This is a genomic window from Rhizobium sp. SG2393 (assembly GCF_042610495.1).
GTDB lineage: Bacteria > Pseudomonadota > Alphaproteobacteria > Rhizobiales > Rhizobiaceae > RU20A.
Genome location: NZ_JBHGAP010000008.1, coordinates 112,973 through 168,464, shown reverse-complemented (window position 1 = coordinate 168,464; position 55,492 = coordinate 112,973). Strand labels below are relative to the sequence as shown.

General features: G+C 62.9%; 60 protein-coding genes (2 of these 60 cut by a window edge). 51 read left to right on the top strand and 9 right to left on the bottom strand.

Features of this window, described 5'->3' with window-relative positions; all coding sequences use genetic code 11:
* Positions 1-582, bottom strand: the 5' end (the start) of a protein-coding gene (gene rhaI, locus ACED18_RS16340) for an L-rhamnose catabolism isomerase (RefSeq protein ID WP_377294145.1). It extends 714 nt beyond the left edge of the window; 582 of the gene's 1,296 nt are visible here — the first part of the coding sequence; it begins with the start codon at positions 580-582; its stop codon lies off the left edge, out of view.
* 15 nt (positions 583-597) lie between these two features.
* Positions 598-2,688, bottom strand: coding sequence for a bifunctional rhamnulose-1-phosphate aldolase/short-chain dehydrogenase (locus ACED18_RS16335; protein WP_377294143.1), 2,091 nt, complete (start codon positions 2,686-2,688; stop codon positions 598-600).
* Between the two features lie 204 nt (positions 2,689-2,892).
* On the opposite strand from ACED18_RS16335, the gene ACED18_RS16330 reads away from it, so the two are divergent.
* The 14 genes from ACED18_RS16330 (at position 2,893) to visR (ending at position 16,853) form a co-directional block, all read left to right on the top strand.
* Entirely contained in the window at positions 2,893-3,696 is an 804-nt protein-coding gene (locus ACED18_RS16330) for a DeoR/GlpR family DNA-binding transcription regulator (RefSeq protein WP_377294141.1), read from the top strand.
* 554 nt (positions 3,697-4,250) lie between these two features.
* On the top strand, positions 4,251-5,912 hold the full coding sequence (locus ACED18_RS16325) for a globin-coupled sensor protein (RefSeq protein WP_377294138.1): 1,662 nt from the start codon (positions 4,251-4,253) through the stop codon (positions 5,910-5,912).
* 127 nt (positions 5,913-6,039) lie between these two features.
* Entirely contained in the window at positions 6,040-6,333 is a 294-nt protein-coding gene (locus ACED18_RS16320) for an STAS domain-containing protein (protein WP_377294136.1), read from the top strand.
* A 2-nt stretch (positions 6,334-6,335) separates the two neighbouring features.
* Positions 6,336-6,701: a chemotaxis response regulator CheY1 gene (gene cheY1, locus ACED18_RS16315; RefSeq protein WP_149738432.1), complete on the top strand. Its 366-nt coding sequence runs from the start codon at positions 6,336-6,338 to the stop codon at positions 6,699-6,701.
* Between the two features lie 15 nt (positions 6,702-6,716).
* The gene (locus ACED18_RS16310) at positions 6,717-9,026 is read left to right on the top strand and encodes a chemotaxis protein CheA (RefSeq protein WP_377294133.1); all 2,310 of its coding nucleotides are present in this window, start codon (positions 6,717-6,719) and stop codon (positions 9,024-9,026) included.
* Between the two features lie 18 nt (positions 9,027-9,044).
* Positions 9,045-9,512 (top strand): chemotaxis protein CheW, encoded by a 468-nt coding sequence (locus tag ACED18_RS16305; protein WP_377294131.1) that lies wholly within the window; start codon positions 9,045-9,047, stop codon positions 9,510-9,512.
* Positions 9,509-10,411, top strand: a complete 903-nt coding sequence (locus ACED18_RS16300) for a protein-glutamate O-methyltransferase (RefSeq protein WP_377294129.1) — start codon at positions 9,509-9,511, stop codon at positions 10,409-10,411. The genes ACED18_RS16305 and ACED18_RS16300 overlap by 4 nt, the downstream gene beginning before the upstream one ends.
* Positions 10,408-11,466: a chemotaxis response regulator protein-glutamate methylesterase gene (locus ACED18_RS16295; RefSeq protein WP_377294127.1), complete on the top strand. Its 1,059-nt coding sequence runs from the start codon at positions 10,408-10,410 to the stop codon at positions 11,464-11,466. The genes ACED18_RS16300 and ACED18_RS16295 overlap by 4 nt, the downstream gene beginning before the upstream one ends.
* Positions 11,466-11,855, top strand: coding sequence for a response regulator (locus ACED18_RS16290; RefSeq protein ID WP_377294125.1), 390 nt, complete (start codon positions 11,466-11,468; stop codon positions 11,853-11,855). Before ACED18_RS16295 ends, ACED18_RS16290 begins: the two co-directional genes overlap by 1 nt.
* Complete coding sequence (cheD, locus tag ACED18_RS16285) at positions 11,852-12,406, top strand: chemoreceptor glutamine deamidase CheD (RefSeq protein ID WP_377294123.1); 555 nt, start codon at positions 11,852-11,854, stop codon at positions 12,404-12,406. The genes ACED18_RS16290 and cheD overlap by 4 nt, the downstream gene beginning before the upstream one ends.
* A gap of 81 nt (positions 12,407-12,487) precedes the next feature.
* On the top strand, positions 12,488-12,880 hold the full coding sequence (locus ACED18_RS16280; protein WP_377294121.1) for a hypothetical protein: 393 nt from the start codon (positions 12,488-12,490) through the stop codon (positions 12,878-12,880).
* 218 nt (positions 12,881-13,098) lie between these two features.
* Positions 13,099-14,784, top strand: a complete 1,686-nt coding sequence (gene fliF / locus ACED18_RS16275) for a flagellar basal-body MS-ring/collar protein FliF (protein WP_377294119.1) — start codon at positions 13,099-13,101, stop codon at positions 14,782-14,784.
* Between the two features lie 566 nt (positions 14,785-15,350).
* Positions 15,351-16,091, top strand: a complete 741-nt coding sequence (gene visN / locus ACED18_RS16270) for a transcriptional regulator VisN (RefSeq protein WP_377294117.1) — start codon at positions 15,351-15,353, stop codon at positions 16,089-16,091.
* A 12-nt stretch (positions 16,092-16,103) separates the two neighbouring features.
* Positions 16,104-16,853, top strand: coding sequence for a transcriptional regulator VisR (gene visR, locus ACED18_RS16265; protein ID WP_377294115.1), 750 nt, complete (start codon positions 16,104-16,106; stop codon positions 16,851-16,853).
* Positions 16,854-17,090: 237 nt separating this feature from the next.
* Here visR and ACED18_RS16260 read toward each other — a convergent pair whose 3' ends face one another.
* The 6 genes from ACED18_RS16260 to motA all read right to left on the bottom strand — a co-directional run bounded on the left by ACED18_RS16260 (position 17,091) and on the right by motA (position 22,516).
* Entirely contained in the window at positions 17,091-17,525 is a 435-nt protein-coding gene (locus tag ACED18_RS16260) for a hypothetical protein (RefSeq protein WP_377294222.1), read from the bottom strand.
* A complete protein-coding gene (flhB, locus tag ACED18_RS16255) occupies positions 17,525-18,604 on the bottom strand; it encodes a flagellar biosynthesis protein FlhB (RefSeq protein WP_377294113.1) in 1,080 nt (359 codons plus the stop codon). The genes ACED18_RS16260 and flhB overlap by 1 nt, the downstream gene beginning before the upstream one ends.
* A gap of 334 nt (positions 18,605-18,938) precedes the next feature.
* Positions 18,939-19,976, bottom strand: coding sequence for a flagellar motor switch protein FliG (fliG, locus tag ACED18_RS16250; protein WP_377294111.1), 1,038 nt, complete (start codon positions 19,974-19,976; stop codon positions 18,939-18,941).
* A 26-nt stretch (positions 19,977-20,002) separates the two neighbouring features.
* Positions 20,003-20,629 carry a flagellar motor switch protein FliN gene (gene fliN / locus ACED18_RS16245; RefSeq protein WP_377294109.1) on the bottom strand — a complete coding sequence of 209 codons (627 nt, stop codon included), beginning with the start codon at positions 20,627-20,629 and terminating at the stop codon, positions 20,003-20,005.
* 57 nt (positions 20,630-20,686) lie between these two features.
* Entirely contained in the window at positions 20,687-21,634 is a 948-nt protein-coding gene (locus ACED18_RS16240; protein WP_377294107.1) for a FliM/FliN family flagellar motor switch protein, read from the bottom strand.
* A gap of 3 nt (positions 21,635-21,637) precedes the next feature.
* Positions 21,638-22,516: a flagellar motor stator protein MotA gene (gene motA, locus ACED18_RS16235; RefSeq protein WP_377294105.1), complete on the bottom strand. Its 879-nt coding sequence runs from the start codon at positions 22,514-22,516 to the stop codon at positions 21,638-21,640.
* 275 nt (positions 22,517-22,791) lie between these two features.
* On the opposite strand from motA, the gene ACED18_RS16230 reads away from it, so the two are divergent.
* From ACED18_RS16230 to ACED18_RS16055, 36 genes are all read left to right on the top strand, one after another.
* Complete coding sequence (locus ACED18_RS16230) at positions 22,792-23,193, top strand: DUF1217 domain-containing protein (RefSeq protein ID WP_377294103.1); 402 nt, start codon at positions 22,792-22,794, stop codon at positions 23,191-23,193.
* A 1-nt stretch (position 23,194) separates the two neighbouring features.
* Entirely contained in the window at positions 23,195-23,920 is a 726-nt protein-coding gene (flgF, locus tag ACED18_RS16225) for a flagellar basal-body rod protein FlgF (RefSeq protein ID WP_377294100.1), read from the top strand.
* 113 nt (positions 23,921-24,033) lie between these two features.
* Entirely contained in the window at positions 24,034-25,431 is a 1,398-nt protein-coding gene (gene fliI, locus ACED18_RS16220) for a flagellar protein export ATPase FliI (RefSeq protein WP_377294098.1), read from the top strand.
* Positions 25,428-26,003 (top strand): flagellar protein, encoded by a 576-nt coding sequence (locus tag ACED18_RS16215; protein WP_377294096.1) that lies wholly within the window; start codon positions 25,428-25,430, stop codon positions 26,001-26,003. Before fliI ends, ACED18_RS16215 begins: the two co-directional genes overlap by 4 nt.
* 162 nt (positions 26,004-26,165) lie before the next feature.
* Positions 26,166-26,549 carry a flagellar basal body rod protein FlgB gene (gene flgB, locus ACED18_RS16210; protein WP_377294094.1) on the top strand — a complete coding sequence of 128 codons (384 nt, stop codon included), beginning with the start codon at positions 26,166-26,168 and terminating at the stop codon, positions 26,547-26,549.
* 3 nt (positions 26,550-26,552) lie between these two features.
* The gene (gene flgC / locus ACED18_RS16205; RefSeq protein ID WP_377294092.1) at positions 26,553-26,969 is read left to right on the top strand and encodes a flagellar basal body rod protein FlgC; all 417 of its coding nucleotides are present in this window, start codon (positions 26,553-26,555) and stop codon (positions 26,967-26,969) included.
* Positions 26,969-27,307, top strand: a complete 339-nt coding sequence (locus tag ACED18_RS16200; RefSeq protein ID WP_377294090.1) for a flagellar hook-basal body complex protein FliE — start codon at positions 26,969-26,971, stop codon at positions 27,305-27,307. Before flgC ends, ACED18_RS16200 begins: the two co-directional genes overlap by 1 nt.
* A gap of 12 nt (positions 27,308-27,319) precedes the next feature.
* Positions 27,320-28,108 (top strand): flagellar basal-body rod protein FlgG, encoded by a 789-nt coding sequence (flgG, locus tag ACED18_RS16195; protein ID WP_377294088.1) that lies wholly within the window; start codon positions 27,320-27,322, stop codon positions 28,106-28,108.
* 42 nt (positions 28,109-28,150) lie between these two features.
* Positions 28,151-28,630, top strand: a complete 480-nt coding sequence (flgA, locus tag ACED18_RS16190) for a flagellar basal body P-ring formation chaperone FlgA (RefSeq protein WP_377294220.1) — start codon at positions 28,151-28,153, stop codon at positions 28,628-28,630.
* 59 nt (positions 28,631-28,689) lie between these two features.
* On the top strand, positions 28,690-29,754 hold the full coding sequence (locus ACED18_RS16185) for a flagellar basal body P-ring protein FlgI (protein WP_377294218.1): 1,065 nt from the start codon (positions 28,690-28,692) through the stop codon (positions 29,752-29,754).
* Positions 29,751-30,287 (top strand): MotE family protein, encoded by a 537-nt coding sequence (locus tag ACED18_RS16180; RefSeq protein ID WP_377294086.1) that lies wholly within the window; start codon positions 29,751-29,753, stop codon positions 30,285-30,287. The genes ACED18_RS16185 and ACED18_RS16180 overlap by 4 nt, the downstream gene beginning before the upstream one ends.
* On the top strand, positions 30,284-30,994 hold the full coding sequence (flgH, locus tag ACED18_RS16175; RefSeq protein WP_377294084.1) for a flagellar basal body L-ring protein FlgH: 711 nt from the start codon (positions 30,284-30,286) through the stop codon (positions 30,992-30,994). Before ACED18_RS16180 ends, flgH begins: the two co-directional genes overlap by 4 nt.
* Before the next feature lie 94 nt (positions 30,995-31,088).
* Positions 31,089-31,658 carry a flagellar basal body-associated FliL family protein gene (locus tag ACED18_RS16170; RefSeq protein WP_377294082.1) on the top strand — a complete coding sequence of 190 codons (570 nt, stop codon included), beginning with the start codon at positions 31,089-31,091 and terminating at the stop codon, positions 31,656-31,658.
* The gene (gene fliP / locus ACED18_RS16165; RefSeq protein ID WP_377294080.1) at positions 31,655-32,392 is read left to right on the top strand and encodes a flagellar type III secretion system pore protein FliP; all 738 of its coding nucleotides are present in this window, start codon (positions 31,655-31,657) and stop codon (positions 32,390-32,392) included. The genes ACED18_RS16170 and fliP overlap by 4 nt, the downstream gene beginning before the upstream one ends.
* A 245-nt stretch (positions 32,393-32,637) precedes the next feature.
* Positions 32,638-33,612, top strand: a complete 975-nt coding sequence (locus tag ACED18_RS16160; RefSeq protein WP_377294078.1) for a flagellin — start codon at positions 32,638-32,640, stop codon at positions 33,610-33,612.
* A 263-nt stretch (positions 33,613-33,875) separates the two neighbouring features.
* Complete coding sequence (locus ACED18_RS16155; RefSeq protein WP_377294076.1) at positions 33,876-34,850, top strand: flagellin; 975 nt, start codon at positions 33,876-33,878, stop codon at positions 34,848-34,850.
* Between the two features lie 363 nt (positions 34,851-35,213).
* Positions 35,214-36,179, top strand: a complete 966-nt coding sequence (locus ACED18_RS16150; RefSeq protein WP_377294074.1) for a flagellin — start codon at positions 35,214-35,216, stop codon at positions 36,177-36,179.
* 34 nt (positions 36,180-36,213) lie between these two features.
* Entirely contained in the window at positions 36,214-37,374 is a 1,161-nt protein-coding gene (locus tag ACED18_RS16145; RefSeq protein ID WP_377294072.1) for a hypothetical protein, read from the top strand.
* Positions 37,371-38,630 (top strand): MotB family protein, encoded by a 1,260-nt coding sequence (locus ACED18_RS16140; RefSeq protein ID WP_377294070.1) that lies wholly within the window; start codon positions 37,371-37,373, stop codon positions 38,628-38,630. The genes ACED18_RS16145 and ACED18_RS16140 overlap by 4 nt, the downstream gene beginning before the upstream one ends.
* Positions 38,630-39,934: a chemotaxis protein MotC gene (gene motC, locus ACED18_RS16135; RefSeq protein ID WP_377294068.1), complete on the top strand. Its 1,305-nt coding sequence runs from the start codon at positions 38,630-38,632 to the stop codon at positions 39,932-39,934. The genes ACED18_RS16140 and motC overlap by 1 nt, the downstream gene beginning before the upstream one ends.
* The gene (locus ACED18_RS16130) at positions 39,934-41,463 is read left to right on the top strand and encodes a flagellar hook-length control protein FliK (protein ID WP_377294066.1); all 1,530 of its coding nucleotides are present in this window, start codon (positions 39,934-39,936) and stop codon (positions 41,461-41,463) included. The genes motC and ACED18_RS16130 overlap by 1 nt, the downstream gene beginning before the upstream one ends.
* A complete protein-coding gene (locus ACED18_RS16125; RefSeq protein WP_377294064.1) occupies positions 41,402-41,965 on the top strand; it encodes a transglycosylase SLT domain-containing protein in 564 nt (187 codons plus the stop codon). The genes ACED18_RS16130 and ACED18_RS16125 overlap by 62 nt, the downstream gene beginning before the upstream one ends.
* Before the next feature lie 279 nt (positions 41,966-42,244).
* Entirely contained in the window at positions 42,245-42,916 is a 672-nt protein-coding gene (gene rem, locus ACED18_RS16120; RefSeq protein WP_377294062.1) for a transcriptional activator Rem, read from the top strand.
* A gap of 107 nt (positions 42,917-43,023) precedes the next feature.
* Complete coding sequence (locus ACED18_RS16115) at positions 43,024-44,229, top strand: flagellar hook protein FlgE (protein ID WP_377294060.1); 1,206 nt, start codon at positions 43,024-43,026, stop codon at positions 44,227-44,229.
* A gap of 27 nt (positions 44,230-44,256) precedes the next feature.
* Entirely contained in the window at positions 44,257-45,723 is a 1,467-nt protein-coding gene (flgK, locus tag ACED18_RS16110) for a flagellar hook-associated protein FlgK (protein WP_377294058.1), read from the top strand.
* Between the two features lie 6 nt (positions 45,724-45,729).
* The gene (locus ACED18_RS16105; RefSeq protein ID WP_377294056.1) at positions 45,730-46,782 is read left to right on the top strand and encodes a flagellar hook-associated family protein; all 1,053 of its coding nucleotides are present in this window, start codon (positions 45,730-45,732) and stop codon (positions 46,780-46,782) included.
* A gap of 34 nt (positions 46,783-46,816) precedes the next feature.
* Positions 46,817-47,164: a flagellar biosynthesis regulator FlaF gene (gene flaF / locus ACED18_RS16100; protein WP_377294054.1), complete on the top strand. Its 348-nt coding sequence runs from the start codon at positions 46,817-46,819 to the stop codon at positions 47,162-47,164.
* Entirely contained in the window at positions 47,161-47,610 is a 450-nt protein-coding gene (gene flbT / locus ACED18_RS16095; RefSeq protein WP_377294052.1) for a flagellar biosynthesis repressor FlbT, read from the top strand. The genes flaF and flbT overlap by 4 nt, the downstream gene beginning before the upstream one ends.
* A complete protein-coding gene (flgD, locus tag ACED18_RS16090; RefSeq protein WP_377294050.1) occupies positions 47,601-48,065 on the top strand; it encodes a flagellar hook assembly protein FlgD in 465 nt (154 codons plus the stop codon). The genes flbT and flgD overlap by 10 nt, the downstream gene beginning before the upstream one ends.
* Positions 48,065-48,331, top strand: coding sequence for a flagellar biosynthesis protein FliQ (gene fliQ, locus ACED18_RS16085; protein WP_377294048.1), 267 nt, complete (start codon positions 48,065-48,067; stop codon positions 48,329-48,331). Before flgD ends, fliQ begins: the two co-directional genes overlap by 1 nt.
* Positions 48,332-48,454: 123 nt before the next feature.
* Positions 48,455-50,542, top strand: coding sequence for a flagellar biosynthesis protein FlhA (gene flhA / locus ACED18_RS16080; RefSeq protein WP_377294046.1), 2,088 nt, complete (start codon positions 48,455-48,457; stop codon positions 50,540-50,542).
* Complete coding sequence (locus tag ACED18_RS16075; RefSeq protein WP_377294044.1) at positions 50,539-51,300, top strand: flagellar biosynthetic protein FliR; 762 nt, start codon at positions 50,539-50,541, stop codon at positions 51,298-51,300. Before flhA ends, ACED18_RS16075 begins: the two co-directional genes overlap by 4 nt.
* Before the next feature lie 47 nt (positions 51,301-51,347).
* A complete protein-coding gene (locus tag ACED18_RS16070) occupies positions 51,348-51,764 on the top strand; it encodes a hypothetical protein (protein ID WP_377294042.1) in 417 nt (138 codons plus the stop codon).
* Positions 51,765-51,938: 174 nt separating this feature from the next.
* Entirely contained in the window at positions 51,939-52,508 is a 570-nt protein-coding gene (locus ACED18_RS16065) for a rod-binding protein (protein ID WP_377294040.1), read from the top strand.
* A 122-nt stretch (positions 52,509-52,630) separates the two neighbouring features.
* Positions 52,631-53,002 carry a hypothetical protein gene (locus ACED18_RS16060; RefSeq protein ID WP_377294038.1) on the top strand — a complete coding sequence of 124 codons (372 nt, stop codon included), beginning with the start codon at positions 52,631-52,633 and terminating at the stop codon, positions 53,000-53,002.
* On the top strand, positions 52,999-53,559 hold the full coding sequence (locus tag ACED18_RS16055) for a hypothetical protein (protein ID WP_377294036.1): 561 nt from the start codon (positions 52,999-53,001) through the stop codon (positions 53,557-53,559). Before ACED18_RS16060 ends, ACED18_RS16055 begins: the two co-directional genes overlap by 4 nt.
* Before the next feature lie 62 nt (positions 53,560-53,621).
* Here the strand turns inward: ACED18_RS16055 and ACED18_RS16050 are convergent, their stop codons facing one another.
* Entirely contained in the window at positions 53,622-54,605 is a 984-nt protein-coding gene (locus ACED18_RS16050; RefSeq protein WP_377294034.1) for a glycosyltransferase family 2 protein, read from the bottom strand.
* A gap of 162 nt (positions 54,606-54,767) precedes the next feature.
* On the opposite strand from ACED18_RS16050, the gene ACED18_RS16045 reads away from it, so the two are divergent.
* A protein-coding gene (locus tag ACED18_RS16045) for a glycosyltransferase (protein ID WP_377294032.1) crosses the window boundary here: on the top strand, positions 54,768-55,492 show its 5' portion. Its footprint extends 538 nt past the window's final position; 725 of the gene's 1,263 nt are visible here — the first part of the coding sequence; its start codon is at positions 54,768-54,770; its stop codon lies beyond the right edge, outside the window.

Below are 55,492 nucleotides of genomic sequence, written 5' to 3'. Positions count from 1 at the left end.
GGTGAAGTGGCTCTGGCCCGGGAAGTTGGAGCCATCGCCGATCCACACCGTGAGCGCCTTGGAGCCGAGCGCCCGGCCGATCTCGATGCATTCCAGATTGTGCTCGATCGCCTGCCGGCGCGTCGCCGCGTCATTGTGGGAGAGCGAGCCGAACTTGTAGGAATGCGCCTGTCCCGGCTGGTCCTGGAAGGTGTTGGAGTTCATGGCGTCGAAGCCGAGGCCAAGCGCCTCGCCGCGCTGCTTCAGCGCCGCGAGATCGTCCACCTTGTCCCACGGAATATGCAGCGAAACCGCCGGCGTCGCCCGCGTCAGCTGCTGGATGACGGCGCAGTCCTCGATCTTGTCGAAGATGTTGCGTGGCTCGCCCGCGCCCGGAAAACGGGCAAAGCGCGTGCCGCCGGTGCCGACCCCCCAGGAGGGAACGGCAACGCCGTAGGCAGCGACCTTCGCCTTCAGGGCATCGATGTCGACACCGCCGCGCGCGAGTTTTGCGCCAAGCGCTGCGTAGTCCGACTGAAGATCAGCGCGGCGCTTGTCGTTGTGGGCCTCGATCACGGAGGCGGAAATCATCTGGTCAGACATGGATCCCTCCCGTCCTCAACGCGTGAACGACTGGGCGTTGCCCGCATCAACATTGATGATGTTGCCGGTGGACTTGGCAGACAGCGGCGAGGCGAGGAAGTAGACCGCCTCGGCAATGTCTTCCGGATAGACGCCGAGCTTGAGCATGGAGCGCTCGCGGTAGTGCGCCTCCAGATCATCGGTCTTGTAGGCGGCCGCGCGCTGCTCGCGCCATTCGCCGGACCAGATCTTCGAGCCGCGGATTACCGCGTCCGGATTGACCGTGTTGACGCGGATACCGGCGGACGCGCCTTCGAGTGCCAGGCAGCGGGCGAGGTGGATTTCTGCCGCCTTGCCCGTGCAATAGGCCGAGGCACCCGGAGATGCCGCAAGGCCGTTCTTGGAAGCGACGAAGACGATGTTGCCGCCGGCCTTCTGGTTGCGGAAGATGCGGAAGGCTTCACGCGACACAAGGAAGTAGCCGGTCGCGAGAATGTCGATGTTCTTGTGCCAGAGCGCCAGCGAGGTGTCCTCGACCGGTGCCGAGGAGGCAAGGCCGGCATTGGAAACGAGGATGTCGAGCCCGCCATATTCGGTCAGCGCATCCTCGAAGCCCTTGATGACATCGTCTTCGCTGGTGACGTTGATGCGCACGCTGCGCACTTGGTCGGCGCCGAACTTCGCGCCGAGTTCCTTGTTGGCTTCCGCCATCGCCGCCTCGTCGATATCGGCGATGACGACGCAGGCGCCCTCCTGCATCAGGCGGATGGCGGTTGCCTTGCCGATGCCGCCAGCGCCGCCGGTGACGAGCGCCACCTTGCCGGCCAGGGACTTCGGCTTCGGCATGCGCTGGAGCTTTGCTTCCTCCAGCAGCCAGTATTCAATGTCGAAGGCTTCCTGTTCCGGCAGGCCGACATAGGTCGAAACGCCGGAAGCGCCACGCATGACGTTGATGGCATTGACGTAGAATTCGCCGGAGATGCGGGCCGTCGCCTTGTCCTTGGCAAAGGTGATCATGCCCACGCCGGGAACCAGATAGACGACCGCATTCGGATCGCGCATGGCCGGGCTGTCGGCATGCTTGCAGCGCTCGTAGTACGCGGCATAGTCGGCGCGGTAGGCTTCAAGCGCCGCCGGCAAACCGGCCAGCGTCGTTTCCACATCGGGCTTTGCCGGATCGAAGGCGATCACGAGCGGACGGATCTTGGTGCGCAGGAAGTGGTCCGGGCAGCTGGTGCCGAGCGCGGCAAGCGCTTCCATGTCCTTGCCGGACACGAAATCGAGCACGGCCTGGCTGTCGTCGAAATGGCCGACCTTGGCTTCGGAGCCGCTGATGAGGCCACGGATGACCGGCATCAGCTTGCGGGCAACCGCCTTGCGCTCGGCCGCGTCGAGAACCGGGCGGACGGCGCCGCCGAAAGCCGGCTTGGTGTTGTTTTCCTCGAACCAGGCAATTGCCTTGTTGATGATCTCGACCGTCGTCTCATAGGCTTCCTTGGCCGTATCACCCCAGGTGAAGAGGCCGTGGCTCTCGAGAATGAGACCGCGGGCGTCAGGGTTCTTGGCGCAGAAATCCGAAAGCCACAGGCCGAGTTCGAAGCCGGGGCGCTTCCAGGGCAGCCAGCCGATCTCGCCGCCGAAGATCTGGTCGGTGAGTTCGCGGCTGTTGGCGGATGCGGCAATCGCGATGATCGCGTCCGGATGCATGTGGTCCACATGCGTCTTCGGCACGAAGGCGTGCAGCGGCGTATCGATGGAAGCAGCGCGCGGGTTGAGGTTGAAGGTGCAGTGCGGGAGGTAGCCGACCATCTCGTCTTCGAAGGCGACGCCGCGATAGATCCCTTTCAGGGCTTCCAGCTTCTCCATGTAGAGCGTCGCGAAACCGTCCATCTTGATCGTGCCGACGTCGCCGCCCGAGCCCTTGACCCAGAGAACCTCGACGTCCTTGCCTGTCAGCGGATCGCGCTCGATCACCTTGGCGGAGGTGTTGCCGCCGCCGTAATTGGTGATGCGCTTGTCGGAGCCGAGCAGGTTGGAGCGGTAAAGCAGCCGTTCGGCCTCGCTCATGCCTGCCGCCTTGGCGTCGTCCCACAGGTTGGCCAGGCGTGCGCCTTCATTCGATGTCATCTTGAGATTCCTCCCCAGGAAAGAGATGTGCAGCCGGTCAAGGCGCCGACTGTCGATGCTGCAGGATTCCACGGGCTGCTGGCGAATGTCAATCAAGAACAATCATAAACGATCATAAATCGTCAAATAAGGCGTCTGTTGCGCGCTTTTGATTGACATTGCTCATTTGGGCATCAAGGATGATCACGCAGAAAGGGGGCAGGCATGCATGAGAAGGAACGCCATCGGATCATTCTGTCGGCCGTCCAGCAGCAACCCGTGGCGACAGTTTCCGCACTGGTGGAGCTGACGGGAAGCTCGGAAGCGACGATCCGGCGCGACATTGCGGCCCTCCACCTGCAAAAGCGGCTGCGGCGTGTTCGCGGCGGCGCGGAAGCCCTTGCGCCACCCGCGGTCATTGGCCTTGCCGGCCGTCCCTATGCCGTCAACGAAAGCCTGAACGCGCGTGAGAAGAATGCGATCGCCCGCGCCGCAGTGGCCCTCTGCGAGGATGGCGAGCCCATCATCATCAATGGCGGGACCACGACCTTTCCGATGGTCCATCCGCTCGCCAGCCGGCGCATGACGGTCTTCACCAATTCCTTCCCGATTGCAGAACACCTGATCAAGCACTCGAAGAATACGGTGATGCTCTCCGGAGGCACGGTCTACCGCGAGCACAACATCATTCTGAGCCCCTTCGACAATGACGTCACGCGCAACTTCTATGCGCGGCGCATGTTCATGGGCGCCCAGGGGCTCGGGCCGCTCGGATTGATGGAGACGGACCCGCTGTTGATCCAGGCCGAGCAGAAGCTGATCAGCCAGGCCGATGAACTGGTCGTGCTGATCGATTCCTCGAAGTTCCGTCACCGCTCCAGCCTCATCCTGTGCGGACTGGACAGGATTGCGACCGTGATTACCGACTGGAATGTCGAGGATCGCGATGCACGTATGCTGGAAGCGGCCGGCGTTCGTCTCGTGGTGGCCGAAGATCTCGCGGCCGGTCGTTCCGATGGAACAGGCTGAGCCACATCCGCGCATGGCGGTTTTGGCCCCGAGAGCCGGGCTGTCGATTTGTCAGAAGTGAGGCTTCTCAGCCGGTTGCGAGCGACCGGCAAGCCGCGCATGCATGCCGATGGCCATGGCCGAAAGCGAGCCGAGCAGCGCGGCCGTTAAAGTCAGAACGATCATGGTCCTTCTCCGGGCGATCATTGCCATCCCTGACACTCGCAGGAGCCGCTTGCCCGAAACTGATGAAACCCTTGCAAACCCGTGCTTCTGGTCATGTGAGCATATCCGAAAGGACGAGCGGTGGGGGGCTTTCGTTAACCTTCAAGCAAGGAATTAACCATAAACATTGTCTTGCACGTCGGAATGGGTGACGTCCGATCTCCCGCCTTGGCATGACGCCGCTTCGTTGCACCGGTCTCGGTCCGGTATGGCACTTCTATCTGACATTTTCGTGGGACCAGAAAAGCAAGGGTCACTGCCCCTCGATTGCGCGCAAACGCGCGACGGAGAGGCACGACAAGAGCCCGCAAGTCCCCAACGACATGCACTTCTGAAGACCGGGGAACAGAGTGGATCAGGGCCAGGCACAGGAACAGGCGGGACGGGAGCGGGCAGGCAGCCTGCAGGACCGTTTGCGCTTTGCCGGCCTCGACGAGGCGGGCTGCGGCGCGATCCGCGCCCATCGCACCTCCCTGTCCGAGCGCGTCGATGTCGCGCTGCGGGATCACTTCCACCGTATCCAGACGAGCCGCGATGCCGGCCGTGTCTTCAAGAGCGAACGTGCGCTGGACAGGCTGCACGATCTTCATCTTTCGCACTGGAGCGTCCTGACCGACGCACGCTTCGACAGTCTTTACGCCGAGCGCGTCAAGGTGCTTGCCGATGCGCAGGCCCGCATGGGCATCGAGCCCCGCTGGCAGGTGGCGGGCCATGCCGTGGTCGTTGAGCATCTCGTCAGCCAGCTCGTCGATGAATTCTGGCCGCGCGGCATGTTCGGCGCCGGAAAGTCCCGTCGCGAGGAGCTGCAGTCGCTTCTGGCCGGCGTGCTGCGCATGGCCTTCGTCGATCTGGAAATCGCCGTCTCGCTGCGTTTCAACGATCTGCGTCTCGGTCACCAGCGCCAGTTGAACGAGCAGCATGCCGAGGACGAGGCCGCGACCGACGCGCTGTTCGGCGATGTCGTCCGCGCCCTTCGCGAGCGCAATCTCGCCGTTCGCGCCAATGCCGATACGGCCGGCAACCACCGTCCGCTGGTGGAGACCTTCAATGAAGCCCTGGACGATCTGCGCAACTTCTGCCTGGAAGGTCGCGCAAAGGCCGAGCGTGCCGGAACGCTGGCTGCATCCATCGCCGAAGACACAGGACGCCTGGCCGAGAGCGCTGCCGAGCAGTCGGAACGTCTCGCCGAGCGTCAGACGACGCTGGCCGAAATGGCAGACGCCCTGCGCAGCGGCGCAGCACGTATCCGCGACACCGAGCGCGATGCCGGCACGGCGCGCGAAAGCGTCGAGGCGAGCGGTGCCGTCGCCGGCCAGGCCATCGCCGCCATGGCGGATATCGAAAGCTCTGCCGAAAAGATCGGCCAGATCATCGGCGTCATCGACGAGATCGCCTTCCAGACCAACCTGCTGGCGCTGAATGCGGGCATCGAGGCGGCGCGCGCCGGCGACAGCGGTCGCGGCTTTGCCGTCGTCGCCCAAGAGGTCCGCGCCCTTGCCCAGCGCTCCGGTGATGCCGCGCGCGAGATCAAGCAGCTGGTTTCCGATACCAAGTCCCAGGTCGAGACCGGCGTGAAGATCGTCGGTCGCACCCAGGATGCCATCAGTGCCATCGTCGGCCAGGTCACCGGCATCAACCAGTCGATGGCGACCATCTCTGCGGACGCGAACCGCCACGTGGCCGCGCTCGACGAGGCAACCCGCGACATCGGCGATCTCTCGCAGGCTGTCGGCCAGACGGCCCGTCGCGCCGGCGAGGCCGGGCAGGCCACCGGCGATCTCGCCACCGTCATTCTCGAACTGGGCGCGACGATCCGCAGCTTCCAGGTCGAGCGCCCCGCTTACCAGGACGCCCAGCGTGTGGCGGCCCATCCGAGTGGTTCCGGGCGCGCCCGTGCCGCCGCTGCACTCGTCCCCGTCGACGCCGATGCGGCCGATGACGAGCTTTCCTTTCTCGATGGCGCGCTTGAAACGCCGCGCCGTCTGGCTGCCGGAGGATCGCGCCATGCGTGAGACGATCCGGATGGTGGCCTCGCGCCGCCGCGCTTTTGAACCGCAGGGCCCGCCCCGAGGGGGCATGCCGCCGGTCGTGGGAAATCTTCCCCGCCACTTCACCGCCTCGGGAAAGGGACAGTAGCTAATGGCGCCCAGAAAAACTGCTTCGAAGACCATTGTTCTGAAGCCGGTGCTCGACATGAACGAAGCCACCGCGCTCCACCAGTCCTTTACGGCCGCTCGCGGCCACGCCGTCACCATCGATGCATCCGCCGTGGAGCGGACCGGGACGCTTTGCGTGCAGGTTCTCTTGGCCGCGTCGCGCACCTGGCAAAACGAAAAACAGCCTTTCACCTTCTCCAAGGTGTCCGAGGCTTTCACGAAAACCACGCAGCTGATCGGCATCAATTTCGATCATCTGACGGCTAAGGAGATTTAGAAATGAAGAAAAAGGTTCTTACGGTCGATGACTCCCGCACGATCCGGAACATGCTTCTGGTGACGCTGAACAATGCCGGCTTCGAGACCTATCAGGCCGAAGACGGCGTCGAGGGCCTCGAAGTTCTCGAAGAAGCCAATCCCGATGTCATCGTCACCGACATCAACATGCCGCGCCTCGACGGCTTCGGCTTCATCGAGGGCGTGCGCCGCAACGACAAGTACCGGGCCGTCCCCATCCTCGTTCTGACCACCGAAAGCGATGCGGAAAAGAAGAACCGCGCACGCCAGGCCGGCGCCACCGGCTGGATCGTGAAGCCCTTCGATCCGACCAAGCTGATCGATGCCATCGAACGTGTAACCGCCTAATCCAGGATTTTCCCCATGGATATGAACGAAATCAAAGAGATCTTTTTCCAGGAGTGCGAAGAGCAGCTCGCGGAACTGGAATCGGGTCTTCTGAAGCTGAACGATGGCGATCGTGACCCGGAAACGGTCAATGCCGTCTTCCGCGCCGTCCACTCGATCAAGGGTGGCGCGGGTGCGTTCGGCCTCGACGATCTCGTGGCCTTTGCCCACGTTTTCGAGACGACTCTTGATTGCGTTCGATCCAACAAGCTCGAGCCCGGGCCGGAAGTCCTGAAGGTGATGCTGAAATCGGCGGACGTTCTCGCCGACCTGACCAATGCCGCCCGTGACGGCGGCTCGGTGGATCAGGCGCGCAGCAAGCAACTGATCCGCGAACTTGAGGCGCTGGCGGCCGGCGAAATCCCGGTTGCCGTCGAGGCGCCGGTCGCCAAGCCCGCGGCCCCCGAGCCGGTCGCACCCGCTGCCGCTGCTCCGGCCGCAACCAACGAAGACGGCTTCCAGCCGATTGGCTTCTCCTTCGACGAATTCGACACCGCCGTCGATGAAGGCGAAGTCCTGATGGTCACCCCGACCTTCGAGGTGATCTTCAAGCCGAAGTCGGAGCTCTTCGCAAAGGGCAACGATGCCACGCTCCTTCTGCGCGATCTTTCCAAGATCGGCGAAATGAGCATCTACTGCAACAGCGACGAACTCCCGACGCTCGAGGAGATGAACCCCGAGCGCGCCTATCTCAGCTGGAAGATCCAGGTAAAGACGGACAAGGGCGAGGAAGGCATTCGCACCGTCTTCGAATTCGCCGAATGGGATTGCGATCTCGACGTCACCGACATCACCAATGTCGACCAGCCGGCCGATGACGACATGCCGATGCAGCCGATTCCCTTCGATCTGGCCCTGCTCGAGGAGCCTGAAGACCACGAGCGCCCGATCGGCGTCGTGGAGGAAGAGGAACATCTGGCCGGTCGCGGTCAGGACGACCAGCACGCCGCCGTTGCTGCCGCCACGACCGCCACCAAGGTTGTCGAAATGGCCGGCCAGGCTGCACGGCAGCCGGCCGAACAGCGCGCCGCACCCTCTGCCGCCGCCAACAATGCCGCCGCCGCCCAGGCTGCCGCTGGCACCCCGACGATCCGCGTCGATCTCGACCGCGTCGATCGCCTCATCAACCTCGTCGGCGAACTTGTGATCAACCAGGCGATGCTCTCCCAGAGCGTCGTGGAGAACGACACCAACGGCACCTCCTCGATCAACATGGGTCTGGAAGAACTCCAGCAGCTGACCCGCGAGATCCAGGACTCGGTGATGGCCATCCGCGCCCAGCCTGTGAAGCCCGTCTTCCAGCGCATGTCGCGTATCGTCCGGGAAGTCGCCGACATGGTCGGAAAGTCGATCCGCCTCGTCACGGAAGGTGAAAACACCGAAGTGGACAAGACGGTCATCGACAAGCTGGCCGAGCCGCTGACCCACATGATCCGCAATGCCGTGGACCATGGCATCGAAACGCCCGAAAAGCGCGTCGCCGCCGGCAAGAACCCGGAAGGCACCGTCAAGCTCACCGCCAAGCATCGCTCGGGCCGCATCGTCATCGAGCTTGTCGACGACGGCGCCGGTATCAACCGCGAGAAGGTTCGCCAGAAGGCGATCGACAACGATCTCATCGCCGCCGACGCCAATCTGTCGGACGAGGAAATCGACAACCTGATCTTCATGCCGGGCTTCTCCACGGCCGACAAAATCTCGGACATCTCCGGCCGCGGGGTCGGCATGGACGTGGTCAAGCGCTCGATCCAGGCCCTTGGTGGCCGCATCTCGATCTCCTCGCGCCCCGGCAACGGCTCGACCTTCACCATGAGCCTGCCGCTGACGCTCGCCGTCCTCGACGGCATGGTCGTCACGGTGGCCGGCCAGACGCTCGTCGTGCCGCTCACGGCCATCGTCGAGACGCTGCAGCCCGAGGCAGCGGCGATCCATTCCTTCGGTTCCAACCAGCGGCTGATCTCGATCCGCAACTCCTTCTGCCCGCTGGTCGATGTCGGCCGGATACTCAACTTCCGCTACCAGCAGGCCAATCCGGTGGAGGGTGTCGCGCTTCTCGTGGAGTCCGAAGGCGGTGGCCAGCGCGCACTGATGGTCGATGCCATCCAGGGCCAGCGCCAGGTGGTCATCAAGAGCCTCGAGGCCAACTACACCCACGTGCCGGGCATTGCGGCCGCAACAATCCTCGGTGATGGACGCGTCGCGCTCATTCTCGATGTTGATGCGATCGTTGCAGCCTCGCGTGGCCAGCCCCTCCGGTCTGACAGTTCGCTTGCAGCAGCAGGTTAAGTTTCAGGGTTGAGTGTCATGAGCAACATCGCAAAAAATCTTGTTCAGGGGAGCCGGGAGCTGATCGCTTTCCGGATCGGTGACCAGGAGTTCTGCGTGAACATCATGTCGGTGCGTGAAATCCGTGGCTGGACCCCAGCCACGCCGATGCCGCACGCGCCTTACTATGTACTGGGCGTCATCAATCTGCGCGGTGCCGTCCTGCCGATCATCGATCTGTCCATGCGTCTGGGAATGAAGGCGGCCGAACCGACCGTTCGTCACGTCATCATCGTTGCCCAGGTCAATACCAAGGTCGTCGGCCTGCTCGTGGATGCCGTGTCGGATATCCTGACGATCACCGATGAGAATATCCAGCCGACCCCCGATGTGGCCTCGGAGTTCGAACGCAATTTCGCCCGCGGCATTCTCGCCATCGAGAAGCGGATGATCTGCTACATCGAACTCGACGCCATCTTCCCCCAGAGCGAAAGCGAGGCGGCATGATGGCCGTTGCCCATATCGACAGCCGCCAGTCCCTCGACGAGTGCCTCGCCACGGGCGAGTACCCGTTGACGCGTCGTGATCTCAACGAGATCGCGACGATGATCTATTCCGACGCGGGCATCTATCTCAATGAGACCAAGGCCTCGCTGGTCTATTCCCGGCTCTCCAAGCACATCCGCAATCTCGGTCTGAGCGGGTTCAAGGAATATGTTGCCCTGGTCTCGTCCCAGGCCGGTGCCGCCGAGCGGCGCGACATGCTCTCGCACCTCACGACCAACTTTACGCGCTTCTTCCGGGAGAACCATCACTTCGACCATTTGAAGAGCGATGTGCTGCCCGAACTCATCAACCGTGCCAAGGCCGGCGGACGCGTGCGCATCTGGTCGGCCGCCTGCTCCGACGGGCAGGAACCCTATTCGATCGCGCTCACCGTCCTCGGCATGCTGCCGAACGTGGCCGATTACGATTTCAAGATCCTCGCAACAGACATCGACCCCAAGATCCTCGCGATCGCCAAGGCCGGTGCCTATGATTCCGGTGCCCTGGAGACCGTCAACCCGGCCATGCGCAAGCAATGGTTCTCGGAGGTCTCCGTCAATGGTCGGCCCAAGTGGCAGATCGATGCCAGGGTCAAGCGGCTCATCACCTTCAACGAATTGAACCTGCTCGGCCAGTGGCCGTTCAAGGGCCAGTTCGACGTGATCTTCTGCCGCAACGTGGTCATCTATTTCGACGAGCCGACCCAGATGAAGATCTGGTCTCGCTTCGCGCAGATGCTGCAACCCGGCGGACATCTCTACATCGGTCATTCCGAGCGTGTCTCGGGCGACGCCAAGTCGCTCTTCGACAATATCGGGATCACCACCTATCGGTACACCGGCAAGGGAGGCCGCGCATGACGGCGCAAGCAAGAGTCCTGGTCGTCGATGACAGCCCCACCATGCGTGGGCTGATCACGGCGGTCCTCAGTGCGGATCCGGAGGTCCGGGTCGTTGGCCAGGCGGCCGACGCCATGCAGGCGCGCGCCGCCATCAAGGAGCTCGATCCCGACGTGGTGACGCTCGATATCGAGATGCCGAACATGAACGGCCTCGAATTTCTCGACAAGATCATGCGCCTGCGCCCCATGCCCGTGATCATGGTCTCGACGCTGACCCACAAGGGGGCCGAGGCCACGATCGCCGCGCTTGAAATCGGCGCCTTCGATTGCGTCGGCAAGCCGCTGCCGGGTGATCCGCATCCGTTCGGCGAACTGGCCGAGAAGGTGAAGGCGGCTGCCCGCTCGCACCGCAAGACGATGATCAGCACCAACCGCCTTGCAACCCCGCAGGCGGCCAATGTGAACATGCAGTCCGACTACCGTGCCTCGCGCCGCATTATCGCGATCGGTGCATCGACCGGCGGCGTCGAGGCTCTGATCGCGGTGCTGCAGAAGTTCCCGAAGAACTGCCCGCCGACGGTCATCACCCAGCATATGCCGCATACCTTCACCAAGAGCTTCGCGGACCGGCTGAACCGTCTCTGCGCGCCCCAGGTGGAGGAGGCGACGGACGGTGCGCGGCTCGAGATCGGCCGCGTCTACCTCGCGCCCGGCGGCGAACGTCATCTGCAGGTCGTCAATCCCTCGTCACCGTCGTGCCGGCTTGCGGATATGGGGCCTGTGAACGGCCATCGACCGTCGGTGGATGTGCTCTTTGACTCCGTGGCCGACGTCGCCGGCCGCAATTCTGTTGGCGTCATTCTGACCGGCATGGGCCGCGACGGTGCCGCCGGTCTGTTGAAAATGAGAAAAGCGGGTGCCCGGACCTTCGGGCAGAACGAAAAGACGTGTGTCGTCTACGGCATGCCGCGCGTCGCTTACGAAATGGGTGCCGTGGAACATCAGCTTCCCCTCTCGGCGATCGGAGAGGAAGTTCTCAAGTCTACGGCTGCCCGCAAAGAAGGAACGGAATAATGTCTCTCGCCGAAAAAATCAAAGTTCTGATCGTCGACGATCAGGTAACCAGCCGCCTTCTGCTCGGAGACGCCCTCCAACAGCTCGGCTTCAAGCAGATCACTGCTGCCGGTGACGGCGAGCAGGGGTTGAAGATCATGGCCCAGCAGCCGCACCACCTGGTGATCTCCGACTTCAACATGCCCAAGATGGACGGGCTCGGCCTTCTGCAGGCCGTGCGCGCCAATCCGGCCACGAAGAAGGCGGCCTTCATCATCCTGACCGCGCAGGGCGACCGCGCGCTGGTTCAGAAGGCTGCTGCGCTGGGGGCCAACAACGTACTGGCCAAGCCATTCACCATTGAGAAGATGAAGGCGGCAATCGAGGCCGTGTTTGGGGCGCTGAAATGAGCATGGACCAGGCAGGAAAGCGTGTTCACGTCATCCAGGGCGAGTACAAGGTCGTCAGTGATCCGGATGTGGTCCTGACCACCATCCTCGGCTCCTGCGTGGCGGCATGCCTGCGCGACCCCGTCGCGGGCGTCGGCGGGATGAACCATTTCCTGCTGCCCGGCTCGGCGGAAGCCCTGTCGGCCGGCGGGGATGCGACGCGCTATGGCGTGCATCTCATGGAACTTCTCATCAACGGCCTCCTGAAGAAGGGCGCGCGCAGGGATCGTCTCGAAGCCAAGATTTTTGGCGGCGCAAAGACCATCGCGCGCTTCTCGAATGTGGGCGAGCAGAACGCACGCTTCGCCCGCCAGTTCCTGAGCGACGAAGGCATCAAGATCGTCAGCGAGAGCACCGGCGGCGAGCACGGGCGCAAGCTGGAGTTCTGGCCGATCAGTGGCCGTGCCCGTCAATACGCGCTGACCGGCGTGGAAACCCAGAAGACGGTGCAGATGGAAACCCGTCCGGCACCCGTTTCGAAGCCGGCCGAAAGCTCGATCGAATTCTTCTAAGACGCGGCAGGCCTGGGCGACGATCGCCCGCTGCAGCCAAGCGACAACCCGCGCCGCGGCGCAAGCATGAGGACGGATGACATGACAGCGGAACGCCAGGGCCATTCGGCCCACTTCGAGGAAGCGCTCCCGGATGTGCTCATGCGCATCGTCTCGGAGCTGCATGACGTGGCCTATCTGATCGAGCGCATCGAACCGCAGCTCTCCGACACCAGGGGCGAGACGCACCTGACGGAAGCCGATCGGATGATGGTGCTGCAGGGCATCGACCTCGCCGTGCAGAAGACGCGCGGCCTGGCGGAATTCATCGACACCGTCACGTCCACTATCCCTGCGGAATGGCTGGTCGATGTCACCACCGCCGTCAGCCTCATCAAGCTCGCCGACATGCAGCGATCCCTCGGCCACGGCTCGCTGCGTCGCGGTCACTCCCAGCCGATCGACGACAGCGCGGGCGCCTTCGAGGCATTCTGATCGCACTGCCGCTGGCGTCCGCGCCAGCACATGCCGGGGCTTGGTCGGGCGAACACGACAAGTTCGCGCAAGTTTCGTCACCTAGGGTCATCTCGGAACCGGTGGATCTGCGTCCGCATTCGGGCGATTCGTCAGCCGGGCCGATGTGTTGACCTGCGCAACACCGGGAGAAGCGATGTCTGCTTCGATGCCCGTTGCGCTAATGGGTGCGGAACAGAATGAATCTGTTGGAACAGTTTTCGACCATCGCCAAGAATTTGGCAGGATTAGGCCAGGGCAAGCTGATCGCGCTTGCCGGCGCCGGCATCCTCGCCATGGGCCTGATCATCGCCACCGGCCTCTACGTCAACAAGCCGGCATTCGAAACCCTCTACGTCGGCCTTGAAAAACCGGACGTCAACCAGATCAGCATCGCGCTGGCCGAAGCTGGCATCGACTTCACCGTCGGTGCGGATGGGGCGTCGGTGCAGGTGCCGGTCGGCATGACGGGCAAGGCACGTCTCATGCTCGCAGAGCGCGGCCTTCCGAACAGCGCCAATGCCGGCTATGAGCTCTTCGACAATGTCGGCTCGCTCGGCCTGACCTCCTTCATGCAGGAAGTGACACGGGTGAGGGCGCTTGAAGGCGAGATCGCCCGCACCATCCAGCAGATTTCCGGCATAGCCGCCGCCCGCGTCCACATCGTCATGCCCGACCGCGGCAGCTTCCGGCGCACAGACCAGACGCCGACCGCCTCCGTCATGATCCGCGCCAGCGCGACGGTCGGCCGCAATGCTGCGGCCTCGATCCGTCATCTGGTGGCCTCATCCGTTCCGGGCCTCAACGTCGATGACGTGACCATCCTCGACTCCACCGGCCAGTTGCTTGCCACCGGCACCGATCCGGCCAACAACAATCTCAACCAGTCGCTCTCCATCGTCCAGAACGTCCAGGGCGAGATTGAAAGCAACATCGACAAGGCGCTCGCGCCCTTCCTCGGCATGGACAACTTCCGTGCCAGCGTCATGGCAAGCCTCAACACGGACAGCCAGCAGATCCAGGAAACCACCTTCGATCCCGAATCCCGCGTCGAGCGCTCCACGCGCGTGACCAAGGAGGATACGCAATCCAGCCGCCAGCAGGCCGAAAATGCCGCCACCGTGCAGCAGAACGTGCCTCAGGCTGCGCCCACCACGGGCGGCGCGGGCCCGCAGTCCAGCGACCAGGCGCAGAAGAAGGAAGAACAGACCAACTACGAGATCAACCAGAAGACCGTCGCGACCACCAAGAACAGCTATCGCATCGAAAAGCTGTCGGTCGCCGTCGTCGTCAACAAGGCCCGGGTCGCCACCATGCTGGGCGAGGGGGCCGATCAGGCGAAGGTCGACGCCTACCTGCAGGAGATGCAGAAGATCGTCGCTTCTGCCGCCGGCCTCGACACCGCACGCGGCGACGTGGTGACGCTGACAGCCATGGACTTCGTGGATAACCAGGTCCTGGACGAACCGGTCGCAGGACCCGGCGTCATGGCCGTGCTGACCCAGAACCTCGGCGGTATCATCAACGCGGTTGCCTTCCTCGTGGTCGCCTTCCTCGTGGTCTGGCTCGGCCTGCGCCCGCTGGCCCGCTCCGTCGGTCTCGGCACCCCGGCCGGCATCGAGACGGAATCCGCCGGGCTCGAACTTCCGGACTTCTCGCCGGCCCCGGTGGGCGTGGCTGCCGGCGGCGCGCTCATGGAAGGTTTCGGGTCGGACTTCGGCTTCGACAGCACCGACGATCTCCTCAGCCTCGACGACGACACATCCGGCGGCTTCAACCGCCGGGTCAAGGAAGGCCCGGAGCGGCGACTGTCCCGCATGGTGGAGATCAGCGAGGAACGCGCTGCCAAGATCCTCCGCAAGTGGGCCGTCGACAAGGCCGCCTGAGCCAAAAGCGAAAAGACAGAAGCAAGACCCGATGCCCGCCCGAAAAGGCGGGCATCGTCGTGTCTGGGCACGGAGGCCGTTATGCCCTGGCAGGTATACAGATGCTGCGGTGAGGGAGGCAGGCCCGGATCAGCAGGGACTGGACGTGACCGCGGCTGCGCCTCTCCTTGAGGGGCGTCGCCGGCAGGTCCGGAGGCTCAAACTGTTGCGTTCGTGCACCACGCCGGTGCGAAAAAATGCAGTGCGAAGGAGACGCGCAGCGATCCGTGCCCGATCGCTCATATTAACCATTTTGAAACTATTTCAGCATCTTGGAAAAATTGCCGCACCGCTTGTTCTCGCTTTGATCACTGTCGTTCCCGGTCGCCGAATCAGCGCGAATTTCTGCGCCGAAGTAAATCGCCAAAAGATGGCGGTAGTTTTTCCAACTGAGCTGCGTATCTTGGTATCCAGTTGATTCGTGTAGTGATTTGCGGATTTCGGGGCGGCGGAAAAGGCTCGAAATCCAACGATCGCGGCGGCGGGCGTGTGCGGTTTCTGCGCGGATCCATCACGGGGGCAATACCATGGATGCTGTGCAATCGGATTTTTCCGTCTGGCCGGTGCCGGGCGCAATCGAACGCGTCTCGAAGCGAGCTCGTCCTCTCGACCGGCTCGTCGATCGTCTGGCCGATCTGAGTGAAGACGGCGGCTTTACGGCCGGCCTTGCGGCGGTGACCGAATATGTCGGCGCACGCCACTACCTTCTCGCCCGCATCGACGGCGTGCCGGATGGCGATATGGATTTCGTCGTCTGCGCAGACTGGCCGTTCTATCTGGTCCGGCGCTTTGCGGCCATCTACGGGGCGGCCAACAGCCGCTCCAGCGAGTTCGAGCGCTGCGTATCGGTGCTGCGTCCGAGCTTCACGGGCCTTCCGGACGATATCGACATGCCGAAGGGCCTCAGCCGTCAATATTGCGCGCTGACCTTCAGTGTCGGCCGCATCCGCTACGTGCTGGCGCTGCTGTTTCCCGAAAACGTCATTCTCTCGCCGGAAAGCCTCAGGGAAGTGACGCTCCTGACCGGCTACTTCGCGAGCTTCGCCCAGGCCAGCAAGGGGCGCGGCGACCGCGACTACGAACTGACCGAGCGCGAGATCGAGTGCCTCTATTGGATCGCCGAAGGCAAGACGAGCGACGAGATCGCCGTCATCCTCGGCATCTCGCGCAACACGATCAACAACTACATCACCAGCGTCATGCGCAAGACCGCCACCAAGACGCGGTCCGAGGCGATTGCCCACGCCGTCCGTCACAATCTGGTCTGAGGAGGAGCGACGATGGCGCAATCTTCCTCCGGCAAGGGCGGGGACGACCAGCGCTCCGGCGCTCGGGGCGGCAGCGGCCGCATCGGCCGGATCGAACTCTTCCAGACACGGCTGCAGGCCATGCGCAAGGGGCTCGGCGCCCGGCACTACGCTGTCTTCAGGATCGCGGGCGTTGGTGTTCCGCCGGTCCGCACCCTTGCCCTCGAGCTCAACAGCTGGGGCGAGGACGCCGAGCACGAGGCCCGGGCACTGGTCAGCCTTTTCGGCGACGATCTCGTCAGCCATATCGAAAGCTCCCTGCTGCCGGTCGTCTGGAACGGTGCGGGCGACCATCAGGTCTGCGACGTGGACGGGCTGAGCCGCTTCTTCCGACGCCTGCGCAACAGGTCGCTGCCCTGGGCCGGGCTGGCCTTCCCGGTGCGTCTCGGCAGCCAGGGCAATGGCTACGTGGTGTTTGCCGCCGAGAGCCTGGATCTCACCAGCGAGACGATCCTCAGCCTCCATGCCCGTGCCTGCCAGATCATGACGGACATGCTGTCGATGGAGGAGCGCAAGGCCCAGCCGGCCGCCGCCCTCAACGAGCGGGAGATTGCCTGCCTGCAGATGGCCGGCGACGGCCATACGAGCGAGGCGATCGCGGAGAAGATGGGACTGTCGGTCCATACGGTGAACGCCTATCTCGGTACCGCGACGACAAAGCTCAATTCGGTCAATCGTATCCAGGCCATCGCCAAGGCCATTCGTCTCGGCTTCATCGACTGACGGATCGCAAGGCGCGATTTCAGAGGCACGCTCCGGCGCTGGCACACGCTGCCAGCGCCATTTTTATGCTTCGCAGCGTCTCACGAAACAGCGCGCCGCCGCCCTTGCGTCCGGACGGCGCGAAAGCAAGGCGATAGGGCATGTCCGGTGATCTCTCGATGACCGGAGATGCTCGCAGCGACGCGGCAAGCCTGCCCGCAGGCTGCGGGAAGGCGTCTGAGCGCATGGTAGGGGATGTCAGGCGGCGCGCGCCTGCAGGAACTGTGCTTCCGCCAGGCTGCGGGCCAGGAAAGCCGTGTTCTCGTCGGGATCCGACGAAGGCTTCTGGAAGGCGATATGGGTGATTTCGAGCCCGGCGCGGTCTTTGCCGAGAACCAGCTGCACATAGGCAGTCACCCCCTGCGGCTTCAGCTCGAGGTCGAGCACGATTTCCGGCTCGACACCCCAATCGACGGTATAGTTGCCGCCGATGCCGAAGTTCACGGTGCCGGGCTGGAAATAAAGCTCCGCCGCCGAGGAGACGAGGTCAGCAAGGCTGCCGTAGGATTCAAAGCGGAGCAATGCAATAAAATCCGCCGCGTCGATCAACCGTAATTCCGTCGCGACCGGGCGGATCGCATCGGCAATGATCTTTTCGCGCTCTTCGGAATATTGGCATTTTTTCATGAGGATCAATTCACCCGTTTCTGAGGCGCCTGCGATGCGTAGATCCGGTGAATGAGTTCGGCCACGGCCTTGTAGAACACCGGTGGAATGACACTATCCACCGAGACTTGTGCAAACATGGAGCGAGCGAGCGGCGGATCCTCAAAGACGGGAATGCCGTTTTGCTCGGCGATCTCGCGGATTTTCAGCGCCACGAGGTCGGTTCCCTTGGCCACCACCATCGGCGCATCGCTTTCCTCGCGCACATAGCGCAGGGCAACCGCATAGTGGGTCGGGTTGGCAATCACCAGGGTCGCCCGTGGAACCTGGTTCATCATGCGCCGACGGGCGCGGTCGCGTTGCAGCGAGCGCAGGCGATTCTTGACGATCGGGTCACCCTGCGACTGCTTCATTTCATCCTTGACGTCCTGCTTGCTCATGCGCAGCTGCTCGTACCAGTGATGCCGCGTCCAGAAGAAGTCGACGATCCCGACGATGGCCGTCGAAAACAGGATGACGAGAATGATCTGGTTCAGATCCTTGGTGATCCGCGCAAACAGCGTCATGGGATCGGCAAACATCGCGTCGAGTGATTCGTAGAAATCGTTTTCCAGAACGAGCACGATGATGGCCGAGACGATGAGGATCTTGAACAGCGACTTGCCGAACTCGACCATGCCCGCAATGCCGTAGATGCGCTTCAGGCCCTCGATCGGCGAGATCCGTTCCAGCTTCGGCATGATTCTGTTCAGCACCAGCGTCGGCATGTTCTGCGCGACAGAAGATCCGATCCCGAACACCATCAGCAAAATGAAGACAGGCACGACGAGCGGCGCGGCCTGCCGGAAGATGTGGCCGATCAGGCCGACGACATCATTGGCATTTTCCAGCCGCCAGGCTTCCGGCTGCTCGAAAATGTCCTTCAGCCCCTCGGCAAGCGAGGTAAAGCCGGATGGCAGGAAAAAGACGAAGAAGAGATAGAGCGCGACGGTCGACGCAAAGGTCGTCAGCTCGCGCGAGAAAGGTATGTTGCCTTCCTCGATTGCATCCGAGATTCGTTTCTCGGACGGGGCTTCTGTTTTACTTTCCTTGTCGTCGTCGGCCATCGGCGACCCCGCCTCCCGCGTCGCGGGCAAAACAGCGATGGAGTCGCCGGCCCGGATACATCGATCCCATGACTGGAGCGTCTTGCCGCGGTGCCTGTTGCCGCCGTGCGCAACCTCCAGAAGCCCGGCCAGCCCTGACGTGAGGGTGGACGCTGAACAGTCTTGGACCCGGCCAGTGTCGTCTACAAGCCGAAAGCGGCGGAAGCGCGGTCAATCCCAAGGAAACTTCGCTGAAGCGGCGTCGTGTTCATCGGGCCGCGGAAAACAAAAAGCCCCGCGGCAGCAGCACGCGGGGCATTGATGGCGGGTCGTGGGTGGTGACGGAGGCGGACCGTCAGGCGGCCTGGGCCGGCGCGTCCTTTTCCTTCAGTTCGAGCTGGCCGCTGGCAGCGAGCCGGATCGCTTCCTGTGTGATGTTGCGCCGTGCGACCGCGATGTCGCGCGGATTGACGCCGGCGTCCCCGCCCTGCAGATCCTGCTCGATCATGCGGCGCTGGCGGGCGCCAAGTGCGGCCAGAACGCATTCGCGCAACTCGTTCGACGTACCCCTGAGGGCCATCGTGATGATGTCGCTGGAAATGTCGTTGAAGAGCTGAACGCGGCTGCGCTGCGGCATGTAGAGGACGTCGTCGAACAGGAAGATCTTCGGACGGACCTTCTTGACGGAGTCCTGGCTGAGCGCTTCGAGCGAGGCCAGCAGGCTGTCCACCTGGCTCTTCTCGAGCTCGTTCATGACATCGGCAACCTTTGTCGGGCCCACGGCATTGCGTTCGGCTTCCAACTGCGCGGCGAGTTCGAACACGCGCGTCTCGATGATCTGGGCGGCCTTGGGGCTGACGTCCTTGATGTTGACCGTACGGTTGATGATGTCGGGACGCATGTCTTCCGGCAGGCCGAGCAGAACCTTGGCGCCGACGCTGGAGGGCATCTGCGACAGGACATAGGCGATCGTCTGCGGATGCTCCTTGGACAGATAGTCGGACAGCGCGTTCGGATCGGTTTCCTGCAGCCGGTCCCAGACATTCTCGTCGTAGGTCTGGAAGGTGGCGCGCCGACCCAGAAGGCCGTCTACCTCGTCAGGCGTCAGGCCTTCCTCGAGGATGCTCTCGATGGCCTTGGCGTTGTCCATGAGGCCGGCGCCCTCGGTGAAGAGGTCTTCGAACTCGTTGACGATGATTTCAAGCTCGTGCGGGGGAATGGACCTGAGCGACTGCGCCGAGGCGATGATCTGCTGCAGCTCGCTCTGTGTGAAGAATTTCAGGAGTTTCCCGGCGACGCCTTTTCCCATGGCAAGAAGAACGGCGGCCGCCTTGTCGGTCTGCGACAGGGGGCGCGTGGCAAGGCCGGTATCGAAACTGTCGAAATCCATCATGGATCTCCCTGACTGCGATCAGGGCATCAGCCGCGGCCGGTACCCTTGATCTCGATGAGCTTGACGCCGAAGCGTGAATTGTCTTCTTCCAGCACCGTGATCTCTCCCCGGCCGATGACACGGCCGTTGACCATCACTTCCACCGGCTCGCCGATCTTGCGATCGAGGCCGATCGTGGCACCTTCCTGCAGTCCCATCAGGCCAGAGACCAGCATGCGGCTCGTGCCTAGCACGATCTGCACGTCGATCGGAATGTCCTTGATGAGATCGAGGTTCGACGTCATCCCGCTGCCCGGGGCAGGCGTCATGCCTGCAGAACCGGACGACATGGCTGTGTCGCCGCCGAAATCACCGCCCCCGAAGGAGCCCGCGTCGTCGAGGCCGCCCGCAGCGGGAAAATCGCTGCCGCCGAAATCGCCGCCGCCAAAATCGCTGCTGCCAGCGAAGTCGCCGCCAAAACTGTCGAGGCCGCCGGCATCGCCGCCGAATGCAGACAGGTCCGTTTCTGCGCTGGCGCTGCCGAAATCGGCACCGAAATCACCATCGGAATCCTTTTTCAGTACGCCGCGCAGATCGTCGATCGCCTGATCGAGTTCCGCGTCGCCTGCACCGAAATCGGTGTTATCCAGTGGTGATGCTTTCTTGGGTGCCATGACCGACTTATTCCAGTTGAAGCTTGCCCCAGGCATGCGCCGGGGCCACGCCTGACACTAACTCATGATATGGTTGAAAATGTCTTCATCCGAACCGTGGGTATCCTTGACCCTGACGGTGTAGCGCACCCCTGCGCGTCCGAACTCGCAGACATAGAGATCACGGCCATTGGCATTGACATCGACGCGCACATCCTGCGCATCGCGGAAAGGAATGATATCGCCGGGCTGCAGCCGGCTGATCGTGTCGAGCGACAGGCTCTCCAGCGAGATCCGCGCCTCCAGCGTCACGCTGGAGCGGCGCACCTGCTCTTCCAGCTTCTCGCTCCAGGCATTGCGCCCCTTGCGAGCCTGCACGCTTTTCGGCACCACGACCTCGGTCTTCAGGAGCGTCTGCTGGGGAACGATGACGGAAAAGACCGATAGCGTTGCGCCGATGCCGATCGTCATGCGGATGACGGCGGCATGCGGGTTGATGACGCCTTCTTCGGTCGGACGCCGCTCTTCGATATTGTAGGGCCGGCCGACAAAGGTCTCGAAACCGCCGGTCGCATTGGCGGAGGTGCGCAGCACCTCGCCGATCTTGTCGAAGACCATGGTCGCAATGTCGAGCTCGATCGCCGACAGGCGACGCGCGCGCGGCTCAGGGATGCGCTTGGGATCGGCACCCAGAAGCGCTTCCATCATGGTGATGATGATCGGGCTCTCGCAGGCGATCTGGAAATCGCTGCTCCAGTTGCGCAGCGAGGCATCCGAAATCGCCACACCGCCACCCAGATCGGCAATCAGCGTGTCGCGCAGGCCCGTCGCACAGCCGGCATAGCCGATCTTGAGCTCAAGTCCGGTCTCGCTTTGCAGGAGGTCCGGCAGGAACTCGGAAAACGCCACGCCGAAATCGGCGGCGATCTTCTCGATCACCTCGTCGTCGCCGAGCGCGCCGATCATGCGGGCAAGAAGCGTCTGGTCGAAGGGGAGGGCGCTCTGCGCTGCCGACTGCTTGCTCATCTCTTATGCCGCCTTGCTGTCGCCGCCGCCGCCGGGATTCATCATCTCCTGCTCCACGGCGTCGATGGACGGACGCTCGTAGGAGGAAATGGTCTTGCGGCCGTATTCGAGTGCAACCTGGGGAACAGAACCGTTCATATACGCCAACAAGGTCTGCTTCACGATGATATAGAGCCGATTCTGCTTCGATCGGACAGCCTTGATGTTCGCAACCAGCGGAGAAACCAGGCAGTAGGACAGGAAGATCCCCAGCATGGTGCCCACGAGGGCGGCTGCGATCTTTCCGCCGAGAACTTCCGGGGATTCGGTGATGGCGCCCATCGCCTTGATAACCCCGAGAACGGCCGCGACGATACCGATGGCCGGAAACGCGTCGCCCATGGTGACGAGCGCTTCGTAGCTCTTCATCTTGTCGTGCTCGATCGTATTGATTTCCTCGTCCATCAGCGCCTCGATCTCGTGGCTGCGGGCATTGCCGATGATGATGAGGCGCACATAGTCGCAGATGAAGGCCGTCAGGTCCTTGTTCTTCAGAACCGTCGGCGCCTGCTGGAAGATCGGGGATTCCTCGGGATTGTCGATGTGGCTTTCGATCTCGTTGCGCGACTTGGTGCGCAGATCGCGCATCAGGCAGTAGAGCACGCCGAGCGTATCGAGATAATGGCGTTCCTTCGGCACCTTGTGGGAGAAGGCCTCGCCCAGCGCCTTGCCGGCATCCTTCACCGTCTTCATCGAGTTCGCCATGACGAAGCCGCCGAGGCCGGCGCCCCCGATGATGACAAGCTCGAAGGGCTGCACGAGTACCTGAAGGTGGCCGCCCATGGCGATGTAGCCGCCGATCACGCAGCCGATTGTAAGGACGAATCCGATGATGATGTTCATGTGCCGGCACCTGCCACGATCGTGTTTGGGGACAAGAGTTACCCGCAAAGCCTTGCGTGAGGCTTAATGAAACCTTCCATGAGCACGCGCGGCCCGGATTTTCTCCGCGTCGGTCAAACAGGCTCGCGCAAGCATCGCCTGCAAAGGTGCAAGGCTAGGGGAAGCGCATGACGCGCGTCCGTCGATCGTCAAGCAGGGAATGGACCGTGGTCCGGGCACAGCGGCAGTCAGCATCGAGCGGGAAAAGCAGCGTCATCGACGTCTGGCCATCCGTCATGCGCGAGACCGAATACTACCTCGCCCATATCCGTGCCGTCGAAACGGTCGATGCGCTGATGGCCGACGCCAGGCTCTATGACTACGTGATGGCGGCCCATCACCTGGAAGAGATGGCCTACGCCCGCAATTTCATCCGCCGTCTTCTCGTCGGCGGTCTCGATGGGCCGGGTGCGCTGGCGCTGCGCTTTTCCGACTGCCGTTACGGCGACCTGATCGCCGCTTTCAATTTTGCGCTCCACGGCCCGTTCACCACCAGCCGACGCTCCGCCCTGGAAGGCGTTGTTACCCGCTACCTTCGCCGCGCGGAGGAAAAGGCGAGCCGCGCCCGTCTGGAGGAGCAGTCGCTGGTTCTTCGCCCCATCCGCCCCCATCACAAGATCCGTCTCGGAGAACGCTGACATGCAAACCGGCCTCTACGTCGCCCTGTCATCCCAGGTCGCGCTCGAACGGCGCATCAACACGCTCGCCGACAACGTGGCCAACGCCTCCACCGCCGGCTTTCGCGGCACGCAGGTCAAGTTCGACGAGGTTCTGGCCAGCACCGGCGCGACGCAAACCGCTTTCGTGTCGCCCGGCCAGGAATATCTCGATACCAATTCCGGTGGCTTCAAGCAGACGGGCAACCCGCTCGACCTGGCGATCAAGGGCGACGCCTACTTCCAGATCCAGACCCCGTCCGGCAACGCGCTGACGCGTGACGGGCGTTTCTCCATGACACCGGATGGCACGCTGATCTCCACCATGGGCTATCCCGTCCTCGATATCGGCGGCGGTCAGATCCAGCTCAACGCCAATGGCGGAGAGATCCGCATCGGCGCCGATGGTGTGATCCGGCAGGGCGAGCAGCAGGTAGCGCAGGTCGGTCTCTTCGAAGCCGACTTCTCGCGCGGCTTCACCCGTGTCCCCAACAGCGGCATCATCCCGGCGGTCGAGCCGCAGGCCGTGGTCGACAGCATGGCCGTTGGCGTGGCGCAGGGTTACACCGAAGAGTCAAACGTCAATCCGATCCAGGAAATGTCGCAGCTCATCAACATCCAGCGCGCCTTCGACAGCGTGTCCAGCCTGATGCGCGACACCGAGCAGACCTTCGGCAAGGCGATCGAGACGCTCGGAGGATCGCGCTGAGCATGATTGACCGGGCGCACAAGGCGGGATTGACCGCTCGCTTGCCGGTCCCTTTCCGGACCGCCCTTGGGGCGTGTCCGCTTCTTCCCTCCCTGTCTGGAAGGTGACAAGGCATGATGCCTGACAAACTGGAAATCCGCCCCCGCGCCACGGCGCTTCGACAGCTCGGCAGTCTCGCAGAACGCTTTGCCCGGCCGGAGACGTCGATTGCACCCGGCGGCCATGTGAAGACCATTTCGCCCGGGCACTATACGGTCACCGGCCTGTCGCGCCACGTCCGCCTCGGTGACTTCGTCGCGCACCGTTCCGCAACCGGCATCCATCTCGGGGAAGTCGTGCGCGTCGAGCCGGAAAACGTCTTCGTCTGCCCCATCGAGCCCGGCGACCCCATCGGCATCCACGACACGGTCATCCGCGTCGGCGCTTTCCGTGTCGCGCCTGATGACAGCTGGTGCGGCCGCGCCATCAATGCGCTCGGCGATCCCATCGACGGCGGCGGCCCGCTGATGAAGGGCAAGGTCGCCCGCCCCATCAACAACACCGCGCCGCCCTCCATGACGCGCCGCCGCGTCGATACCGGCTTCCGCACCGGCGTGCGTGCCATCGACATCTTCTCGCCGCTCTGCCTCGGTCAGCGTCTCGGCATCTTCGCCGGCTCGGGCGTCGGCAAATCCACGCTTCTCTCCATGCTCGCCCGCGCCGATGCCTTCGACAAGGTTGTCATCGCGCTGGTCGGCGAACGTGGCCGTGAAGTGCGCGAATTCATCGAGGATACGCTTGGAGAAAATCTCAAGAAGGCCGTTGCCGTCGTTGCGACCAGCGATGAAAGCCCGATGGTGCGCAAAATGGCCCCGCTGACGGCGGTGACGATCGCCGAGCACTACCGCGACCAGGGCGACAACGTGCTCCTTATCGTCGACAGCGTGACGCGCTTTGCCCATGCCATCCGCGAGGTCGCGACGGCATCTGGCGAACCGCCCATCGCGCGCGGCTATCCGGCTTCCGTCTTCACCGAGCTGCCCCGCCTTCTGGAGCGTGCCGGACCGGGTGCGGAGGGAACGGGTACGATCACCGCCATCATCTCCATCCTCGTCGATGGCGACAACCACAACGATCCGATCGCCGACAGCACCCGCGGTATTCTCGACGGCCACATCGTGCTGGAACGCAGTCTCGCGGAGGAGGGGCGCTACCCGCCGATCAATCCGCTCGCCTCGATTTCGCGTCTGGCCCGCAAGGCCTGGACGCCCGACCAGGAAAAGCTCGTCGCCCGCCTGAAGGCGCTGATCCACCGCTTCGAGGAGACGCGCGACCTGCGCCTCATCGGCGGCTATCGCCCCGGCGCCGATCCCGATCTCGACATGGCCATCAAGCAGGTTCCGGTCATGTACGAGGTTCTCAAGCAGACGCCCGGCGAATTGCCGGCATTCGACGCATTTACCGATCTCGCTACCGCACTGAAGGCCGCCGCGACCGGCGCTCAGCAGGGCATGAACAGACCGAGGGTATGACAGTGACCGACCACGACGCAGACGAGATCGTTCCGCAGCGCAGGCGCCGCGAGAAGACGCCGACGATCGACAAGGTCCTTGGCGTCACCGGCGTTGCGCTCGCCGCCTTCGGCACGTTCTTTCCGTGGTACGCCTTCTTCAATCAGGACAAGTTCCATCTGCCGGCCCTGTGGCAGGGCGACGTGCGCGACATGCCGGAACAGCCTGGCCCGGCCGTCGTTACCGTCTCTCCGCTTGCCATTCCCGATGCCGGCGATACGGCGCGGCAGGCGGCACGCCAGGCCGCCGTCGACCAGATCACCACGGCAACTGTTCCCGGTGGCCTCGACGGCACGGCCGCAAGACCCGGCGGCGAGCCCGATGACGGCATGGAGCAACCCTTTCCTGCGTCGAGCAGCTTTCGCCTGATGCATGTCGCCAATGGCCGGGCGCTGATCGAGGACAAGACCGGCATGTATATCGTTGCCGTCGGCGCCGTCCTGCCCGACAACAGCCGCCTTGCGACCCTTGAGGAGCGTGACGGCCAGTGGGTGATGATCACCTCCAAGGGCCAGGTCATCAAGGCCCAGTAAATTCAAATCATTATCGACCCGCCAACGGTCTTCCGTGCCCGTGCGCTCGCATGGGCGCGGCCCGCGTCCTGCTGCCTGAAAGCCCGAAAAACCCGGCATTTGCGCCAGTCCCACGCAAGTTTGTGCAGCTAGTCTCTCCATTGAAAATGATGGAGGTGCATGATGCAACCGATTCAGCTCTTCGAGCTCGCGTCCCGGCAGGCGCAATGGCTGGCAGCTCGCCAGAACGTCGTGGCCGGCAACATCGCAAACGTGAATACCCCCGGCTACAATGCGCGTGACGTCCAGCCCTTCGATACGGTGCTGAACCAGACCAATTCCATGCGCATGGCCGCCACCAATCCGCGCCACTTCACCGAATCGCCCATGGCCGCCGATGTCATCGAGACGAGCGACATGGATGCCTCCGAGGTGAAGGTCTCCGGCAACAGCGTGTCCGTCGAGGACGAACTGATGAAGTCCGGCCAGATCAAGCGCGATTACGAGCTCAATGCCGGCCTTGTGAAGGCCTTTCACCGCATGATGCTGCTGACGCTGAGGAAGTAAGCCATGGATCCGTTGTCTGCTGCTCTCAAGGTTTCCGCCTCCGGTCTGGAAGCTGAATCGACCCGCCTGCGTATCGTTTCGGAAAACATCGCCAACGCCCGTTCGACGGGTGACGCGCCCGGCGCCGATCCCTATCGCCGCAAGACGGTCAGTTTCACCTCCGAGATCGACCGCGTCAGCGGCGCCGCGCGCGTCGATGTCCAGCGTCTGGGTGAGGACGAAAGCCCCTTCATCACCGAATATGATCCGGGCAATCCGGCGGCTGACGAAAAGGGCATGGTCAAGATGCCCAACGTCAACGTGCTCGTGGAAATGGCCGACATGCGAGAAGCCAATCGCTCCTACGAGGCCAATCTGCAGACCATCAAGCAGTCGCGCGACCTGATCTCCGCGACGATCGACCTTCTGAGGGCACAATAATGTTCGACAGCATCGCCTCCATCGGCTCCGTTGGCGCGACCAAGGTCACCGACAGCGTCGCCGAAGCCAGTTCGCTCCTGCAGCCCGGCACCGCGCCCTCCAGTTCGGCCACCGGCACCGGCCAGAGCTTTGCCTCCATGCTCGGCAACATGGCCACCGATACGATCAACCAGTTGAAGACGGCAGAAACCGCCTCCATCCAGGGCATTCGCGGCGAGGCCAACACCCGCGAGGTCGTCGATGCCGTGATGAGCGCGGAACAATCGCTCCAGACCGCCATGGCCATCCGCGACAAGCTCGTGACGGCCTATCTCGACATCACCCGCATGCCGATCTGAGGAACCTGATCCATGAAGGCCCTGTCCATCGCCGCCACCGGCATGAATGCCCAGCAGCAGAACCTCGAAGTGATCGCGAACAACATCGCGAACATCAACACCACGGGCTACAAGCGCGCCCGCGCCGAGTTCTCAGACCTCATCTACCAGACCGAGCGCGCCCAGGGCGTGCCGAGCCGGGCCAATCAGGCGATCGTGCCGGAAGGCGCGCTGATCGGTCTCGGCGTCCAGACCGCCGCCGTGCGCAACCTGCATATCCAGGGCCCGCTGACCCAGACCGGCAACGATTTCGACCTCGCGCTCGTCGGCCGCGGCTGGTTCCAGATCCAGACGCCGGACGGCCAGACGGCCTATACCCGCGCCGGTGCCTTCAACACCAACGCGCAAGGCCAGCTTGTCACCCTCGACGGCTACACCGTCGTTCCGGGTGTCACCATTCCCCCGAATGCGACCTCCGTCGATGTTTCGGCCACGGGCCAGGTCATGGTCACCATCGGCAATGACACGGTGCCGCAGCAGGTCGGCCAGCTCACCATTACCAACTTCATCAACGAAGCTGGTCTCGAGCCGCAGGGTGACAACCTCTTCAAGCAGACGCCGGCGTCCGGCGATCCGATCGTCGGCGCCCCCGGCGATGCCGGCTTCGGCGAGATCAAGCAGCGCTATCTGGAAGCCTCCAACGTCGATCCGGTGAAGGAAATCACCGATCTGATCTCGGCCCAGCGCGCCTACGAAATGAATTCCAAGATCATCCAGGCCGCCGACGAGATGGCCTCCACCGTCAGCAAGAACCTGAGATAAGCGGGAGGGACGACAATGACGTCCGGTCGCATGCGCAACGCCATGGCATATTGCAAGTCCGGGGCCCGCTGGCTCGGTCTTTCCGCTCTCGCGGCGCTGGTTCTGGCCGGCCCGACGGCGCCCGCCCATGCTGGCGCCCGAACGGCCGTTATCCCCTCGCAGATCATCTATCCCGGCGAGAAGATCGACGCATCCAAGCTGGAGGAGGTCGAAGTGACCAATCCCAATGTCGTCGAAGGCTTTGCCAGCAAGATCGCCGAAGTCTCCGGCAAGGTCAGCACGCGCACGCTGCTGCCCGGCCGGGTCATCATGACCAATGCGGTGCGCGAGCCCTACGTCGTCGAGCGCGGCTCCACCGTTCAGATGGTGGTCTCCGTCGGGCTGCTGACGATCAGCGCCAAGGGCGCGCCCTTGCAGGACGCAGCCGTCGGAGACCTCATCCAGCTGCGCAACATCGATAGTGGCGTGATCGTCGCCGGCACGGTTCTGGCCGACGGCACGGTTCAGGTGGTGACGAAATGAAGCGCTTTCTTCGTGGTCTGGTGACGGTTCTCTTTGCCGCCGCGCTGACGCTGCCGGGCATGCCGGCGGCCGAGGCGATGGCGACCTCGCGCATCAAGGACATCGCCTCGCTGCAGGCCGGCCGTGACAACCAACTGATCGGCTACGGCCTTGTCGTCGGCCTTCAGGGCACAGGCGACGCCCTGCGGTCCTCGCCCTTCACCGAGCAGTCGCTGCGCGCCATGCTGCAGAACCTCGGCATTTCCACCCAAGGGGGCGAATCGCGCTCGCGCAACATCGCAGCCGTTCTCGTCACCGCCACGCTGCCGCCCTTCGCAAGCCCCGGGAGCCGAATCGATGTCACCATCGGCTCGCTCGGCGATGCCTCGTCGCTGCGCGGCGGCACGCTGGTCATGACCTCCCTGTCCGGCGCCGACGGGCAGATCTATGCCGTGGCGCAAGGCTCCGTCGTTGTCAGTGGCTTCAGCGCGCAAGGCGCCGCCGCCTCCGTCAACCAGGGTGTGACGACGGCCGGCCGCGTGCCGAACGGCGCGATCATCGAGCGCGATCTGCCCGCCAAGTTCAAGGATGGCGTCAACCTCGTTCTCCAGCTTCGCAATCCCGACTTCTCGACGGCAATCGCGATGCAACAGGTCATCAACAAATACGCCTCCGAGCGTTTTGGCGGCCGCATCGCGGAGGCCCGCGACAGCCAGAGCGTGCTGATCGAGAAGCCGAAGATGGCCGATCTGACGCAACTGATGGCGGAGATCGAAAACCTCGTCGTGCAGACCGACGTGCCGGCCCGCGTGGTCATCAACGAGCGCACCGGCACCATCGTCATCGGCCAGGATGTGCGCATCGCCCCGGTTGCCGTGAGCTACGGCACGCTGACGGTGCAGGTCACGGAAAACCCCGAAGTCGTCCAGCCCGCGCCCTTCTCGCGCGGCCAGACGGCCGTGGAGGACAACACCACCATCAAGGCGGTTGCCGACGGCGGAACGGTTGCGATGCTTGAAGGATCAAGCCTGCGCCAGCTCGTCACGGGCCTCAATTCCATCGGCGTCAAGCCCGACGGCGTGATCTCCATTCTCCAGAGCATCAAGACGGCCGGGGCCCTTCAGGCGGAGCTTGTTCTGCAATGACCGATTTTCGCACGCCCTCCGCCCCCGCGACGCGCAAGGGCGCACTCGCAGCGCTCGCCCTTCTGGCACTCGCCATCCCCGGCGCTTTCGCCCAGGAAGTCGCCGCACCCGCGACTGCCGACCCGACCAGCAGCGAAATCCAGAAGTTCTGCACCAACATTGCGGATGCAGCGCGTGACCAGCGCTACCTCTTGCAGAAGAAGGAGCTCGCCGACCTCCAGTCCAAGGTCGACGAACGCATCGCCATTCTCGAACAGCGCAAGGCCGAATACGAAGACTGGCTGAAGCGGCGCAACGACTTCCTTCAGCAGGCAGAAGCCGGCCTTGTCGGCATCTACAAGACCATGAAGCCGGATGCAGCCGCCGGCAAGCTCGAACTGGTCGCCCCGGAAATCGCCGCTGCCATCCTGATGAAGCTGCCGCCGCGTCAGTCGAGCCTGATCCTCAGTGAAATGAAGAACGAGAAGGCCGCCAAGCTCACCGATCTTATTTCGGCCGCCAGCGACCCGAACACATCGAAGGAACCGTCATGATCTATCGTCTCTCGCTGCTCGCCGCCGTCGCGGTCCTCGCCGGCTGCCAGAGCAAGACCTTCGAGGAAATCGGACGCGCCCCCTCGATGAGCCCGATCGGCAGTGGCCTGCAATATGCCCAGACCCCGCAGATGGCCATGTATCCGAAGCAGCCGACGACCATGTCGAGCGGCTATTCGCTCTGGTCCGACAGCCAGGCGGCGCTGTTCAAGGACGCGCGCGCGCTGAAGGTCGGCGACATCATGACGGTCGATATCCAGATCAACGACAAGGCCTCCTTCGACAACAAGACCGACCGCAGCCGCCAGAACAGCAGCGGCTTCAATATCGGCGCCAATGGTTCGTCCACCGGCGGCAAGTTCGGCTGGAAGGGTGGTCTGGACTACGGTTCCGACACCAAGACGCAGGGCGCCGGCACCACGGCGCGTGCCGAAAAGCTGCAGTTGCTTGTCGCCGCGGTCGTCACCGGCGTTCTCGAGAATGGCAATCTCTTGATCAGCGGCTCGCAGGAAGTGCGCGTCAACAACGAGATCCGCATCCTCAACGTCGCCGGCATCGTGCGGCCGCAGGACGTCGATGCGAAAAACATGATCTCCTACGACAAGATCGCCGAGGCCCGCATCTCCTACGGCGGACGCGGTCGCCTGTCAGAAATGCAGCAGCCGCCCTACGGCCAGCAGATCATGGACATCATCTCGCCGATCTGACGGCGGCCAGACACGCCGGTCCTTCTCGGGAGGGCCTGCACAGACACGGGTGAGGGCATGACGCGCCCCACGTCAAACGACGGGACTTGATGGCATGGCAGACGAAGAAGCCACAGAAGGCGAGGCCGCGAAGAAGAAGTCGTCCCCGATGGTGCTCATCGGCGCGGTGGTGGTCCTGACGCTGCTTGCGGCCGGCGGTGGCTGGTTCATCGGCGGCATGGTCGCACCCAAGCCCATGACCAAGGAAATGGCCGATGCCATCGAGGCGGTGAAGAAGGCCGAAGCCGAGAAGAAGGCCGCGCTCGCCGCCGGCGCGCCGGCCGATGCGCATGGCGGTGGCGAGAAGAAGGACGAGGGACTGCCGAAGCTGTCCACGGCCGCGCACGGCATTCTCCAGCTCGACCCGATCACCACCAACCTGGCCTATCCCACTGAAAACTGGATCCGCCTGGAACTGGCGCTCGCCTTCAACGGCGAACCGGACCCCAAGATCGCCGAGGCGATCCAGCAGGATATCGCCGCCTACCTGCGCACCGTTTCCCTCCAGCAGATCCAGGGGCCGCGTGGCTTCCAGTATTTGCGGGACGACATTGAAGAGCGGGTTGACCTTAGATCCGAAGGACGCGTAACGAATGTTATCTTCAGAACATTCGTCATTCAATGATTCGCGTCCTTGTCTTCATAGTCGCCATGATGGCGACCTCCGGGATCGCCGGTGCCCAAGGATTTCCGACGGATATCCTGAACGTTCCCGTTGATGGGTCGGCTGCTGCCTGGATTGTCCGCACCTTCGGGCTGCTGACGGTCCTGTCGATCGCGCCCGGCATCCTGATCATGGTGACGAGCTTCCCGCGGTTTGCGATCGCCTTTGCGATCCTTCGCTCGGGCATGGGCCTCGGCACCACGCCGTCCAACACCATCCTTGTCAGCCTTGCGCTCTTCATGACCTTCTACGTCATGTCGCCGACCTTCGACCGCGCCTGGCGCGAGGGTATCGATCCCCTGCTCGCCAACCAGATCACGGAAGCCGAGGCTCTGCCGCGCATTGCCGAACCCTTCCGTCAGTTCATGCAGGCCAATACCCGCCCGAAGGATCTGCAGCTCTTCGTCGATATCGCCCAGGAGAAGGGCCAGACGGTCGTGACCAACGATGTCGTGGACCTGCGCGCGCTCATCCCCGCCTTCATGATCTCGGAGATCCGCCGCGGCTTCGAGATCGGCTTCCTGATCCTGCTGCCGTTCCTTGTCATCGACCTGATCGTCGCCACCATCACCATGGCCATGGGCATGATGATGCTGCCGCCAACGTCGATCTCGCTGCCCTTCAAGATCCTGTTCTTCGTGCTGATCGATGGCTGGAACCTGATGGTTGGCAGCCTTGTGCGTTCTTTTAATTGAATTTTATCCATCCCGCCCGGTAAGCCCGCCTTTCTGACGGATGCGTCGCATTTGCATCGAAATGCGTCGTTCGCTTAAGCAAATGGCAAGACTTGTTTGCGAAGCTCAGACTTACATGACGGGTTTGGTTTTCTTCACCGCAAGTGAATGAAGGCCGAGAGGCATGAAGCCACTCCGCCATCACCGGTAAGTATCCAGTCCGGTATGTCCCTAACCGTGTTTTGAGTATCAGAGGGACACTCTCAATGACCAGCATCATCACCAATACCGCCGCCATGGGCGCGCTTTCCACGCTCCGCTCCATCTCCTCGCAGATGGAATCCACGCAGAACAGCATCTCCACCGGCATGCGCGTTGCGAGTGCTGCCGACAACTCTGCCTACTGGTCGATCGCAACGACCATGCGTTCGGACAACAAGGCGTTGGCGACGGTCAAGGACGCCCTGGGTCTCGGCGCTGCCAAGACCGATACCGCCTACACCGGTCTGACCGCCGCCATCGACGTGGTCTCCGAAATCAAGGCAAAGCTGGTTGCCGCCCGCGAACCGGGCGTTGACAAGACCAAGATCAACAAGGAACTGACCGAACTCACCAACCAGCTGTCTTCAACGGCTGAGTCCGCGACGTTCTCTGGTGAAAACTGGCTCTACCGCGGCAAGGCAGACCAAGCGGTCGGCACCAAGGAAATGGTTGGCTACTTCACGCGCAACTCTGCGGGTGACGTTGCTGTCGGTACGGTCTCGTTCGACGCTTCGACCTCGGTTCTCATCGACGCTGTGACGGCTGCAAACGGTCAGCTGACGAAGGCTGTCCAGGTAGAGCAGGGCTCTTCTGTCGGGACGGGCACTGCGAACGCGACCTACCACCTGGTCGCCGTTTCCGGCGGTACCGCTCCGTCGGGCTCCACTGCGATCGCCCTGACATCAACCACCTCCAACGACAACATTGAAGGCATGATCTCGGCCGTCGATGCAATGCTTTCGAAACTGACAGACGCAGCCGCCACGCTCGGCGCCACCAACAAGCGCATCTCAATGCAGGACAGCTTCGTGGCGGAGCTCGGAGACGTTATCACCAAGGGCGTTGGTCGCCTTGTGGATGCGGACATGAACGAGGAATCGACCAAGCTCAAGGCCTTGCAGACCCAGCAGCAGCTCGGCATCCAGGCCCTTTCGATCGCCAACTCGGACTCGCAGACCATCCTGCAGCTCTTCCGTTAAGAAGCGAAAGGGTTGCCGGGGAGAAACCCTCGGATCCGCACATCAAGACAGGCCGCGCCAAGATTTGGCGCGGCCTTTTTGTTTCCGACAGAATTTGTTGGCAGGCTTCAACGTTCATTAACCATGATGGTGTTTTCTATGCTCATCGAAACGACGGGTTAACCATAGATTTTAACGCGTTAGCAGGCATGAGGCTGGCCGTCGTTTCCCGGTAGCGTCCGGAATGTCCCTTCACATCGTCTGTCTAAAGGGGCAGTTTCACAATGACGAGCATCAACACCAATATCGCTGCAATGGCAGCACTTTCGACCCTGCGCACCATTGGTGCGGACATGGAAGCAACCCAGGGTCGCATCTCCTCCGGCTACCGCGTCGGCACGGCCGCAGACAACGCCGCCTACTGGTCGATCGCCACCACGATGCGGTCCGACAACAAGGCACTGTCGACCGTTCAGGACGCCCTCGGACTGGGCGCCGCCAAGACCGACACCGCCTATACCGGCATGAACAATGCCATCGACGTCATTTCCGAGATCAAGGCGAAGCTGGTCGCGGCACGCGAACCGGGCGTCGACAAGACCAAGATCAACAAGGAAGTCACCGAACTCAAGAACCAGCTGACCTCCATCGCAGAATCCGCGACGTTCTCCGGTGAAAACTGGCTCTACCGCGGCAAGGCCGATGCGGCGCTCGGCACCAAGGAAATGGTCGGGTACTTTACCCGCAACTCCGCCAATGCCGTTGCTGTCGGCACTCTGAGCTTCGATGCGGCTACCTCGGTTCTGATCGATGCCGTGTCGTCGTCCAATGGCCAACTCACCAAGGGCATCCAGGTCGAGCAGGGCACCGCGGTCGGCACGAACACGGCGAACGCAACCTACCACCTCATCGCGGTCACCGGCGGTACGGCTCCCACGGGCTCGAGCGCAGTTCAACTGACGGCCTCCACGAGCAACGACGATATCGAAGGCATGATCTCCGCCGTCGACTCGATGCTGTCCAGCCTGACGGACGCAGCCGCCACGCTCGGTGCGACCAACAAGCGCATCTCCATGCAGGATGCCTTCATGGCGGATCTGATGGACGTGATCAAGAAGGGCGTCGGTCGACTCGTCGATGCGGACATGAACGAGGAGTCGACAAAGCTGAAGGCGCTGCAAACGCAGTCGCAGCTTGGCATCCAGGCACTGTCGATCGCCAACAGCGACGGCCAGAACGTCCTGGCGCTCTTCCGTTAAGACGAGCCTGCGACCACCTCCGACGCGAGGGGAAGCACAAACGAAAAAACCGCATCCCGAAAGGGGTGCGGTTTTGGCGTTTGTGGCTCGCGGCAACGCCTCACGCGATTTGATCTGAAGCGCCGAATACTCGAAACAACGAAGAATATGTAAAGATTGTCTTTACCTTCATTGTCACGCGTTTACCGATCTTACCAAAGGACTAACGACGTTAACCATGCGTTAACCATGTCATGGTTATCTAATCGTTAAGAGCGACGGGCCGGTCCAAGGGCAAAACAGGATCGGTCGCATGATGCACACGCCCTCGCTGCCGGTGTCACTCCGGAATGTTTGGATCAACAAACATCAGGGCAAACGACGATGACCAGCATCATGACCAATTCCGCCGCCATGGCGGCTCTGCAGACACTGCGTTCCATCAACACCAACATGGAAACCACGCAAAGCCGAATCTCGTCCGGCTACCGCGTTGAAACGGCCGCGGACAATGCGGCCTACTGGTCGATCGCCACCACGATGCGGTCGGACAACAAGGCCCTCTCTACCGTTCAGGACGCTCTCGGCCTGGGTGCCGCCAAGGTCGACACGGCCTATTCGGCGATGGACAACGCGATCCAGGTCATTTCCGAGATCAAGGCGAAGCTCGTCGCCGCACGCGAACCTGGCGTCGACAAGGTCAAGATCAACAAGGAAATCACCGAACTCAAGAACCAGCTGTCTTCGTCTGCGGAGTCGGCCTCGTTCTCGGGCGAGAACTGGCTTTTCAATACCAATGCCGCCGCCCCCGGCATCAAGCAGATCGTGTCGTCGTTCAACCGCGCGACGGACGGTTCCGTCTCTGTCGCGACCCTGGACTTCGATACCTCCGAGTCCATGCTGATCGACACGTCGAATTCCAGCCGTGGCATGCTGACCAAGAGCTGGCAGGTCGATGACGGCACCACGCCCGGCACGGCGAGCGCGACCTACCATCTCATCCTGGCGTCCGGTGGTACTGCGCCGACCGGATCGAATATCGTGTCGATCAGCACGGCAACGACGAACACGGAGCTCGACGGCATGATTTCGGCCGTTGACGCCATGCTGAGCAAGCTGACGGACGCGGCCTCCACGCTCGGCGCCATCACCACCCGCATCGACATGCAGGACAGTTTTGTCGCCAATCTCATGGACGTGATCGACAAGGGCATCGGGCGATTGGTCGATGCGGATATGAACGAGGAATCGACCAGGCTCAAGGCGCTGCAGACCCAGCAGCAGCTCGGCATCCAGTCGCTGGCGATCGCGAACACCAACTCCGAGAACATCCTCAAGCTCTTCCAGTAAGACCCCTCGGGCCGCCCGGTTCGGGCGGCAGAGTTTGGCCGCGCCTCTGCCGGCCATGTCTTCGCCGGGCGCCGCAGGTCATCTGCGTCCGGCGGCCCTGCCTGAACCGCGCCGATTGCCCCGGCGCGGTTCAGCGCCATTCCCGAAAGCGCCGGAAAGCGCAGCGAGCCGGGAAGACCTGCACCAGCCGAACCTGACCCCACAGCACGGTCATGAACCGGCGCCATCATCCTCGCACAAGTTTGACCGCCTAGCCTCATTTCGCAGCCATATGACGTGGGTGCCGGCCGATATGATCATCGCGCCGCCTGCGCTTCGCCACCAGGAGGACCGTGACGGTCCTGCGGAAACGGAGCCGAAACCCAAAAGACGGACTGCCGCTGTCCGAATGCGGTTCCGGTATGAGGGTTCCTGGAGGAGCCGGCTGCTGATGCGCCGGATCAGCCGGAAGCACTCGACGCTGGCGCTACGGACGTCCGGTCGCATCCGTCTCGAGAGCGAGCGAATGACCGTCCAGCTTTCACGATATCTGAAAGATTTCAGCGCCCCGAAGGTGGATATGGCCACGCTTTCGGCGGCGCCGCGCTATTTCGCCGACAAGGACGCCAGAGCCGCTCGACTGGACATGCACGCGCAACGCCCGCAACAGCCCGAGATCGACATCGAAGCCGAGCGCCGCGCGGCCTATGAGAAGGGCCGTGCCGAGGGCCTGGCGGAGCGCAACGCGCTGCTCGCCGCCCAGCAGTCCGCCGTCTCTGCCCATGCCGCCATCCTTGAAGAGCTCGAAGCCCGTCACGCTGCGGAAAAGCAGGAATTGCTGACCCGCTTCGACCATCAGGTTGCCGCCCGCATCGATTCCCGCTTCAGCGAGCTGGGCGATACGCTCGCCGACCTTCTCCTGACGGAAACGGCCCGCGCCCTGGCGCCGATCATGGAAGAGGCGCTGATGCGCCGGGCGATCGACGACATGGCGGTCATGATCCGCCGGGCCTTTGCCGAAGGCGATTGCGGCCGCATTACGGTGCGTGGCCCGGAAACTCTTTTTGAACGGCTGCGGGACAAGATCGACGATGCCGACCTCGCATTCCGCCACGAGGAAAACGGCGACGTGGACCTGACGGTCGAGTTTGGTGATGCCGTGCTCGTGACCCGAATGAATGCCTGGGCTGAGACGGTTCGAAAGGTACTCGAATGAGCGAATCCGAAAGCCATCATCACGGCAAGAACGAGATCATCATCGTCAAGCGGCATGGCGGTCACCATGGCGGCCATCACGGCGGCGCCTGGAAGATCGCCTATGCCGACTTCATGACGGCCATGATGGCGTTCTTCCTCGTGATGTGGCTTGTCAATGCCGCCAACGAGAAGACCAAGGCCTCGATCGCCTCCTATTTCAACCCGGTTCAGCTCACCGACCAGAAGCCGTCCGAAAAGGGTTTGAAGAAGCCGGCCAAGGATGCCAAGGGCGAGCAGGACCAGGAAAAGTCCAAGATCGATGGCGAGCAGACGAAGACGGGTGGCTCCGCCAAGACAGGCGAGGAGCAGACGGCGACGTCGGGCGAGGAAACCAAGTATTCCGACGCAGACTTCTTCGAAAACCCCTACTCGGTCCTGTCGGAAATCGCCAAGGACACCGGCCAGCAGGCCAATATCAGCGCGAAAGGGGAGGGCGGCGCCCAGCAGTCCGGTCCCGCGACGGGTGCTGACGGCGGCGAGGCTTACCGCGATCCCTTCGATCCGGATTTCTGGACGAAGCAGATGCAGGTGGAAAATGCGAGCGGTTCCTCCGGCAAGCTTGCCGGTGACAGCACAGGCAAGGAACAGGCCGGCCAGCAACAGGTGGCCAAGGCCGATGCGGCCAATCCGGCCGCGGGCAAGGATGCGGCCCAGTCTGCCGCCAACCAGTCCGCGGCTAACCAGTCTGCTGCGACCCAGCCCGGTGCGGCACAGGATGCTGTGAAGCCCGTGACAGCCGAGGAGCAGAAGGCCATTGAGCTGAAGCAGGCGATCGACAAGGCACTGGGCGGGGGGCTTGCCGGCAAGCTGGCCGAGGGCCTGATCGTCACGCCCACGGAGGGCGGACTGCTTATCAGCATCAGCGAGCAGGTCGATGCTCCCATGTTTACCGTCGGCTCCGCCGTGCCCGAACGCGATATGGTGATCGCCATGGAAAAGATCGGCAAGATCCTGGCCGAGCGGCCAGGCGCGGTCGCCATTCGCGGCCACACCGATGCGCGTCCGTTCAAGAGCGGAACCTACGACAACTGGCGCCTGTCGTCTGCGCGAGCCGAAAGCGCCTACTACATGCTGGTGCGCGGCGGGCTGGACGAAAAGCGCGTGAGCCAGATCAGCGGTTTCGCCGACCGCCGTCCCCAGGTCGTGAATGACCCGCTGGCACCGGCCAATCGCCGCATCGAAATTCTCCTTCAGGATACACAGGACAAGACGTGATGTTCGCCGGGCGCCTGCGCCTCCTCCTGATCTCGGTTGCAGCCCTGCTGCCTTACGCCGGCGCGCCCGCCATGGCGGAGGAGGCGGATGATCTGCCGCCCTATCGCATGGTGCGTTCCCTGCTGGCCGTGCAGGATGGCATCGTCAGGGGGGACCAGACGGCGAGCGACATGCAGCGCTTCATGCTGGCCACCATCGACAAGCGTTTGAGGGCTGCGAAGCCGGATGTCTTCCGCGATCCGCGCAATGTCGATGCCGCGATGATCTACGCCATGAGCGGCGGCAATCCCGCGACGCTGGCCGATCTCGCCGCCCGCGACATCAACGGCTACTTCGACAACCGCCTGACCGATTCCCTGCGCCAGTACCTGAATGGCAAGGGCGCACTGACGGTGCAGACGCTGACGACGACCCTGCCCGAATACAAGAACTCCCGCATCGTGCCCTATCTCTATCTCGTGCTTGCCAATGCAAGCGCGCAGCAGGCGCCCAAGGACGCGATCCGGTATTTCGATCTGGCCCGGCTGGAATCGCCCGGCACGATCATCGAGGAATCGGCTCTTCGCCGTGGGATGATGCTGGCCATCACCGAGCAGGACACGGAGCGCTCCTTTCACTACGCGCTGATCTATGCGCGGCGCTTCCTCTCGTCGCCCTATGTAGGCCAGTTCGCCGATTCCTTCGTGGATTTCGCCGTCACCCATTACAATGCCGAGAACGAGCCCCGCATCGTCGAGATCCTCGGCTTCTTCGATCCGCCGCGGCAGAGAGAGGTCTATCTGCGCATCGCCCGCCGCGCGGCGATCAACGGGGACAGCGAATTCGCCCGCCTTGCCGCGGAGCGTGCGGCTCAGCTATCGGCAAATCCCACGGACGACGAGCCCCGGGCACTGGCCGATCTCTATTCCGGCCTTGTCAACGTGCCGACCGCCGACATCGTCAGCGCCGTCCAGCAGTTGGGCACGATCCCGGACACGGCGCTGAGCCCCGAGGACAAGGCTCTGCGCGAGGCCGCACGCGCCATGGCTGAGCAGGTGCTAAAAAAGCCAGATCTGGAAAGCCTGACGCAAGCCGCTCCCGCTAGCGTTGAGACCGAGCAGCTTCAACCCGTACCTGACGGGGCCGGCGCCAGCGACAGCCCCTTCGCGGCCACCCCGGCCGATGCCAAGGCAACGCCGGCCGCCCAGCCCGTGTCCACTGACGGCCAGAAGCCGAGCTTCGTCGATCCGCAGTTCGGGGACTACCTGTCCCAGAACCAGAGCCGGATCGATGCGATCGACGCGCTTCTGAAGAAAGAAAAGTGATGACCGGCCTCGACCAGAGCCTTCTTTCCGCCTCCACTGCAAAGCCGCCCGTTGCAAAGCCGGGCGATGGCGACCGCGGTGGATCGGGTGGGCGGTCGCAAGGCGATGCTGGTGGCTTCGATGATATTCTGGCCCGTACCGGCAACACGGCCACGCCCCAGGCAAGTGATGCGAAAGGCCGGGCCAGCGACAATGCCGACGACGCGCCGGGGCCCTCGCAAAAGCCGCTCATCGACATCCGGTTCCAGAAGCCTTCCGGTGCGGAAGACCTTGGGACAGCGGATGTGCTCTCAGACGCCGAACTGGCAGAGACGGACGGCGGCGCGATGATCCCGCACAGCGGGAGGGGCGGCAGCCCGAAGACCAGCGATCCGCGGGCGCAGGGCCGACTGTCCTTGTCTGCCGCAACCATCGCGACGGCGCGCCAGGGCGATGCGGATGGCACGGTGGGCGCCGAGGGCGCCTCTGCCAATGAACGGCCCACGAAGACGTCCTTGCACGCCGGCTCGGCGAAGCGCACCGGGGCGGAGCAGCCCGATGCCGGCATCCTGGCCGGGCCGCTTGAGGCCACGCAAGGCACGACTGAGCCGGGCGCGCCGGGGACGGCGACGCCGATCGGGCAGCTTTTCGACCTGCTCGGGATGACCGCTGCCGCAGGACAGCCGATCCCCAACGCCGGCCGGACCGCAACATCTGGCCCCGAGCGAGCGGGGATGAAGACGAAGGAGGCCGGCACGGATCTTCCCGGCCTGACGGATGGTGCTGTGACGGCGGACGATGGCACGGATGCCGTGACGCCGGCGCACCCGAAGGACAAGGAGCGCCTGTTCCGCTTCGCCCGCGCTGACGGCACCGGTGATGTGATGACCATGCGCATCGGTGGCGACGGCGGCAAGGGCGATCAGCAAACGTCGGCCCTCAAGGCTGAGCCTGTCACCGTGCTGGAAAGCCGGCGCTATCTCGGCGTGGCCCTGCCGGCCAATGCCCAAGCGGTGACGAATGCGATCGTTTCCAGCATGGACGGACAGTCCAGCCTGCTGGCATCGACCGTGCTGTCCAATCCGGATGCGTGGAACAGCGCAGGCAAGGTTCTGCATACGCTGAAGATCCAGTTGAACCCGGTCGATCTCGGCGCCGTGACGGCGACGATGCGGTTGAAGGACAATGAACTGCAGGTCGAGCTGAAGGTCGCGAGCGCGGAAGCGTTCCGGCAGCTGTCGATGGACCAGGAAGCGATGGCACGCGCCCTGCGTGACCAGGGCTTTGCCGTTGACCGCATCAGTGTCGTGCTGAGCACCGCCCCGGATACGTCATCGGGCGGTCAGCAGAATGCACAGACGGGGGGAGGAGCGGGCCAGATGGCCGGTGATTCCCAGACAAGACAACAGGCGTCCGAGGGCAGGGCGCAGGACGAGCGTCGTCAGAGCGGCCATGAGCGGGCCGCGGGCGGCGATTGGAGGATGAACAATGCGAGCGAAGGCCTGGCTGCTGCCAGCGATCGTATCCGCACTGATGATGTCTATATCTGAGGCAAAGGCTTCGGCCGGCGCCTGTGAACGTGAAATCGTCAATGCCGCTGCCAAATATGGCATCCCGGCCGGCATCCTGTATTCGGTGGGACTGACCGAAACGGGCCGGAAGGGATCGTTGCAACCCTATGCCATGAACATCGAGGGCAAGGCTTTCTTCGAAGAGAGCCCCGAGGGCGTGCTGCAGCGCTTCGCGGCCGCGCGGGCGCAAGGGGCCAAGCTCATCGATCTCGGCTGCATGCAGATCAACTACCACTTCCATGGCGAGCATTTTGCCTCGGCCGCAGAGATGCTGGATCCGCGCAAGAATGTTGAGTATGCGGCCCGCTTTCTCGCCGATCTGCATGCCCGCCATGAGACCTGGACGATGGCCGTGGCGCGCTACCACGCCGGTCCGAACAACGATCCGGCGCAGAAGCAATATGTCTGCCGGGTCATCGCCAACCTCGTGGCCACCGGCTACGGCCAGTGGACGCCCACGGCATCGAACTTCTGCCGTTAACCCGCAAAAATTGAATTAGAGATATCTTGAATGTCGCATGACGGATTGTGTCCAGAATTTGGACATTTTGCGGCATCAACTCATTTTTAACGGAGCGTTAACTTTCTCCCCAAAAAATTAGTGCTGTTTAACACTCTGACCCACTAGATATGGATCAAATCGGGACAGAAAGGTTAATCAACTATGAAATCCCGCCAGTCAGTTTCCATAGTTGTTCGTGATTCCCTCGATTCGTACCTCTAGGGCTACGAGGTACCACATTGATTCGGAGGCGGACGAATGATCGTAGTGGTTGACGAAAGAGAACTTGTAAAAGACGGTTACACGTCGTTGTTTGGTCGGGAGGGCGTTCCTTCCACCGGCTTCGACCCGAAGGAATTCGGCGAGTGGGTGAACACGGCCGCGGCGGCCGACATCGAGGCGGTCGAAGCCTTCCTGATCGGCCAGGGCGATCAGGCACTCAACCTGCCCCGCGCGATCCGGGATCGCTCCCAGGCCCCGGTTATCGCCGTCAGCGACAGCCCGTCGCTGGAAAACACGCTCGCCCTCTTCGACTGCGGTGTCGATGATGTCGTGCGCAAGCCGGTTCATCCCCGCGAGATCCTCGCCCGCGCCGCGGCCATCCGCCGGCGCCTGAAGGCGATCGTGAACTACACCGACGTCGGCTCGATCCGCGTCTTCTCCGACGGCCGCGATCCCGAGATCAGCGGCGAAGTCTTCCCGCTGCCGCGCCGCGAGCGCCGCATCCTCGAATATTTGGTCGCCAACCGCGGTCGGCGCGTCTCAAAGACGCAGATCTTCAACGCGATCTACGGCATCTTCGACGAGGACGTCGAAGAGAACGTCGTCGAGAGCCACATCAGCAAGCTGCGCAAGAAGCTGCGCAAGAAGCTCGGCCACGACCCGATCGATTCCAAGCGTTTCCTTGGCTACTGCATCGACTGGGAGTAGGCGATTTTTCTCCGTCCGGAGCGGGTGGCGGCCCTCTCCGGACGGAGAACAGGTTCACGCAAGGCCCGAAACTTAATCTTGCGGAACAACAAAACGAGGATTCCGACATGAGCCTTTACGGGATGATGCACACCGGTAGCTCCGGTATGAACGCACAGGCCAACCGTCTTTCCGCAGTCGGCGAAAACATCGCAAACGCGAACACGGTAGGCTACAAGCGCGTCTCGACGGAATTCTCCACCATGCTGCTCCCGGCCACGTCCAGCAGCTACAATTCCGGCGGTGTCCAGACATCGACGCGCTACTCGATCTCGGAAGCCGGCGCGACGAATTATACGACGTCCTCGACCGACATGGCGATCGACGGCAACGGCTTCTTCATCGTCACGGACAACAACGGCAAGGAATACCTGACCCGTGCCGGCGCCTTCACGCAGGACGAAAACGGAAACCTCGTCAACACGGCCGGCTTCACCCTGATGGGCTACAAGTACCTCCAGGGCCAGGACCCGATCATGGTCGTCAACGGATTCGACGGTCTGATGCCGATCAACCTTGCGACGACCGGCCTGACGGCGCAGGCCTCCGCGAAGGGATCCATGGGTGCCAACCTTCCGGCATCCTCGGCCGTCGGTGACACCTTCAAGACCTCGCTTTCGGCCTTCGACAGCCAGGGCACGGCGCACCTCCTCGACTTCAACTACACGAAGGCCAGTGCCACGACCTGGTCCGTCGACGTGATCGACCGCGATTCCGGCACGAGCGTCGCCACCAAGACGCTGACCTTCAACGCCGCGGGCGAACTGACCAGCACGCCGACGACCCTGACGACCACCGCTCTTGCGGTTCCCTCGACGGGTGCAACGCTGACGCCGATCGAGGTCGATCTGAAGAAGACGACCCAGCTCGGCTACCCCTTCAATCCGGATGGCGGTTCGATCGACGGCAACGCGGCCGCCAAGGTCAAGGGCGTCAACATCGACAGCAACGGTGTTCTCTACTTCACCTACGACCGCGGCGATCCGCGCCCGGTCTTCCGTGTCGCCATGGCGAATGTGCAGAGCCCGGACAAGCTGATCCCGCAGAGCGGCAACGTCTATTCCCAGGGCCCGGACTCCGGCGTCGTGGTCACGGGCTTTGCCGGTGAAGGCCTCTTCGGCAACGTCATCGCCGGCGCGGTGGAAACCTCCAACGTCGATATCGCGACCGAACTGACGACGATGATCGAAGCGCAGCGCTCGTACACCGCGAACTCGAAGGTCTTCCAGACCGGCGCCGATCTGCTGGACGTTCTCGTCAACCTGAAGCGCTAATTGGCTTAGGCCAGGGACGATCACGTCATGACCCTCGCATCGACAATCCAGACGGCGCAGACCATCTTCGGCAATACTGCGACCCAGTCGGCCATTGTTGCCAAGAACATCCAGAACTCCGGCAACGCGGACTACGCGCGCCGTCTGGCGATGATGGGGATCGATTCCGACGGCCAGCGCTTCGTCACTGTCCAGCGCGCCCAGAATGCCAATCTCTTCAAGCAGAACGTGACCAGCATCGCGGAGGAGGCCGGTCAGCAGCGCCTTCTCGCCGGTCTGCAGGAGTTGCAGTCCGCGCTCGGCGGCGAGGACTACAAGCAGTCGCCCTCGCACTATATGTCCGTGCTGCGGGATAGCCTCCAGGCCTACGCCGCCTCGCCGAACAACGGCACGATGGCATCCTCCGTCATCGGTGATGCACGCGATCTCGCCAACTCGCTGAACCAGACCACGCGCGCCGTGCAGGCGCTGCGCGGCCAGGTCGATCTGGAGATTTCAGAGCAGGTCGGCAAGCTGAACCAGATGCTGAAGAAATTCGGCGAGGTCAACGACCAGATCATCACCTTCACGGCGACCGGCAAGGATGCCAGCGATGCCCTCGACCGGCGCGACGCGCTGCTCAAGCAGATCGCGGCCATGACCGGCATCCAGACCGTCACGCGCAACAACAACGACATGGTGCTCTACAACACGGATGGCACCGTGCTGTTTGAAAACACCGCCCGAGCCGTCACCTTTACGCCGAAAGGCACGTTCGATCCGGCGGTGACGGGCAACGACATCCTGGTGGACGGGGTGCCGATGAAGGCGGGCAGCGGCGGCAACACCTCCAGTCAGGGTACCCTGGCAAGTCTCCTGCAACTGCGGGACAGCGTCGCGCCCACCATGCAGGCGCAGCTCGACGAGACGGCGCGCGGCCTCATCCTGATGTTCAAGGAAACGGACCAGACGGGCACCGGGCAGCCGGATCTTGCCGGTCTCTTCACCTGGAGCGGTGGTCCGGCCCTTCCGTCCGCCACGACGCGCGAGGTGGGCATCGCCAACTCGATCGCCGTGGCGCCGGCCGCGATCGCCAAGCCCTCCGTCCTGCGCGACGGCGGCATCAACGGCACGGGTTACAGCCCGAACGATCCGACGGGCGCCGGGCCCACATCGGTGAGCTATTCAACCCTGCTCGACAGCTACGTCGTGGGGATGAGCCAGGATCGCACCTTCGATGTCAGTGCCGGCATCATCGGCACCGCCTCGGTCATTTCCTATGGCGCGGCCTCCATCGGCTGGCTGGAAGAGATGCGCAGCACGGCCAAGTCGGCCAACGAGACCAAGTCGGCGATGCGCTCGCAGACCGATCAGGCGCTGGCCAACGAAACCGGTGTCAGCCTTGATGAGGAACTGTCGCTGATGCTTGATCTCGAACAGTCCTACAAGGCTTCGGCCAAGCTTCTGAGCACCGTCAGCGAAATGCTGCGGACGCTGCTCGACTCGGTGAGGTAACGGACGATGAAGACATCCTTCGTATCGACGCTCGCCGGCCAGAATGCGATGCGCAACACCATCAACCGGGCTCAGGAAGAGCTCAGGAAGCTGCAGACCGAGGTCACCACCGGCAAGCACGAGGATACCGGCGTAACCCTCGGCTCCGGCACCTCGCAGGTCGTCAACCTCAAGGCCGAGCTGGACCGCATCAACAGTCTGAAGGAAACCAACACGGTCGTCGGGCAGCGCCTGTCCGCCTCCCAGGTCGCCCTCGACAGCATGCGTCAGGCCGGTGAGAAGATCAACACGGTGCTGCTCTCCGTGCTCGGCTCGGACGACAAGACCAACCTCAGCATCGCCAAGACGGACCTGACATCGTCGTTCCAGACCTTTCTGGGCGCCGCCAACACGCGCGCCTTCAACGGCGAATACCTGATGGCGGGCATCAATACAGATGCCATACCGCTGGCGAACTACGGCCCGGGCTCGGCGGCGAAGACGACCTTCGACAATGCCAAGACGGCGTTCATGACGTCCCGTGGCCTTGCGTCCATGGCAGACTTCACGGTCGCCGACATGGAAGACTTCGTGAAGAACACGCTGGAACCGCACTATACCGGCGCCCAGTGGACGGTGGACTGGTCGCAGGCGTCCGACCAGAACATCCAGAGCCGAATTTCCGCCAACGAGGTGGTGCAAAGTTCGAGCAATGCCAATTCGACCGGCGTGCGCATGTTCGCGCTCGCCTCGGTCGTCGGGATGGAACTGCTCGATTCGGGCATCAACTCCGAAGTCCGCACCAAGCTGAACGTCATGGTGCAGAATTATGCCCAGCAGAGCATCGCGGGTCTCATCCGCGAAGCGAGCGTGCTCGGTGTTTCGCAAAACCGTGTCGAGAAGGCCAATACGACGCTGCAATTGCAGACGAACCTGGTCGACACCCATATCGGTGACCTTGAGGACGTGGATCCCTATGAGGCGTCGACGCGAATGAACACGCTGCTGACCCAGATCCAGACTTCGTACACGCTGACCTCGCGCATACAACAGATGAGCCTGATCAACTTCCTCAAATGATCGAGGGAACGAAGACAACATGAAGGATGTCTGAATGTACCAGTTTTCATACGCCGAGATCATGGAGGACGGCGTCGCGGATGCAAAGGACCGCGAACGGCAGGTTCTCGACCGGTCGATCGCCCTGCTCGAGACCGCCAGCAAGCAGCGCGGCTATTCCCGCGAGGCGATCGAGGCGGTCTACTTCACGCGTCGCGTATGGATCCGGTTTATCGAAGACCTCAGGTCTCCGGAAAACCAGCTGAACGACGAGCTGCGCGCCAATCTCATTTCCATCGCCATCTGGATCCTCAATGAAACCGAGAAGATACGGAAACGGGAATCCATGAATTTCCAGGGCATCATAGACATTACCACCATCATCAGGGATGGCCTCAAATGAAGAGCACACTGCGTATTTCACTGAAGTCTGGAGAGCGGATCTTCGTCAACGGTGCGGTGCTGCGCGTCGATCGCAAGGTGGCCATCGAGTTCCTGAACGACGTGACCTTCCTTCTGGAAAACCACGTTCTTCAGCCGGAAGATGCCAACACGCCGCTCAAGCAGCTCTACTTCATCGCGCAGATGATCCTGATCAACCCGGAAGGCGCGGAACAGTCCACCGCCATGTTCCGCAAGTCGGTCATCATGCTGCTGAACTGCTTCCGCAACGACGAGGTTCTGGCCGAACTGAAGCGCATCGACGGACTTGTCGCCTCGGGCCGTGCCTTCGACGCGCTGAAGGCCATTCGCGGTCTCTACGCGACCGAGGATCGGATCCTCAACAGCGAGGAAATGCCGGCCGCGACGATCGAGCAGATCCGAAGGGAAATTGCACCATGGCGGTAACCCCGATCGATACGACGATCCAGGCGAAGACCGACAACGCCTCGGCGGCGACCAAGGCGTCGAAGGCGGCCAGCGTCAACTATGACAGCTTCCTGAAGCTGCTCGTCGCCCAGATGAAGAACCAGGATCCGACGGATCCCATGAAGGCCTCCGAGCAGATCGCCCAGCTGGCGACCTTCTCGCAGGTCGAGCAGGCGATCAAGACCAACACCAACCTGGAATCCCTCCTGAAGAGCAGCGCGCTCGGCCAGGCGGATTCGGTCATCGGCCGGACGCTCACCAGTGCGGACGGCAAGACGAGTGGTGTCGTCAAGCAAGTTGAGGTATCGTCTTCGGGAATCACGGCGGTGCTTGCTGACGGAAACAAAATTCCGGTCGGCGAGGGTGTGAAGATCGGCGATCCCGTCGTCACCACCGCCACCGGCAATAGCGGCACCACGGAAAGCGGCACCTGATGAATGAAGCCGACGCGCTTGACATGGTCCAGAATGCAATCTGGACAGTGATGGTCGCGTCGGGTCCAGCGGTCGGCGCCGCCATGGTCGTCGGCCTCGTCGTCGCCCTCATTCAGGCCCTGACGCAGGTCCAGGAAATGACCCTGACCTTCGTGCCGAAGATCGTCGCCGTGATGGTGGCGGTCGCGATCTCCGCGCCCTTCATCGGTTCGCAGATCTCCATCTTCACCAACGTCGTCTTCTCGCGCATCCAGACGGGCTTCTGACCCTTTCTGGCCAGGCGCTTTTTCCTTTTCGGCCATCCTCGCGCAAGCTTCGCCCGATAGTTTCGGCATGAAATGGGCGGCCCATGATCGGCCGCCGGATCTCATGAAGAGACGGACAGCGCCATGGCTCAACAAGCAGCACTGATCATCCCCAAGGCAGCGCCGAAGGGTCGCGATATCGGCTTCGCGCTCGGCATCGTGATGATCCTGTCGATCCTGTTCCTGCCGATCCCGCCGTTCCTCATCGATATCGGGCTCGCCTTCTCCATCACCTTCTCGATCCTGATCCTCATGGTCGCGCTGTGGATCCAGAAGCCGCTGGAATTCTCGTCCTTCCCGACGATTCTCCTGATCTCGACCATGGTGCGGCTGGCGCTCAACATCGCCACCACCCGCGTCATCCTCTCCCATGGTCACCAGGGCCATGATGCCGCCGGTGGCGTCATCGCCGGCTTCGCAAGCCTGGTGATGTCCGGCGACTTCGTCATCGGTCTGATCGTCTTCCTCATCCTGATCACGGTGAACTTCATCGTCATCACCAAGGGCGCCACGCGTATCGCGGAAGTCGGCGCCCGCTTCACCCTCGATGCCATCCCCGGCAAGCAGATGTCGATCGACGCCGACCTTTCGGCCGGCATCATCGACGAGAAGGAAGCCCAGCGCCGGCGCCGGGAGCTGGAAGAGGAAAGCTCCTTCTACGGTTCCATGGACGGTGCGTCGAAATTCGTGCGCGGCGATGCCGTCGCCGGCCTTCTCATCACCGCCATCAACGTCTTCGGCGGCATCATCATCGGCTATTTCCGCCACGGCATGGACATCGGCGAAGCGGCCGACGTCTTCGTCAAGCTGTCGGTCGGTGACGGTCTCGTCTCGCAGATCCCGGCCCTCATCATCTCGCTCGCAGCAGGCCTGCTTGTCTCGCGCGGCGGCAGTGCCGGTTCCACCGACGAGGCCGTCGTCAACCAGCTCGCCGGCTATCCGAAGGCGCTGATGGTCTCCTCCGGCCTGATCTCGATGCTGGCCGTCATGCCGGGGCTGCCCTTCATCCCCTTCGCCATCCTCGGCGGCGGTCTCGGCTTCTTCGCCTGGACGATCCCGCGCAAACTGGCGGCCCAGGCCGAGTTGAAGCGCGCGGAAGAGGCGGCCAACGCCCAGCAGGTTCAGGAGACGGAAAAGGACTCGGTCAAGTCGGTCCTCAAGACCCCGGAAATCGAGCTCATGCTGGGCAAGCAGGTCTCCACGCGCCTGCTCGGCGCCCACCAGGAGCTTGCCTTCCGCGTCGGCAAGATGCGGCGCAAGTTCGCCAGCCAGTACGGCCTCGTCGTGCCGGAGATCAAGGTCAACGACGACATCACCATCCCCGACAAGGCCTACCATATCCGCATCCACGGCACGACGATCGCCTCGAACACGGTGCGCGTCGGCGAAGTTCTCGTCGTCACCGGCGGCGGCCGCAAGCCAAGCGTGCCAGGCGACGATATCCGCGAACCCGCTTTCGGCATGCCGGCCGTCTCGATCCTGGAGACCTTCACGGAAGACCTGAAGCGCGAAGGCTTCCACCCGATCGACAACGTCTCGGTGGTTCTGACCCACCTGTCGGAAGTCATCCGCAACAACCTGCCGCATCTTCTGTCCTACAAGGACGTCAAGATCCTCATCGAGCGTCTGGATCCGGAATATCGCAAGCTCGCGGACGAGATCTGCTCCTCGCACATGTCTTATTCCGGCCTGCAGGCGGTGCTGAAGCTGCTGCTGGCCGAGCGCGTCTCGATCCGCAACCTGCACCTCATCCTCGAAGCCGTGGCGGAGCTTGCCCCGCATGTGCGCAAGACCGAGCAGATCGTCGAGCATGTGCGCGTGCGCATGTCGCAGCAGCTGTGCGGCGACCTTGCCGACAATGGCGTGCTGCGCGTGCTGCGTCTCGGCAGCAAGTGGGACATGGTGTTCCACCAGGCGCTGAAGCGCGACGCCAAGGGCGAAATTGCCGAATTCGACATCGACCCGCGGCATCTGGAAGAGTTTTCCGAGCAGGCCAGCAAGGTCATCCGCGAACATCTCGACCGCGGCATGCCTTTCGTGCTGGTGTCTTCGCCCGAATCCCGCTCTTATGTGCGCATGATCATCGAACGTCTTTTCGCCACCCTGCCGGTCCTCAGCCACGTCGAGCTCGCCAAGGGCCTCGAAATCAAGATCATTGGCTCGATCTCATGATCCCCGGCATCACCGATCCGCAGGGCATGATCCTGGCGCTCTTCGCCGCGTTCTGCCGGATCGGCGCCTGCCTGATGGTCATTCCGGGCTTTTCCACCGCCCGTGTTCCCGCCCAGGTTCGCCTGCTGACCGCAGTGGCCGTTTCCATGGCCATCCTGCCGGTCATGTGGGACGACATCTATCCGAAGGTTTCGATCGGCAACAGCGCCTACCTCTACCTTATCGGTTCGGAGATGATCATCGGCGCCGCGATCGGGCTCGTCGCCCGTTTCTACTTCCTCGGCCTCCAGTTTGTCGGCACCGTCCTGTCGCTGATGATCGGCTTCTCCGCACCCCCCATGCAGGATGTGCTGGAAGACGCGACCGAAAACCAGCTGACCAACCTGATCACCTATGCCGGACTGATCATGCTCTACATGCTGGATTTCCACCACATCATGTTCCAGGCCATCATCCAGTCCTACACGGCCCTGCCGATGCAGACGGGCTTCGATCCCCAGAACCTTCTGGTCTCGCTCACGGATTCGCTTTCCACCACGTTCATGGTGATGCTGAAGCTGTCGAGCCCCTTCATCCTGTTCGGCATCCTCTTCAACACGGCCATCGGCATGGTCAACAAGCTGGCGCCCGCCATTCCGATCGCCTTCATCTCCACGCCCTATCTCATTCTGGGCGGCCTGTTTCTGACCTATCTCGGCATTGCCTCCATGCTGCGCATCTTTGCCGACAGCTTTGCGCAGATCATGCAGTCCATTTGAATTGAGTGGCCGCCGCGGGGCTGGCCGAAACGACAAGCGAGGCGACGATGCCGACGAAACGATCCGACAAGCTCAAGCGCCTCGTCGCCGTCCAGCGACATCTCGAGCAGATGGCCGAGATCGACCTCGCCGACACCGCCCGCAGCCGTCTGGAAGTGGCCGAGACGATCGACGTGGTCGCCGACGCCATGGGGTCGGCCCATCCCATGCATCGCCTGTTTTCCAGCCAGTACGCCGTCCAGCTCGGCCGCCTGGCCCAGAAGGACCAGATGCTCGCCAATATCCAGCAGGCCCACGAGACCCGCGTGCTGCGCGAACGCGCCAAGGGTGACCGTCTGGAGGATAACATGCGCGAGGCGCGCATGGCCGAGGAGCGCGAGGAGGCGGACAACACGATCTACGATCTCGTCGATCAGTTCGTGCTGAGCGCTGCGCCAGCTTCCGGTAAGCTTGGCGAGCAATAGTCTTTCCCAAGGCGGCCGGCATGATGTCGCGACCGAATTTCCATCAAGATGAGCCGTCGGCGATGACCGGCTGACGGTGGGCGCATGGACAGCCCGCGAACGCTGCTCCCCGATCCTGGGGTTCTGCGGGAACGCGTGCGGCTGTCCGACGATACGCCAAGGAGACGAGACACGATGGCCATCAATCCCCCGAGCGACATTGTCATGGATGTGCTGCGGGCCGCCGATCCGGCCGGGATCGAGCAGGCGCAGGCGAAACTCAAGGCCAACCGCGCCTCTTTCGAAGCGACCAGCCTCGCCGACAGCGGCAACGGCTTTGCCAATGCCGTCTCCATCCTCAACCGCGACAGCGCCGGTGCCACCCGCGCCCATGCGACGGAAAGCGGCAGCACCGATAAGGTGCCGGCCACCTATCGCAAGTTCGAGGCGATGGTTCTCCAGAATTTCGTGAAGTCGATGATGCCGTCCGAAGATGAGAACGTCTACGGCCAGGGCCTGGCCGGCGACATGTGGAAGTCGATGATGGCCGAGCAGATCGGCGACGTCGTGTCCAAGTCCGGCGGCATCGGCATCGCCGCCAGCCTGATGCGCAAGGAGGGCATTGTCTCGCCCGACGGCGATAACGGCCTCGTCAATGCGTCGAACGATGTCAGCAGCGTCAATATCGCCACCAGCATCGTGCAGGAACACCAGCGCAAGGCCGTGGCAGGCGTTCTGCCCGGCGTCACCGATACCACGGCCTGAGATCGTCTCCGGCCGTCGGCATGACCGGCCGGATGATCGACGCCTTCTTGAACTCGCTGCCGCATCGGGCGCGCCCTGAGAGCGTGATGCCGCAGCCCTGACCGCATCATGGGAGCCATAAGATGGATGTTGACGTTTCGAGTGACATGCGGATCCGCAATGTTCTGGGTCGTCTGGAAATGATCCTGGACAACGAGACGAGCCGCATCGGCGTCGATCCGACCTTCGACATCAAGACGTCCAACGCCCACAAGAGCCGTTGTCTCTATGAACTGTCGCTATTGAACAGGCAGACGGAGGCCGCGGATCTGCCGAAGAGCTTCGAGGATCGCACCCGCTCCATCCAGCGCAAGCTGGAGGAAAACGCGCTCCGCATCGAGGCGCACATGGAAGCCGTCCGCTCCGTCGTCGACATCCTCAAGACCGCGCTGCACGATGCCGAGGCTGACGGCATCTACACGCAGGAACAGTTCCGCTACAGCGAGGCCCGATGATCAAGATCATCCTCGTCGGCGTCTGGGTCTGCGCAGTCACGCTCGGCACCGTCTATTTTTCGGTCCAGTATGCTTCCGCGCCGACGACGCCGGACGATGGCAAGCCCAAGGTCGAGGCCGAATACGTCCCCGGTGAACTCATCACCATTCCGATGATCGCCGATGGCGCCATCAAGGGCTACTTCATCAACAAGCTCTCCTTCAATGCCGACAAGGAGAAGCTGAAGGAGATCAAGACGCCGCTCAAGGAGACACTGACCAGCACGCTATACGACATCCTTGTCGGCGCGAAGATGATCGACATTCCCAACACCCGCAACTTCGAGCTGGCCACCTTCAAATCGGCCATCAAGGACGGAGTGAACAAGGAGCTCGGCGAGGAGCTGATCCTCGAAGTCTATGTCGAACAGCTCGAATATCTCTCCAAGGGTGATGTCGACCGCCTCGCCACCAAGAAGGACGAGAACCGGGAGCCCAAGCCGGTCACCGTCGTCGACAAGAACGGCGAGACGGCGCAGGACAAGCCGCCGACCAAGGAAGCCAGCAGCGGCCACTGACGGCAGCCACTTTGCTTTCTCCTGACTGCGCCGCCCCCGGGCGGCGTTCTGCGTTGTGTCGTTCAGTTCTTTTCGGGATTGCGATACTGCTCGTTGATCAGGCCGGCCTCGGCCATCAGGCGCCCGATGGCGACCTGGGCGTGGAAGAGGCCGGCATGCGCAAGCCCCGTCCGCCGCCACAGCTTGAAGCCGCGGATGGGGGACAAGCCCAGCAGCGCCAGCGACTTGAGAACCGTCTTGATGCGTCCCTTCGGGCTCGGATCGCCGCGATGCTCGAGGACGGCCGACAGTGCGCCGGTCCGCAGGCTGCGGGCATTGACCCAGGACCGCTCGGTCCGCCGGGCCGGAACCGTCTCTGCAACCCAGGCCTCGTTGGCCCAGCCGAAGCGAAAACCCTTCAGCTTGGCGCGCCGGTAGAAGTCGCTGTCGCCGCCGCCCGTGAAGTTGAAGACCGGATCGAGAAACGGCCGCGGCATGGCGTCGAGAACACGCCGCGTGATCAGCACATTGCCGGAGGAATAGAGGATCGGCACCGGGCCCGTCGTGTCATAATGAGGCACGAAGACCGGATGGCGCTTCCAGATCGGGTCGGTTCCCGCCTCGAAGACCGGCAGTTGCGGTCCGCCGACGAGGTCTGCTCCGGTATCGGCCTGTACCGAAAGAAGACGCGACAGCCAGTCCGGGGCCGCCACTTCGTCGTCATCGATGACGGCGATCGCCTGGAGGTCCGGATAGGTTTCGAGCGCGGCCTGCCAGCCGCCATTATAGGCGTGGCAGTTGCCGCGACGATGGGTGACGACGACGAGGCCGTCCACCTCGTGGTGCGAGAAGAAATCGCGCGCTGCCGCCGCGCCGGCCTGCCCTTCGGCATCATTTTCGATGACGATCACCGAAAAGGGCAGGGGGCTTGTCTGCGACACCAGCGTCTTCAGTGTCTTGATCAGATGTTCCGGCCGTCGAAAGGTCGGCACGGTCACGACCACGCGGATCGCCTCCGGACGCACGGTCTCGCAGCGAAAATAGACGGTGACTGGCTCGCCGTTCACGTAAACTTTTCCCTGTTCCGATGAGACCCTGTTAACCCTACTAGACCAGATCTTCCTAAACAGATGCTGAATCGATGAAAACGCTTTTGAATGAATAGCTTAAAGTGACCTCAATCGCGTCCTGATAGGGTCCCTGCAATCGCACTCGAATGCAGGCAACCCATGCATCTGGTCTTCGTCACATCGCTGGTTCCGGTCCAAAATCCGGTCTCCGGTTTCGCCATCGCAAACCGGGCCGTCTTCGAGGGTCTGGTCGCGCTCGGCCACCGCGTCAGCGTGCTGGGCTTTGCCGAAGCCGCCGACCGGCCGCTGGCAACGGCGGACCTGCACCTGCTCGGCCGCATGGATGTCACCAATGCCAAGGTCGGCCGCGCCCGCAAGGCCCGCTGGTTCCTGACCGCAATCGCCGCCGGCCTGCCGATCAGTGTCGCCAAGATGCGCGCCGTCAGCGAGGCCACGCTGAAGGATGAGCTGGCATCGCTCGACCCGATCGATGGCCTCGTACTGAACTCCGTCCAGCTTCCGGGCGCCTTCATCGACCACTTCCAGACCTATCCGACCGTTTATGTCGCCCACAATGTCGAGGCCGGCACGGCGCGGGAAAACGCAGCGCGCGCCCGTGGTCTTGTCTCCCGCCTTCTCTTTTCCCGCGAGGCCCGCCTGCTGGCCGGGATCGAGACCCGCCTGACGGCGCAAGCGGACTGGGTCTTCACCTTCAGTGAGGAAGATCGCTTCGGTTTCGGCCCGGCCGTGGCGGCGAAATCTTCCTGCCTGCCGCTCGTGACCCGCTGGGACGCGCCTGACGCCCTGCCGCAGGTCGCATCGCGCTACGATCTCGGCCTCATCGGCACCTGGAGCTGGGAGGCCAACCGCATCGGCCTCGACTG

What these genes read in the sequence shown, in the direction of transcription:
- ACED18_RS16335 (WP_377294143.1), bottom strand. Translation starts at nt 2,688, where the DNA reads ATGACATCGAATGAAGGCGCACGCCTGGCCAACCTGTGGGACGACGCC.
- ACED18_RS16330 (WP_377294141.1), top strand. Translation starts at nt 2,893, where the DNA reads ATGCATGAGAAGGAACGCCATCGGATCATTCTGTCGGCCGTCCAGCAG.
- ACED18_RS16320 (WP_377294136.1), top strand. Translation starts at nt 6,040, where the DNA reads ATGGCGCCCAGAAAAACTGCTTCGAAGACCATTGTTCTGAAGCCGGTG.
- cheY1 (WP_149738432.1), top strand. Translation starts at nt 6,336, where the DNA reads ATGAAGAAAAAGGTTCTTACGGTCGATGACTCCCGCACGATCCGGAAC.
- ACED18_RS16310 (WP_377294133.1), top strand. Translation starts at nt 6,717, where the DNA reads ATGGATATGAACGAAATCAAAGAGATCTTTTTCCAGGAGTGCGAAGAG.
- ACED18_RS16305 (WP_377294131.1), top strand. Translation starts at nt 9,045, where the DNA reads ATGAGCAACATCGCAAAAAATCTTGTTCAGGGGAGCCGGGAGCTGATC.
- ACED18_RS16300 (WP_377294129.1), top strand. Translation starts at nt 9,509, where the DNA reads ATGATGGCCGTTGCCCATATCGACAGCCGCCAGTCCCTCGACGAGTGC.
- ACED18_RS16295 (WP_377294127.1), top strand. Translation starts at nt 10,408, where the DNA reads ATGACGGCGCAAGCAAGAGTCCTGGTCGTCGATGACAGCCCCACCATG.
- ACED18_RS16290 (WP_377294125.1), top strand. Translation starts at nt 11,466, where the DNA reads ATGTCTCTCGCCGAAAAAATCAAAGTTCTGATCGTCGACGATCAGGTA.
- cheD (WP_377294123.1), top strand. Translation starts at nt 11,852, where the DNA reads ATGAGCATGGACCAGGCAGGAAAGCGTGTTCACGTCATCCAGGGCGAG.
- ACED18_RS16280 (WP_377294121.1), top strand. Translation starts at nt 12,488, where the DNA reads ATGACAGCGGAACGCCAGGGCCATTCGGCCCACTTCGAGGAAGCGCTC.
- fliF (WP_377294119.1), top strand. Translation starts at nt 13,099, where the DNA reads ATGAATCTGTTGGAACAGTTTTCGACCATCGCCAAGAATTTGGCAGGA.
- visN (WP_377294117.1), top strand. Translation starts at nt 15,351, where the DNA reads ATGGATGCTGTGCAATCGGATTTTTCCGTCTGGCCGGTGCCGGGCGCA.
- visR (WP_377294115.1), top strand. Translation starts at nt 16,104, where the DNA reads ATGGCGCAATCTTCCTCCGGCAAGGGCGGGGACGACCAGCGCTCCGGC.
- flhB (WP_377294113.1), bottom strand. Translation starts at nt 18,604, where the DNA reads ATGGCCGACGACGACAAGGAAAGTAAAACAGAAGCCCCGTCCGAGAAA.
- fliG (WP_377294111.1), bottom strand. Translation starts at nt 19,976, where the DNA reads ATGATGGATTTCGACAGTTTCGATACCGGCCTTGCCACGCGCCCCCTG.
- fliN (WP_377294109.1), bottom strand. Translation starts at nt 20,629, where the DNA reads ATGGCACCCAAGAAAGCATCACCACTGGATAACACCGATTTCGGTGCA.
- ACED18_RS16240 (WP_377294107.1), bottom strand. Translation starts at nt 21,634, where the DNA reads ATGAGCAAGCAGTCGGCAGCGCAGAGCGCCCTCCCCTTCGACCAGACG.
- motA (WP_377294105.1), bottom strand. Translation starts at nt 22,516, where the DNA reads ATGAACATCATCATCGGATTCGTCCTTACAATCGGCTGCGTGATCGGC.
- ACED18_RS16230 (WP_377294103.1), top strand. Translation starts at nt 22,792, where the DNA reads ATGCGCGAGACCGAATACTACCTCGCCCATATCCGTGCCGTCGAAACG.
- flgF (WP_377294100.1), top strand. Translation starts at nt 23,195, where the DNA reads ATGCAAACCGGCCTCTACGTCGCCCTGTCATCCCAGGTCGCGCTCGAA.
- fliI (WP_377294098.1), top strand. Translation starts at nt 24,034, where the DNA reads ATGATGCCTGACAAACTGGAAATCCGCCCCCGCGCCACGGCGCTTCGA.
- ACED18_RS16215 (WP_377294096.1), top strand. Translation starts at nt 25,428, where the DNA reads ATGACAGTGACCGACCACGACGCAGACGAGATCGTTCCGCAGCGCAGG.
- flgB (WP_377294094.1), top strand. Translation starts at nt 26,166, where the DNA reads ATGCAACCGATTCAGCTCTTCGAGCTCGCGTCCCGGCAGGCGCAATGG.
- flgC (WP_377294092.1), top strand. Translation starts at nt 26,553, where the DNA reads ATGGATCCGTTGTCTGCTGCTCTCAAGGTTTCCGCCTCCGGTCTGGAA.
- ACED18_RS16200 (WP_377294090.1), top strand. Translation starts at nt 26,969, where the DNA reads ATGTTCGACAGCATCGCCTCCATCGGCTCCGTTGGCGCGACCAAGGTC.
- flgG (WP_377294088.1), top strand. Translation starts at nt 27,320, where the DNA reads ATGAAGGCCCTGTCCATCGCCGCCACCGGCATGAATGCCCAGCAGCAG.
- flgA (WP_377294220.1), top strand. Translation starts at nt 28,151, where the DNA reads ATGGCATATTGCAAGTCCGGGGCCCGCTGGCTCGGTCTTTCCGCTCTC.
- ACED18_RS16185 (WP_377294218.1), top strand. Translation starts at nt 28,690, where the DNA reads ATGCCGGCGGCCGAGGCGATGGCGACCTCGCGCATCAAGGACATCGCC.
- ACED18_RS16180 (WP_377294086.1), top strand. Translation starts at nt 29,751, where the DNA reads ATGACCGATTTTCGCACGCCCTCCGCCCCCGCGACGCGCAAGGGCGCA.
- flgH (WP_377294084.1), top strand. Translation starts at nt 30,284, where the DNA reads ATGATCTATCGTCTCTCGCTGCTCGCCGCCGTCGCGGTCCTCGCCGGC.
- ACED18_RS16170 (WP_377294082.1), top strand. Translation starts at nt 31,089, where the DNA reads ATGGCAGACGAAGAAGCCACAGAAGGCGAGGCCGCGAAGAAGAAGTCG.
- fliP (WP_377294080.1), top strand. Translation starts at nt 31,655, where the DNA reads ATGATTCGCGTCCTTGTCTTCATAGTCGCCATGATGGCGACCTCCGGG.
- ACED18_RS16160 (WP_377294078.1), top strand. Translation starts at nt 32,638, where the DNA reads ATGACCAGCATCATCACCAATACCGCCGCCATGGGCGCGCTTTCCACG.
- ACED18_RS16155 (WP_377294076.1), top strand. Translation starts at nt 33,876, where the DNA reads ATGACGAGCATCAACACCAATATCGCTGCAATGGCAGCACTTTCGACC.
- ACED18_RS16150 (WP_377294074.1), top strand. Translation starts at nt 35,214, where the DNA reads ATGACCAGCATCATGACCAATTCCGCCGCCATGGCGGCTCTGCAGACA.
- ACED18_RS16140 (WP_377294070.1), top strand. Translation starts at nt 37,371, where the DNA reads ATGAGCGAATCCGAAAGCCATCATCACGGCAAGAACGAGATCATCATC.
- motC (WP_377294068.1), top strand. Translation starts at nt 38,630, where the DNA reads ATGTTCGCCGGGCGCCTGCGCCTCCTCCTGATCTCGGTTGCAGCCCTG.
- ACED18_RS16130 (WP_377294066.1), top strand. Translation starts at nt 39,934, where the DNA reads ATGACCGGCCTCGACCAGAGCCTTCTTTCCGCCTCCACTGCAAAGCCG.
- ACED18_RS16125 (WP_377294064.1), top strand. Translation starts at nt 41,402, where the DNA reads ATGCGAGCGAAGGCCTGGCTGCTGCCAGCGATCGTATCCGCACTGATG.
- rem (WP_377294062.1), top strand. Translation starts at nt 42,245, where the DNA reads ATGATCGTAGTGGTTGACGAAAGAGAACTTGTAAAAGACGGTTACACG.
- ACED18_RS16115 (WP_377294060.1), top strand. Translation starts at nt 43,024, where the DNA reads ATGAGCCTTTACGGGATGATGCACACCGGTAGCTCCGGTATGAACGCA.
- flgK (WP_377294058.1), top strand. Translation starts at nt 44,257, where the DNA reads ATGACCCTCGCATCGACAATCCAGACGGCGCAGACCATCTTCGGCAAT.
- ACED18_RS16105 (WP_377294056.1), top strand. Translation starts at nt 45,730, where the DNA reads ATGAAGACATCCTTCGTATCGACGCTCGCCGGCCAGAATGCGATGCGC.
- flaF (WP_377294054.1), top strand. Translation starts at nt 46,817, where the DNA reads ATGTACCAGTTTTCATACGCCGAGATCATGGAGGACGGCGTCGCGGAT.
- flbT (WP_377294052.1), top strand. Translation starts at nt 47,161, where the DNA reads ATGAAGAGCACACTGCGTATTTCACTGAAGTCTGGAGAGCGGATCTTC.
- flgD (WP_377294050.1), top strand. Translation starts at nt 47,601, where the DNA reads ATGGCGGTAACCCCGATCGATACGACGATCCAGGCGAAGACCGACAAC.
- fliQ (WP_377294048.1), top strand. Translation starts at nt 48,065, where the DNA reads ATGAATGAAGCCGACGCGCTTGACATGGTCCAGAATGCAATCTGGACA.
- flhA (WP_377294046.1), top strand. Translation starts at nt 48,455, where the DNA reads ATGGCTCAACAAGCAGCACTGATCATCCCCAAGGCAGCGCCGAAGGGT.
- ACED18_RS16075 (WP_377294044.1), top strand. Translation starts at nt 50,539, where the DNA reads ATGATCCCCGGCATCACCGATCCGCAGGGCATGATCCTGGCGCTCTTC.
- ACED18_RS16070 (WP_377294042.1), top strand. Translation starts at nt 51,348, where the DNA reads ATGCCGACGAAACGATCCGACAAGCTCAAGCGCCTCGTCGCCGTCCAG.
- ACED18_RS16065 (WP_377294040.1), top strand. Translation starts at nt 51,939, where the DNA reads ATGGCCATCAATCCCCCGAGCGACATTGTCATGGATGTGCTGCGGGCC.
- ACED18_RS16060 (WP_377294038.1), top strand. Translation starts at nt 52,631, where the DNA reads ATGGATGTTGACGTTTCGAGTGACATGCGGATCCGCAATGTTCTGGGT.
- ACED18_RS16055 (WP_377294036.1), top strand. Translation starts at nt 52,999, where the DNA reads ATGATCAAGATCATCCTCGTCGGCGTCTGGGTCTGCGCAGTCACGCTC.